A 44,516-nucleotide genomic window follows, 5' to 3' on the forward strand; every position below is an offset into this window, starting at 1 on the left:
AAATCGCGTTTGCCATCATTATCATAATCAGCAAACAGAGCGCTCCAACTCCAATCGGTAGCCTGAACTCCCGAAAATCTTCCGATTTCGCTGAAAAAAGGATGGGTTGTTCCAGGCCGGTTTCCGTTATTATGCTGTAAAGTATTACGCATAAATTGCGGCTGATAACCCATTCTTTGTTCTGAAAGAAAACGGTCGTAATTCATCAACCCAAACATATTTTTCCGGCGGGTGTTTCCTTCCGGTAACATATCCAGCGTTACAAAATCTACCAGTCCGTCGTTATCAATATCAGCCGCGTCATTGCCCATTGCAGAGTAACTTTGATGACGAAAATAATCTGTTATCTCGTTTTTGAATGTTCCGTTTTTCTGATTGATATAGAAGAGATCATTTGACAAATAATCATTCGAAACATACACATCCTGCCAGCCATCTTCATTCACATCCACAATGGAAACACCCAATCCGAAACCTTCGGTGAGAATATTTGCCTCGGTAGAAACGTTTGTGAATTTTATCTGGCCGTTTATTTTTCCATCATTTCGATACAATTTATCAGTACTTAATGCCGAACCATCCGTGCGTTTTGGCCGGATCACATTCGGGCCTTTTCGCTCCATGACGTTGGTTACAAGAAAAACATCAAGATCGCCGTCCTTATCATAATCAAAAAAAGCAGCTTGCGTGGTATTACCAGCATAATCCAGGCCATACTTTTTCGCTTCTTCAACGAACGCATTATTCCCTTTATTGATATATAGTAAATTTGGGCGAGGTGTTGGATTTGAATTTGGTTGTTGCGGCCCTGCGCGACAAACGTAGATATCTAAAAAACCATCGGCATTAATATCGACCAAGCAAATTCCGCGAGCCCAGCTATCGGCTAATTTGATTCCTGATTTCTCGGTAATATCTTCAAATTTCAGATTTCCTTTGTTAAGGTATAAGCGGCTTTCGTCCATGTTTCCGCCCATGAAAACATCTTGTAAGCCGTCATTGTTGATGTCACCGACACCAACGCCGCCGCCATTATAAAAATATTCGTAAGTGAGAATGTTGAGCTTTTCATCCTCTTTTAAATTATTGGAGAACGTAATTCCGGTTTCGCCGGAGGGGAGTAATTCAAATAAAGTATCCTGATTCTTTTTTTTGCAGGTAAATAGCGTGGTGCTAAGTATAAAAAGCAAGATCAGTTTTTGGATCATTTTGATGCGGTACTATCAGAAGTAATTTTAGAGAAAAAGCGAACTTCGTAGAGTTGCTGATTTTTACCCGGAAGATATGGCTTTTGAATCTTTTTCAATACCAGCTGATGATCGTCAAGTTTGAGAATCTTGTAGCCACTCAAAAAAGTACCGGCAGAATCGATATATACAAGTGAATCTGATTTCAGGATTTTGTAATTGGATTTCCTGAATTCCTGCTTCCGTCGTTCAAATACAGCCCCCTCTTTTGTATACTCAAAATGCGACCAATGTTCATCCTGAGAATTGTTAACCTGGGTAAAACCATTAACAAAATTTGAAATAGAATCCGTTTTCCAAGTACCTTGAATCTGCTTTTCCTTAGACACACATCGCGTCAAAACCGACATTAACAGAAAGACTATAACAACTTTTTTCACGCTAAAAATTATTTCAATTTAAAGAGAGAAAGAAGCCAAGATTTCACACTTGACTTCTTTCCTATGAGACAGTGAAATTTTTCCGCCACATTAACCCTTAACAATTAACCATTAATAATTAATAATTGCTGTTTTGGATCAACACCCCATTACTTAAATCCACTTCACGTTGTGGAAGCGGGAAGTAATAATGTTTTGGTTTTACAAAATTACGACTTGGTTTGTAAGGTCCGCGGGCAATTTTGTAATGAGCAACAATGTCGACCAACCCTGCTTTATCCCAACGCATTAAATCCTGATGTCTTTCATTTTCACCCGCAAGTTCTACACGGCGTTCATGCATGATATCTTTCATCGTAGCGCCAGTAATTGCTTTCAGGCCTGCACGTTTTCTGACCACATTTAATTCCGTATCTCCATTGGCACCGGAACGAATTTTTGCTTCTGCAGCTAAAAGATAAACGTCCGCAGAACGAAGGAAAGGAGCGTTCAGACTTTGGTCCATATCGCCGGTTGTAGTGAACTGAGAGTACTTTTTGAATGCATAACCTGTCACACGTGTCATATCAGCCGTAAATTCAGTTTCTCCCAAACCGCCTCTTTCAACTTTATCACCCGGACTGAATATTGAATAAGCCAAACGTGGATCACCTTTTTCAAATTCACTTACAAGATCCTGAATAGGCTCATGAAATCCCCAGCCTCCGAAAGTTTGAGGGGTATGGTAAAATGCAGGAGAGTTGTCCGTGGTCCAGCCTGTTTCGTATTGTAAAGAAAATAATGTTTCGGTGTTATTTTCAGTCGTCAACTCAAAATTTTGGTTAAAACCTGTTGCTAACTGATATGCTGAATTGCCCGTAACTTTGGCGCTGGCTTCAATGGCTTTTGCCCAGTTTTCCTGATATACATAAAGTTTGGCAAGGAAACCGTTGGCGGCACCCTGCGTAACACGTCCACCTTCTGTATCACTGTATGTTGCCGGAAGCAAAGATGCGGCTTTGATGAAATCTGCTTCCGCCTGCGCACGTACTTCTGCCAGAGATGACTTTGGTTTATTGAAAGTCAGGGCAAGTGCATCGGCTTCCAAAAGAATCGGAACTTCACCATAAATCAATGAAAGTCTCCAGTAAACAAAACCTCTCAAAAAGTAAGCTTCTCCCATGCTGCGGTTACGCAAGGTTTCATCCATAGTAACTTTTGGCGCATTGATCAGAACAGCATTTGCTCTGGAAATTACCTCATATTTAGTCGACCAGGTTGCCAATATATGCGAGTTTGAAGCATCAAAAGTGAAATTTTCAAGGGCCGTTTCGTCGGAATGGTCACCGGCGCGGTTCATATCATCCGAGCAGTTATCAAAGGTATATTCGGTATGAGCGAATCCGTCTTCATTAAGCAACGGAGCATAAATCGCATTTACGGCAGAAACAACATCGTCACCGTTGCGCCAGTATTGTTGGGACGTAACTTGTCCGTAAGGTATTGTATCGAGTAAGTCTTTCTGGCAACTCATCAACGTTGCAAGAAAAATATATCCGGCTAGTATCGTTATCTTTTTCATAGGATTAAAATTCGGCTGGGATAGATCTGAACGTTTAGATTAGAATGATAAAGTAGCTCCGATTGTCCATGTACGAGCCAGCGGATACTGTGCGTAATCTACGTTCAGCTGGCTGTATTTCTGTCCACCGGCTGCATATCCAATTTCCGGATTCAGTCCGGTATATTTAGTAAAGGTTATAATATTCTGACCTGTTACATAAACCCTTGCCTGCGACATTTTTAGTTTGCTGATCACCGTTTTTGGAACAGTATATCCGAGTGTCATATTTTTTAAACGTAGGAAATCACCTTTTTCTACAAACAAATCTGACGGTCTGTAATTACGGTTTCCGTTGTCAATACTTACACGAGGAACAGTATTGCTTGTTCCTTCTCCATGCCAGCGGTTTTGTTCTTCTGCATACAAATTGAAAGAATAACTTGCATCAAGTCCCTGCATACGATCTGCATTGTAAATTTTAGAACCGCCTACACCAACAAAAAATAATGTTAGGTCAAAACCTTTGAAGTTGGCACCAGCTGAAAATCCATAATTTATTTTAGGCTGAGGACTTCCGATAATTGTTCTGTCCTGATCATCCACAACGCCATCCTTGTTTAAATCCAGAAATCTGACATCACCGGGTTTAATTTGTCCGTCTGTTTTGCGGGAATCATTAGCAATATTAGGATCAGCATCAATTTGTCCCTGGTTTTGATAAATTCCATCCGCTTTGTACCCGTAAAATGTTCCATAAGGGTGGCCTTCATAAGTTCTGACAATTTCCTGCTGACCTCTTCCGTATAATTGTGTTGCAAGAAATCCTCCCGGGGTTGCCAGTTTTGTTATTTTGTTTTGAATAAGCGTAGCATTTCCACTTATGTTTAGTGTAAGACCACCGATAGAGTGACGATACGATGCTTCTACTTCTAAACCTTTATTTCTTAACTGACCAATATTCTGATCCGGAATAGTGGACGTTCCTATGGTTCCGATTGAAGGAGGAGCCAAAAGCATCTTTTTTGTATCCTTGATGAAATAGTTGGCAGAGAAGTAAAGGCTATTTTTCATTAATCCAGCCTCCAATCCGAAGTTACTCATTTCAGCAGTTTCCCACCCGATATTTGTATTGGCAAGTCTGCTTTGCGCAGCACCCGAGATGAAATTTTGAACGCCACCATTACCAAACGCATAACGATATGAAGAATTGATCAGAGCCAGATACTGTAAGGATGCGACATTTTGATTACCCAATTGTCCCCAGCCACCAGTTAACTTGAAATTGCTGAAAACCGGCAAAGCATTTTTGAAGAAAGACTCTTCTGATATTCTCCACCCTGCTGAAAAAGCAGGAAAGTAACCCCATTGATTACCTGGTGCAAACTTGGAAGAACCATCGCTACGAACCGTTGCAGTAAATAAGTAACGATCCCGGAAGGAATAATTTACACGGCCGAAGACTGACCCTAACGCATCATAACTACGGCCACCATTACCGCCATCATTTTGAGAAATGGAAACGATTGTTCCTGCATACTGCATATAACGCAAAGAAGGATCTTCACTTGCAAAGTCACGTCCGCGCTGATTGGAATAAATATCGTTGAAGGTTTGCGATGTGTAACCTGCTACAGCATTGAGAGAATGCTGACCAAATTTTTTGTCGTAAGAAAGGAAATATTCCTGCAAAAATGACCAGTTTTTATCATGACCTAAATTTAACTGGTTGTAAGAATTAGTCCTGAACTGATCATTGATTTTAATATCAAAAGAATGGGTTTCTCCGAAAGTTGCGTCCATTGCAAGGTTCGCACGAAGTTTTAATCCTTCAACAATTTCAAGCTCGCCGGTAACACTGCCTAAAAAACGGTTACGAATGTTGTCCTGATCCTGATTGTCTATGGTGAAAACCGGATTGTTAATATCTCCGAACGCGCCAATACCCTGTGTTGAACTATAAGATCCATCTGCATTTCTAACAGGCAAACCAGGATGGAAACGGATTGCACTCCATAGTAATCCCGTCTGTGAAGACTGTGTATCAGGCGATGTATTATGTGTATTCGTAAACTGGAAGTTTTGTCCAATCTTGATCCTTGATCCGATTTTATGATCCGAATTTATACGAAAAGTAAGACGTTTGTAATTCGACTTTCCAATAATCCCTTTTTCATTGTAATAACCACCCGATAATGAGAAAGAAGAATATTTGCCACCACCACGAATCGATGCGTCATAGTTTTGAGTAACACCTTGCTTTAAAATTTCATCCTGCCAGTTTGTTAACTGAGTCTGATATTTTGCGTCGTTCCAGATTGCAGGAATTGGTAAGCCATCATTTGTATATGCTTCTCTTTTCAAGGAAGCCAAAGTTGGAGCGTCTAAAACATCCAGCGTTTTGATACGGTTTGTAACACCGACATATCCGTTAACAGTCAGGTTAATTGGATTATCAAATTTCCCACGTTTTGTTGTGATGATAATAACACCATTTGCAGCTCGTGTTCCGTAAATTGCCGATGCCGATGCGTCTTTCAAAATTTCAATCGATTCGATATCATTTGGATTGACATCATTCATCGTTCCCGAAGGTACACCATCGATGACAACAAGCGGAGTGGAATTATTAACAGTACCAAAACCACGAATCTGGATTGAACCAGCATCGCCCGGAGCACCGCCATTCCTTACAATATTAACACCGGCTGCTCTCCCTTGTAATGCTTGTTGCGCGCCTCCTGATGGTAAATTTTGAAAATCAGCACCTTTGATAGAAGAAACTGCGCCTGTTACATCTTTCTTTTCCTGCGTACCATAACCTACCACAACCACTTCCCGAAGTGCACTTACGTCCGGAGCCAGTGAAATATTGACAACATTATTTTTATCTGAAACCACTTCCTGACTCACATAACCGATAAAAGAAAATTTCAGGGTCACGGCGCCGTCACCGACATTGAGCGCATATTCACCTTTTTCATTGGTTGAAGTTCCAGTTTGGCTGCCGACAACCAACACATTTACGCCTGGTAATCCTTCGCCTTTTTCATCAACCACTTTTCCTGAAACTTTACGTTCAATCAACTGATTTGGGAAAATAATTCCTTGTGACTGAATCGCGGTTCCCGAAGCTTTTTTTCGAAGCAAAATACGCGTTGTTCCAACCACTTCATACGATACGTTGATCGGTGCCAGAATTTGGTCCAGTACTTTATTTAAAGGTCCTTTCAATTCTTTCAACGAGGTGTTTTGAATTCCCTGGATGCTGTTGGTGCTGTATACAAATTTTACATCAGCCTGTTTTTCAATCAGATTAAGGATCTTTTTGATTTCCAGAGATTCCACTTTCAGGGAAATTTCCTTGCTAAGCAATTCCTGTCCATGGAGCGCGTGTGCCGCCGAAATTCCGCAGCATAAAATGAAAATCAATAGTTGTTTGGCAGTAGCGCTTACTACTTTAAAGACAACTTTTTCACGGGGTATTTTTCTATTCATAGGTTAAAAAAGTTTTTCTGGGTTATTTGCATTCAAAAAAATAATCATCAACGTAGTTTCAGTGGGGTAATTTCCGGGTACTTATTTTTATTGATATTTCGGTAGATATCAAACCTTTCGCGTTATTTCGAGCAGCCTTCGCCACGAACGAAAATTGTTGTTCCTCTTCTTTCATACGTCGCGTTCAATGCTTTACAGATCAGATCAAGTTGTTCAAACAGGGTAAGATCCGTCAGATCGCCGGTAAATTTGCAGGCTTCCACCGCATCGTTTTCAATCACAATATCGATTCCATATGCTTTTTCAAGTAATGAGAAGGCTTCTTTTACAGGAGTTTCCAAAAATGTAAAACCATAAGCAACCCGTATTTCGGTGCGGTTGATCACCGGATTTTCTACGATGGCTAGTTCCATTTTTCTGGATTTTTTGTCAAAGGTAATTTTTTGGTTTCTGGTCAGAATAACTCCGTTGCTACTGGAAGATGACTTTTCAGCCACTTCATAAACCGAAACACGGCCGGTTGCTACCAAAACTTCAATAGAACGTGCATCGTCATAAGATTTTACAGTAAAACTGGTTCCCAAGACCTGTGTCACCAGGTTTTCAGTTGAGACTACAAAGGGTTTGGCAGGGTTTCTTTTTACCTTGAAAAATGCTTCTCCATGCAGATAAACCAATCTGCGTTCGGCACCGAAATGTTCGGGGAAACTGATGCTGCTATGCTCTTTTAAAATCACAACACTGCCGTCTTCCAGAGCAACTCTTTGTGGTTTTGATGATGTATTTTTTATTTCTACAACACCCTGGTTTCCCAATGTTTCAAGTTTTAGCACTTCTGCATAATCCGATTTTTTTAGAAATCCCCAGCTTCCCAGGAGAATCAGAACTGAGGCAGCAAATCCTTTTAGCCAAGGTAAAAAACGAATATAAACTGGTTCTTTAATCGTATCGGTATACAGTTTTTGCTTAATCCTTTTTCCAATTTTTTCTTTTTCAGCTTCAAAAACAGGAGTCTCGTCAAAGGGATTATTTTCCAGGTATTGGTTTATAAACTTTTCTTCATCCGGCGATTGTTCACCGGAGAGGTACTTGTGCATTATTATATCAAAATCGTATTGATTCATTTCTCTTTTAGTTGTCTTCGTTTCAATTTTGCGTGTGATAGATCCAGAGTTGATCTTTTAAAACTTTGAGGGATTTGGTAATATGATACTCAACCGCTTTTTCCGACAAATTCATCTCTTTCGCAATTTCCTTTACAGATTGATTTTCAAATCGGCTTAGTTGAAATATTTTGCTAGTCTTTTCAGGAAGTTTTTTTAAAGCATTATCAAGCGCCTGTGAAAGGTCTGTAAATTCGGCTGTATCCTGAGTTAAAGCATTCTCCTGCATTTTTTGCAGAATGATGTATTCCTTGTATTTACGCCAGGTGATTTTTGATTTAATAAAATTGGTTATCAAATTCTTCATGGAAATGACAAGATAGGAACTCAGATGCCTGATATTACTTTCCTCACGGCGGTTCCACAGACTTTCAAACAAATCATGAACCAGTTCTTCGGCTTCTTCTTTTGTGCCGATCTGGTGAAAGGCAATACAAAATAACTTGTACCAATACCGGTCATAAATCTCCCCAAAGGCAATTTTATTGCCTTCACTTAGTCTCATAACCAGCTGTTCATCAGTTAAAATTGTGTCCATCAAGTTTCCGTTTACGGGAATACAAAGGTAAGGTCAAACAAAGGTCAAAAACCCCTAATGCGTTTTACCATTTTTTTAATTATTTTTTGAAGTGGATGTAAGTTTGTGAGTTTATTAATAGAAGTCTCAGCATGTTATAACACAAAAGACCTTCCAAATCATTGGAAGGTCTTTTGTATTTAACTTGCTGACAGCCGATTGCCGAAAGCCGAAGTAATTTTTATGCTGTTTTCGGTTTTGCCATTTTACTTTTGAAAAACTGATATATCATTGGCAATACTGAGAATCCGATAATTCCGAAAATAACAAGTTCGAAATTCTTTTTAACGATCTCCATGTTTCCAAAGAAGTAGCCAAGAAGTGTAAGCGAAGGAACCCAAAGAACAGCTCCCAAAACGCAGTAACCAATATATTTTGAATAATTCATACTTCCCGCACCGGCAACAAAAGGAGCGACCGTACGAACGATAGGAATAAAACGAGCCATAATTACTGTGCTTCCGCCATGTTTTTCATAGAAAGCTTCTGTTTTTTCAAGATATTCTCTTTTCAGGAATAAGATCCGTTCTCGTTTTTTTATTTCACCGCCAAACTTTTTACCCATGAAATAATTGACATTATCACCTAAAAGTGCAGCGACTATTAATACCAAAATAATTATCCAAACATTAAGTCCTGTTCCTTCATTTGCCGCAATAGCACCTGCTGCAAAAAGAAGTGAATCACCAGGAAGCAGTGGCATAATAACCAAACCGGTTTCTGTAAAGACAATCAGGAAAAGAATAACATAAGTCAACGTTCCGTACTGTTGTACGATATCAAACAAATGTTTATCAAGGTGAAGGAAGATGTCAATAAACTGCTTTAATAATTCCATGGTTTTAAAATTTGGCCAATTATGGTATGAGATGAAAGGTGAGTTGAAACAGTTATTTTGAATCAATTTTCCATTCTTTTTTTGTTTTTGCATTCAAAAAATGATTGAAAGTATCCCCGCGAAGTCCCAAACGGATTGTTTCTAACGGGATAAGTTCGCTTGGAGCAATGTTTCCAAGATTTACATTAGAACCCAACAGCTTAACAAACCAAACTTGCTGAGATTTTTGCGGTGCTTCCCAAAGCATTTTTTCAAAAGGAATTTGTGTAAGAATTTCTTCAACCAAACCCTGGCGAACTTCTCCGCTCGCTCTGAAAAGTCCTACATTTCCGGATTCTCTCGCTTCTCCGATAACCTTCCACGCACCAGCTTCCAGTTCAGACTGGATAAGCTGTATCCATTTATAAGGAGGAATTATTTTGTTTTCATCTTTTGATCCCACTTCCGACAACACGGTAACCTGCGTAGCCAGTTTGCGGATATATTCACATTTTACATCCTGAGCCATTTCAAGAGATCCATCAGATACTTCGGCATATTTAAGATCATATTTATCCAAAAGTTTGCGGAAGTCATCAAACTGATTTCTTACTACAAAAGCTTCAAACAAGGTTCCGCCGAAATAAACAGGAATACCGGCGTTTTTATAAACGGCCAGTTTTTCATTCAGATTTGACGTAACATAGGAAGTGGCCCATCCCAGCTTAACGATATCTATAAATCCGGAGGCACTGGAAATCATATCTTCGGTTTCCCTGATACTAAGCCCTTTATCCATAACCATCGTAATTCCCTTTTCACGAGGCTTTTCAGAACGGGAAGGAATCTGTGATAACGTAAAATTCATATTTGGATACTCTTTTAAGTCTTCGAAAAACTCGGGCAAAGGTAGCAATTACCTTTGATACGTAGCAATAAAATCCATAGTATTGATATGTATCTTGACGTAAATCTGTGTTAATTACTATTTTCCAATAATATACCGCTGTATATTTACCTTTCTTAATGATTAATTAAAATGAACGAATCTTTGAAGCCTGATCGGGTAAGCGACAAAACACGTCTGGAATATATGCAGACTTTTATTGGTAAACCGATGGAGGAAAGTCATTCGCCGGTTGGCAGGTGGTTAAACGGAATGTTGCTTGATATTCAGGAAGGAAGTATGAAGGTTGAATTTGTCGTAAGAAAGGATATGTCAAATCCGATGGGAATCTTACACGGAGGAATTGCAGCAACGATTCTGGACGAGGTTGTTGGGACAATGGTGTATGCTTTGGGAAGGGAATTTGCCTTTGTTTCTGTTAATCTGAATTGCGACTTTTTGAACGCTGCAAAAGTTGGGGAAACCATTTTTGCCAGCGGAAATGTCATTCGCGCCGGCAAAAATATTATTCATGTGGAAGGAAGTATTGTGAGTGCCGAAGGTGTGATTATTGCTAAATGCACAAGCAATCTGCTCCAAACCGGACTGAGAATCCCATCGTTATCATAAGTATCCCTGAGCCTGTAACTGAAATAATTCGGCGTATTTTCCGTTGATATTCAGTAACTCGTCATGTGATCCGAATTCAATCAGTTTTCCTTTTTCCAGGAATAAAATCCGGTCGGCCATACGGACGGTTGAAAATCGATGGGAAATTAAAACGGCCATTTTTCCATGAATAAGTTCACTGAAACGTTGAAAAACCTGATGTTCTGCACGGGCGTCGAGCGCGGAAGTTGGTTCATCCAAAACGATGAGTTGAGCATTTCTCATGTAGGCACGCGCCAAAGCAATTTTTTGCCATTGACCACCTGAAAGTTCGGTTCCTTCTTTAAAACGTTTTCCTAAAACCTGTTCAAAACCGTTCGGTAGTTGCGTAATCAATTCATTGGCCATACTCATTTCAGATGCGATTTGAATGGCTTCTTTGTCATCGATATTTTCAATGTCGCCAACGGCAATATTGTCGGAAACGGTCATTTCATAGCGGATATAGTCCTGGAAAATAATCCCGATATTAGCCCGAAGATCAGCCAGCTGATAATCCAGAATATCAATTCCGTCAATCAATATTCGTCCTTCGGTGGGTTTGTACAAACAGGCGAGAAGTTTTACCAACGTCGTTTTTCCTGCACCATTTTCGCCAACGAGCGCAAGTTTTTCTCCCGGATTCAAGGTAAAAGAAAGATTTCTGATTGCCCAGAAATCATTATCAGGATATTTAAAACTGACGTTCTCAAAGGTTATACCTTTTTGAATTGGACGAGGAATTAATTTTCCATTTTCATTCGCCAGAATTGTCGGTTCAATTTCAAAAAACTCGAAAAGATCTTTCAGATAAAGTGCGTTTTCTGCAATTCCTGAAAAGCGGCTCATGATACTTTGCAGCATTCCATGCATTCTTTGGAAAGAGCCGGAAAGGAATGTCATGGTTCCAATGGTGATAAGTCCGCTCAATGTTTGCATCAATACAAAAAAGTAAGCGGCGTAATAAGCCACCGTCCCAATAGCTGATAAAAAATATCCCCAGCTGGCGCGGCTGATCGAAATTTTACGATTTGCCAGATAATATTCTTCTGAAAGTTCTTTAAAACGTTTTGCCAGATAATTTTCAAGACCGAAAACCTTGACTTCTTTCGCTGTTTCTGCACTGGATCCGAGGTAGCGCAAATAATCAAGTTCTCGTCTTTCGGGCGTCCAGCTGCGGGTTAGCGAATATGTTTTTTCATTAAAATGTGTTTCTCCTAAAAAAGATGGAATAACGGCGATAATCAGAATAAGTATCAGCCAGGGATTGAAAACGATCAAACCTGCTCCTAGGGAAAGTAAGGTTAATATATCCTGAATTTGTGCCAGTGTTTGAGAAAGCAATACTGTTCTACCGGCAGTTTGCCGGCGTGCCCTTTCCAGTTTGTCATAAAAAACAGGATTTTCAAACTGATACAAATCCAGTTTCGCTGCGTGATGGACAAGATCAACAGAGGTTTTATTAGCAACCAGATCGCCGAGCAAGCTATCGAATAAATTGATACAGCGGTTCAGAAGATCTGATATGATAGTCAGCCCAAGTTCTGCGCCAACAAGAAGCCACAAATAGTTATGAGAATCTGCCCGGTTACCGATCAACCTGACTACTTCATCAATGATTTCTTTACCAATGTAAAGCATCAATAATGGAAGTGCGGATTTGATAAGCCGGAAAATAATATTTCCGAGCGTCAGTAATTTATTTGTTTCCCAGACAAGCCGGAAAAAACGGGGAAGATTTTGTAAAGCAGAAAATCGCTTTTTAAAAGATTGTGAAGACGAGGAGGTTGATTTAAAAGATTGACTTGCAGGTATTTTCTTCAATATATATTATTAAGTTGGTTATGCTGAAATAATCATTTTATGTTGAAAAAAGTTCGCTGCTTTCAAGCGGATTAATTTTAGAAACGCAACAGGAGAGTTTCTCCAATTTTTTAAATTTTAAATGCTGAAACCTTACCTTTGAATTATGGAAAAAAACTTCAGCGATTTGCCGGAAAGCCGTCAGCAGCAACTTATGGCATTTGACCGTTTGCTTACGATCATGGATGAATTACGGGAACAGTGCCCTTGGGACCGTAAACAAACTTTGGAAAGTTTGAGGCATCTGACAATAGAAGAAACCTATGAATTGTCAGATGCAATTCTGGAAAATGATTTGCCGGAAATAAAAAAGGAGCTTGGAGATGTTCTTTTACATATTGTTTTTTATGCCAAAATCGCTTCTGAAAATAATCCCGAAACATCGGTAAGCTTTGATATTGCCGATGTATTGGCTGCAATTTGCGATAAGCTGGTTTCCCGCCATCCGCATATTTATGGAGATGCAAAAGCAGATACCGAAGAACAGGTGAAGCAGAATTGGGAAAAACTTAAATTAAAAGAAGGAAATAAATCTGTGTTATCAGGCGTTCCGGGATCTTTGCCAGCGTTGGTAAAGGCGATGCGTATTCAGGAAAAAGCCCGTGGGGCAGGATTTGACTGGGATGAAAAACAACAGGTTTGGGAAAAGGTTGAAGAAGAATTACAGGAATTTAAGGAAAATTTCAACATTGAAACAGGTGAAGTAATTGATCAGAAAGAGGCGGAAGGGGAATTTGGTGATCTGTTATTTTCACTTGTCAATTATTCAAGATTCGTCGATATCAATCCTGAAACTGCTTTGGAGCGTACCAATAAAAAATTCATACGCCGTTTTCAATACATGGAAGAGGCGTCAAAAGCGGATGGGAAATCTTTGACAGAAATGACCCTGACTGAAATGGATGAATATTGGAATCAGGCGAAGGCATTGAAAGTATAGAATGAATTTACCTTTACATATCGTTTTCTTTCAACATTCTGATGAAATCGTCTTCGTAGGCTTTGACTGCTTTTAGCAATTCTTCCAGTTCATTTTTCTCGGGTGTTCCCGGTTTTGCTCCGAAAATTTCATCGATTCTTTCGGAAGCTTTTTCGTAATCGCTTTCGTTATTCAGTATCATTTTATAGCTGCTTTTGTTATAACTGGTACAAATTTAACAATAAAAAGCCGACTCAAATGAATCGGCTCTTTTATTGTTAAATTCAACCTGATGTTCTAATATCCACTGTTTTGTGTTAAAGTAGGTTTTCCACCTACCTGGCTGTTTAATATTTCCTGAATCGGGATTGGGAAATATTCGTGTTTTCCTTTTACGAATGTTGAACCTTTCAAATAGGCACGTTTGGTACCTTCCATTAGGTAATATGCATTCATAGTCTCCGCAGCAATTCCCCAACGAACAAGATCATAACGTCTGTTGCCTTCCATTCCAAGTTCAAGACGTTCTTCAAATCTTACAGCTTTGCGGGCATAAGCCTGATCCGGCCATGTAGTGCTGTATTCTTTTATCACGTAATTGGCAGCTGCTGTTCCGTCTGCATTTTTCACAAAACCTTCCGGTCTTGCAGCTCTTGCACGAATCTGGTTTACATAAGCTCTTGCTTTGTCGAGGCTACCGATTTCTGTTTCAATTTCTGCAAGCCATAACAAAACCTGCGCATAACGAATCATGCGGAAGTTGTTTGCATTCAAACGGTTATTGGAAGCGAACGAAGGATCTGCTTTGGCTGAAACGTGTTTCTTTGGAGAATATGGACCTCCGTAAGTCTGATCTCTCACATACGCTTTTCCTGGATGAACGCCCCAGTCAAGATATGGAATACCACGACGGCCAACAGTCCAGTCCAGACGAGGATCAAGCGGTCCTGCATAAGGAGTAAATGGAGCAGTGGATTCAATACCCTGATCGTTCGGAATATCAGAATTGTCATAGGTATCTAGCAACGGTAATCCGTTTTCATCTGTTTTAAATGCGTTAACCAGGTTATTCGAAGGTTGGAAAAATCCGCAGCATGTTGTAAATGCACCACCGCCATATGGATAATTCAATGTCGATCCGATATTTCCGTTTTCTCCACCGGCAGCACCGTCGTTCACTGAATATTCAACTTCAAAAATCGATTCTGCGTTGTTGTTTGTGCTAGCCTGGAAGTTGTCGTGGTATTTAGCCATAAGACTGTATTTTCCGCTTGCAACAATCGCTTCCAGAATTGTTTTTGCTTCTGCATACTTTTTCTGGAACAAATATACTTTGGACAACATTGCACCCGCAGCCCATTTTGTAGGGCGGCCTGGCTGAGATTGCGAAGTTGGTAAAACATCATAAGCTGCTTTCAAATCTGCTTCAATGTTTGGATAGATATCCGTGCTGTTCGGCAATTTAGTACTTTCCAGATTGTTTGGATCGTACGTTTTATCGTCGATATATGGCACCATATTGTACATTTTTTTCAATTCAAAGTGGTAGTTTCCACGAAGAAAACGGGCTTCGGCTGTTACCTGGGCGCGTTCTGCATCGGTAAAGTCAGTTGCTTTTGCCAGATTTTGAAGAACATCATTTGTACGAGCGATACCGTCATACATACCTCTCCATTTTCCACGGAAATAAATATTATCTGATGCAATATTTCCTGTTTCAATTAAAGAAATAGGCGGCTGGTCACCAGCGTTGGTCCCTTTATGTGCATCATCTGAGGCAACACTGCCGTATACCCAGTTATCAGCGCCAACGTTATATGACCGGTAAGCTCCTTCGGCAGTTGCCCATCCGTCGAGCAGTGCATAAGCACCAACAAGTAAGGCATTCACTCCGACTTTGTTTTGAAGCGTTGTTGAGTTAAGGGCCGCTTTGGGGTTGACATCCAGAAACTTATCCGAACATGAACTTAGAATTCCCAGAATAACGGCCGAGAATAGTATGGTAATTTTTTTCATTGCTTTATATAATTAAAGTTTTGCTAAGGTCAGGTGATTAGAAACTTACGTTAAGTCCAACGATATACTGTTTTGAAGCAGGATATGATCCGCCGTCAACACCAATTTGTCTGTCGTTACCAGCACCGTAGTTACGAAGGTTGATCTCCGGATCCATTCCTGAATATTTCGTGATCGTGATCAGGTTCTGGCCTTGAACATAAATGCGGCAAGGTCCAAGTCCAAGTTTCGAAGCAATCGTTTTTGGTAAAGAATACGTCAGCTGAATATTTTTGAAGCGGAAATAAGAACCTTTTTCCAGATAATAATCAGAAGGAAGAATACTAACCTGATCGCTTGAATTCAGCTGAGGAAGGATCGCGTCAGTTTTGCCAGGTCTCCATGATTCGTTCAGCATACGTGTACTTTTGTTCCCGAAGAAAGTAGGGAAATCGGTCCAGTATTTTACATAGTTGAAGATTTCGTTACCCTGAACACCAGCACCGAACAAAGCAAGTCCGAAGTTTTTGTAATTCACATTGATGTTAAGACCATAAGTGAATTTCGGGTGAGGATTGCCAATGATGCTCAAATCTTTGGTATCAATCACACCATCTCCATTGACATCAACAAATTTGAAACGACCTGCTCTGTTTTCATTAGAACCCAAATTGTTTTTAGGCGCTTCCTTTGCTTCTGCATCCGTCTGGAAAATACCGTCATGTTTGTAACCAAAGAATGAAGATATCGGGTGGTTTTGCTGTGTTACAACAAAGTTCTGGATACGTTCATCGTTGATACCAAAGTATTGTGTATTCGGGTCACCATTTGTTTTTGTTACCAGGTTACGGTAAGTACTTACATTACCACCGATCGTGTAAGTAAGGTCTCCGCCAAGGGCTGCCCCATTATAATTAATACCAAGATCAATACCACGGTTTCTCATAGAACCAATATTCTGGAAAGGCGCAGCGGCCACACCAGCAGTCAATGGAGGAGAAACCGGGAACAACATATCCGAAGTGGTACGTGTGTACCAGTCTAATGCAACGTCAAATTTCCCTTTGAAAAAAGCCGCATCCAAACCTATGTTTGTAGACGTTGTTGTTTCCCATTTTGCTTTTACGTTACCAAACTGTACCAGTTCATATCCTGGAATTGCAGAAGTTTTTGCTCCGTTTAAGTCATAGAAAGACAAAGCAGGGTTAGTAGCGTATTGTGTAAAGGAGTTGTAGTTCCCAATTTCCTGGTTACCTGTTTGTCCCCATCCAACTCTTAGTTTGGCATAAGACAACCATGATGCCGTTGATTTTGCGAAATTTTCCTCAGACAATACCCAGCCACCACTTACAGCAGGGAAATAAGCCACACGATTAGCAGCAGCAAATCGTGAAGAACGGTCACGACGAACAGTTGCGTCAAACAAATATCTGCCTTTCAAACCATAACTTGCACGTGCAAATTCTGAGGCAAGTCGCCAGTTGGCCGCACCTCCGTTGTTTGTTTGAACACCTGTTCCAGCGCTCAGGTAACGGTTATCCAGGGCATCAACAAGGAAGTTGGTACGTGTCGCATCAAAATTTTCATAATAATTTTTGATAGACTCGGTACCGGCGATTATATTCAACTTGTGAATGTTGTTCAGTACAATATTGTAAGTCAATGTGTTGTACCAGGTCCAGGTCCATTCGTAGTTGTTGGTTGTCGTTAAGCTTTGCGTACTTCTAGCTTCGGCAGACTCAATGTCTCTCGGAGTATAGTTACGATAATTGTAAAGGTTGTAGTCAATACCAAAGCTTGATTTTGCTGTAAGGTTCTTAAGGATATCAACCTCTGCATAGGCATTACCAAACAAACGAACTTCGTTTTGATTATTGTCCTTGTTTCTTACCAAAAGAGAAACCGGGTTTACCGAGTTATCAACGTCAGTACCACGTGTTCCGGCGAAATTTCCGGCAACATCATAAACAGGAACGATAGGTGGTACACGGTATGCAAAAGTAGTCGGATTACTTTCGTTGCTGTTACCGCCTGGCTGACCTACTCTTGATGCGTAACCAACCTGAAAGTTTTGGCCTACTCTGATACGTTTGTTGACGTTAAATTCTGTGTTAGAACGTAAAGTATAACGTTTGAAACTTGTATTGATCATGATACCTTGCTGGTTGAAATAATTCAGCGACATTGCATAACGACCACTTTCTGTTCCACCGGAAACGCCAATCTGATGATTCTGGATTGGTGCTGGCTGATAAATTTCTTTAAGCCAGTTTGTTCCTTCTTTATTTGCTTTGGTAATCAGCCATTTGGTTTTGTTAAAATCAGCAGAGTTTACATCGGTGCTGTAATTTACATAGGTGCCGTCAGGATTTTTGGCAACTTTTGGATCACCTTCATACGTTCCTGATGGGAAAATGTAATCCGGGATTTTAGGTGTCGATCCATTTCCAAATTGTGCATGCGTTGGATAAGTTAACGCAGTTCCTGCCGGAAATGCGCCATCAACCATTTTGCCCTGGTTAATTGTATTAGTTCTTGCCTCCCATGTCAAATCAGCATATTGTTGTGTATTCAGCATGCTTAAAAGCTTGCCAGGACGTTGCGTACCGTAATAGGTATCATAAGTAAAAACCGGTTTACCAACTTTTCCTCTTTTTGTTGTGATGATAACTACACCATTACCAGCACGTGATCCGTAGATAGAAGCCGCAGATGCATCTTTCAGGATCTGCATGGATTCGATATCGTTGAGGTTCAATGTGTTCAGAGTATTGGACACACCGTTTGCTCCAACACCTTTTGTAGGAACTCCATCAACAACATACAGGGGTGAGTTGTCATTGATTGTTCCAAAACCACGAATACGAACGGATACTCCGCCACCTGGGCTGTTCTCATTACCAATAACCACACCCGGCACTTTTCCCTGTAATGCCTGGCCAAGGTTGGTAGAAGGTGTGCTTAATAATTGTTTGGCATCCAAAGTGGCTACCGCGCCCGTAATTTCCTTTTTGGATTGTGATCCGTAGCCGGTTACAACTACTTCACTCAGGTTTTTGATGTCATCAACCAGACTTACATCAATGACAGATTTGGCACCTACAACAATTTCCTGTTTACCGAAGCCAATTGAAGAATACACTAATGTTGCACCGCCACCTTTTAAATCAATAGCATATTTTCCATCAGCGTCGGTTACGGTACCTGTGGTGGTTCCTTTTACAGTTACGTTAACACCGGGTAAACCAATGTTGTCTGTGGAAGAAACAACTTTGCCCGTGACGCGTTTGTCCTGGGCATAGGCAACACTGCTGCTAAAAATTGCCAGTAGCAATATGGTAACAGCAAGAAATAAGAATCGTAAATTTTGTTTCATACGTGGGGATTTTGTTAAATGTTAAAAAAGTATTAGTTATTGTCAAGATAATATTAAATGTACGGATTCTTTATAATAATATGCCATCGATAAAGCATTATTTTTATGAAAAATATTAATATATCGATGGTTACATACTTCACTTTTCTGATAAATATTCAATGCGCAAACGTTTGCGCCATACGTTGATTCTAACTTTCACACAATTCAAAATATGTTAAAGCATATGAATAATCAGGTGTGTTTTTGCAACTCAACAACTACTTTTGTGGTTATGAATTGAGAGCATTACACGGATATAAATCAACAGGATCATTTTGAAACATTTGAATGGAATTGAACTCGCAGAGCAGGACCTGATAGAGGTACAGGGTGCCCGTGAGCATAATTTGAAGAATATTGATGTTAGCATTCCACGAAACAAACTTGTCGTGGTAACGGGTATCAGTGGCAGTGGTAAATCTTCTTTGGCTTTTGATACCATATATGCTGAGGGGCAAAGGCGTTATATGGAAAGTTTTTCAGCTTACGCCCGTGGTTTTATCGGAGAAATGGAGCGGCCGGATGTGGATAAAATCAGTGGATTATCCCCGGTTATCAGTATTGAACAAAAGACAACTTCAAGAAATCCACGCTCGACCGTGGGAACAGTTACCGAAATTTATGACTTCCTGAGGTTATTATACGCAAGAGCGGGAGAGGCATATTCGTATGTGACGGGGAGAAGAATGGTGAAACAATCGCAGGATCAGATTGTGAACCAGCTTATGACTCAGTTTCTGGGACAAAAAACAATTTTACTTGCTCCGGCGGTAAAAGGAAGAAAAGGACATTACCGTGAGCTTTTTGTCCAGATTGCGCGATTGGGTTACACCAAGGTACGAGTCGATGGCGAAGTTCAGGATATTGTTCCGAAAATGCAGCTGGACCGTTATAAAGTTCATGATATTGAAATTGTTGTGGATAGGGTTGTGCCAAAATCTGAGTCGGAAGATCCGCAATCCCGTTTCCGTTTAAGCCAGTCTGTTTCAACCGCTATCAAACAAGGAAAAGGTGCATTAATGGTTTTGGATGAAAAAGGAGAAACCTATTATTTCTCCCAAAACTTGATGGATCCGGAATCCGGAATCAGTTATGATGATCCTTCTCCAAATAATTTTTCGTTTAACTCGCCCTATGGCTGGTGCCCGACTTGTCAGGGATTGGGTTTGGTGGAGGAAATTACAGAAGATTCCATCATGCCGGATCGCAAATTGTCCATTAGTAAAGGTGGAATTGCGCCGATGGGAGAATATCGGGAAGCCTGGATTTTCAAACAACTGGAAGTTTTATTGAAACCTTTTAAGGTAAATCTTACAACACCGCTTGAAAAATTCCCTGAAGAGGCGATCAAAGTTGTGCTTTATGGAAGTGAAGAACCGGTAGCGGTTCCTTCAAAAAAATATCCGGGGACAGAGTGGGATACCAAATTTGACGGAATTATCAATTTCCTGAAACGTCAGCAGGAAACCGGAAATGATAAAATCCAGGATTGGCTTAAAGATTTCATGACCATCAATACCTGTCCGGAATGTAACGGCAAGCGTTTGAGAAAAGAATCTTTGCATTTCAAAGTGGATGGAAAAGACATAGCCGATTTGTCAAACCGTGATGTTCGTGATTTGTCAAACTGGCTGGAAGGTCTGGAAGACCGTTTGGAAGAAAGACAGAAAATAATTGGTCACGAGGTTTTGAAAGAAATCCGGAAACGGGTTGGTTTCTTATTGGATGTTGGTCTTGATTATCTGACTTTGAACCGCGCTCTTCGTACACTTTCGGGTGGTGAAGCACAGCGGATACGCCTGGCCACCCAGATTGGAACGCAGCTTACCGGCGTTTTATATATTATGGATGAGCCAAGTATCGGTCTTCATCAGCGCGATAATGTGAGGCTTATCAATTCCTTGAAAAGTCTGCGTGATCTTGGAAATACAGTTTTGGTTGTGGAGCATGATAAGGATATGATGCTAGCATCGGATTATATTGTGGATATCGGTCCCGGAGCCGGTCGCCACGGTGGAAATGTGGTAGGTGCAGGAACGCCTGAAGAATTCCTGAAAAACGGTTCTTCAACGGCTGATTATTTAAGTGGAAGACAAAAAATTGAAATCCCGAAAGTTCGCAGAAAAGGAAATGGCAATTATCTTTCATTAAGAGGATGTACAGGCCATAACCTGAAAAATGTGACAATGGCATTTCCGTTAGGAACGATGATTTCGGTTACCGGGGTAAGTGGAAGTGGAAAATCTTCTTTAATTCATGAAACGCTCTTTCCCTTATTAAACCATCATTTTTATAAATCAAGAAGAGAACCGCTTGCTTATAAATCGATCGAAGGTTTAGAACATATCGATAAAGTAATTGAAGTAGACCAGTCGCCAATCGGGCGGACGCCACGTTCCAATCCGGCAACGTATACCAATCTTTTCACTGATATCCGTACGCTTTTTGCTGAATTACCGGAAGCGAAAATCCGGGGTTACAAACCCGGCCGTTTTTCTTTCAATGTAAAAGGAGGAAGATGTGAGGATTGTGAAGGTGCGGGAATGAAGCGAATTGAAATGGATTTTCTTCCTGATGTGCACGTGAATTGTGAAACCTGTAAAGGGAAACGATTTAATCGTGAAACACTGGAAGTTCGTTTTAAAGGAAAATCCGTGGCTGATATTCTGGATATGACGGTTGAAACGGCTTTGGATTTTTTTGAAAACCAACCTCGTATTTTGAGAAAAGTACAAACACTTTTTGATGTAGGCTTAGGCTATATCACGCTTGGACAACATGCTACAACGCTTTCCGGTGGTGAGGCGCAACGTGTGAAATTGTCGGAGGAATTGTCAAAACGCGATACAGGAAAAACACTTTACATTCTGGATGAACCGACGACCGGATTACATTTCCAGGATATAAAACATCTTCTGAAAGTTCTTGACAAACTGGTTGAAAAAGGAAATACGGTTTTGATCATTGAACACAATCTTGATGTTGTGAAAGTTTCGGATTACGTAATTGATCTTGGCCCGGAAGGTGGTGCGTTAGGTGGGAAAATCATTGCGGAAGGAACGCCTGAAAAAGTTTCAAAAGTGAAAGGAAGTTATACCGGGTTTTTCCTGAAAGAGGAATTGAAGGGATAGATTGTTAGGCGTTGGCTATTAGCGGTTAGCGATTAGAATGGAGTTGGAAAGCAGTCAAGATTTAGGAATACCTAGTCTTGGCTGCTTTTTATTTTGCATTGCTAATGGTTTTCGGCTTTTCTCAGAGCCTCCTGTCAATAGGAACTTATTTTACCCAGAAGTTTTCAGGCTCCTTAGGAGCCTCCTGTTTATAGAAAGTAATTTGTTCCAACGGTTTTCCTGGCTCCTTAGGAGCCTCCTATGATTTTGGGTAGATAATTTTTGGTTAATATTTTAAAGAGACTCCGATGGAGTTACGATTGATTTTGTATTTTTTTGCTATAAACAGGATGTCCCGAAGGGACAATTAACACATAGCAGAATCGGATCTGTGAAAAAACTCACATCCACTTACTCAAAAACTGACTAAAATTCTCCTTATACTGATCGCTTACCGGAATTGTTACCGTTCCAATTTGGATTGTATTTCTGGTAACGGCCCCGATTTTATCCAGGTTGACAATAAATGACCGGTGTACCCGCATGAATTTTGCCGGCGGTAATTTTTCTTCCAAAGCTTTAAGACTGGTAAGTGAAAGAATCGGTTTGGTGTCTGATTTTAAAATTACTTTTACATAATCTTTCAAACCTTCAACATATAAAATATCGTCGTAAGCAATTCTTACAAGCTGATATTCAACTTTTAGAAATAAATAATCTTCCCTCATTTCCGGTGCGGAACCATTTGCAGCACGTTGAACCAGCTCAACATAAGCTTTTCCTTTGGTAGCGGCTTTCAGGAATTCTTCATAATTGAAAGGTTTCAACAAATAATCAAGCGCATCAACACGAAAACCGTCCAAAGCAAATTGATTAAATGCAGTAGTGAAGATAATTCTTGGCCCCTGATTTCCTGTTTTTTCAATAATTCTCGCCAGTTCAATTCCTGTCAGATCGGGCATTTGTATATCCAGAAATATCAGGTCTACTGATAAGTCATGAATTGCTTCCAATGCTTCCACAGCACTGGAATATTTTCCGGCCAGATTCAGAAATGGCGTTTTGTTGATAAAAGCACAAACCAAACCCAGTGCCAGAGGCTCATCATCTACGGCGATGCATTGTAATACGTTCATGCAGTTTGCAGTTCCAGATGTACTTCAAATTCTTTTTCGCTGGTATTTTCGCTTACGTCCAAATGATATTTTCCGGGATAAAGTAAGTCCAGTCTTCTTTGTGTATTCGTCAGACCAATTCCGTTACTATCATCCAGCAATGTTCTTTTTTCAGTAAATAAGGTATTGCGTACATCAATATAAACTTTTTGCCCTTCCTGCCAGATTTTTATATCAATATGACTAGGCTGAACCGCACTTACACCGTGTTTGAAAGCATTTTCAATGAAGGGCAAAAACAACATCGGTGCAATTGAAACATCATGAAGTGGGAAGGGAGGTTTCAAACTCACCGTAACTTTATCGGTAAGTCTCAATTGCATCAGCTGGATATAATCCTGCGCAAAAGCAATTTCCTGACTTAGTAAAACGGTACCATGCTGCGTCTCGTACAATACATAGCGCATCATCCGGGAAAGTTTGTGCAAAGCTTCGCGTGAAGCTTCTACATCTATGACGGTTAGTGCATATATATTATTTAATGTATTGAAGAAAAAATGCGGATTGATCTGTGCTTTCAGAAATGATAATTCTGAATTTATTTTTTCCTGTTCAAGATTTTGTCTGTATTGTTTATCGCGCTCGGCATTTTGTACAGCGGCAACGCTGGTACTTATTCCAATAATAATCAGTGCGGTAAGCATGGCGAAATAATCCAGCTTGTCATGTGTTTTTTTATCACCGTTTGCTTCCCGCGCCAGTTTAAAGGCGCGGTCCATTTGCTCACTATGATTAATATAGATTTTCACCTGCTCGATGGCCGTAGCCAATATCAGCACCGATATAATATTGAATAAAATGAAACGCCAGTATTTGTTTTTTGCCAAAAACTTTGGAAACCAGACCAATACATTCAGATAAAATATTGTAATCAGTAGGGAAAATAGAACGGCCTGCTTGATCCAGAAAGAATTGGGAAACTGAATTTGCCAGCTCAATGGCTGCCACATGAGGAACAAAGCCAGAAAGCTCCAGCCCAGGAGATGTACAAAAAACGGAGAATATTTTTTAACTGTGGGAGTATCCATGCATGTATTTTTATTCAACGCTGATTAAACCATTCGATCACAATACAATCTTACTGGGAAAAAATCAAAGAGCCTAGTCCAATCGATCAAAGTGTGTTATAAATCGACGGTTAGGCTAAGAGCCTCTATGAGTGAACTACGTAGAATCCTCAAATGGGGAAACGAAATAATGGAATAATTATTTAATATATATGAAAAACAGGGGTTTGTGGAATTTTACAAATAAGTGAGCGATATCAGAGACCTTCTCATCGTCCAGAAATGCCTTTTGATCGGTGTTACCTAGCTTTCCATCTATTGCCTTTTTTTTACAGTTTAATAGCTACTTATTTTGAACTTGATTTATACCTGATACATTGCCCCAATAACCATGAACATGAAGAAACAATTTACATTATTAGCACTGATCTTCGGACTGACGACTTCTGCATTTGCACAGTTTGGCGGTGGGGGCGGTGGTGGCGGCCGTCCTGGTGGTGGTGGCGGTGATTTTCAGCGAGGAGGCGACAGACAAAAAGCTGTTATTCCCGGTACGCTTGATGATGCACCAAAAGGAAGTGGGAAAATAAAAGGGATTTTGGTGGATTCACTTACTAAAAATCCAGTCGAATTTGCTGCCCTTGCACTTATAGATGACAAAACAAATGTGCCTGTCGACGGTACGACTACCGACGAAAAGGGTGTTTTCAGTATGACCAAAGTTGCATCCGGAAATTTCAAGATTTTGATTTCTTTTATCGGGTATAAAACAAAAACGATCAAAGGCGTTAAAATTGACAAAAAAACGGAACTTGATCTTGGCTCCATTGTACTTTCACCGGATATCGTTCAGTTGAATGAAGTTCAGGTGGTTGGAATGGCGCAAATGATCGAGGAAAAAGTGGATCGCCTGGTTTACAATGCTGAAAAGGACATTACCAGTAAAGGTGGTGACGCAAGTGATGTAATGCGGAAAGTGCCGATGCTTACTGTGGATCTGGACGGAAATGTGTCATTAAGAGGAAATTCAAACGTGCGCGTTTTGATCAACAACAAACCTTCAACTATGGTAGCAACCAGCGTTGCGGATGCGTTGAAACAGATTCCTGCGGATATGATCAAATCAGTTGAGGTGATTACTTCACCGTCGGCAAAATATGATGCAGAAGGCTCAGGAGGAATTATCAATATCATTACCAAAAAGAGTACTATACAAGGTGGTACTTTAAACCTGAATACGGGTGTTGGTAACCGTGGTTCCAATTTAGGTTTAAGGGGGAATTACCGTACAGGAAAGCTTGGTTTTAATCTGGGAGGTTTCGGTCGATTCAATTATCATCAGCCGGGAAGAACAGATAACTTGCAAACGGGTGATAATTTCTCAGTCTCACAAATTACCAAATCTCAAAATAAAGGTGCTTTTGGATCATACAATTTTGGGATGGATTATGAAATTGATAAAAATACTACCCTTTCGGCTGGTATACGTTATGGTTTGAGAAATGCAATTACACCTCAGACTATTTTGACAGATAATACACAGTCTGGTGTCACAAAATCTTCTTACCGAGATGTAAATGTAAAAGATCTGTCAGGAACCTGGGATGTTAATGTTGATTATATAAAAACTTTGAGCAAGCCTCAACAGGAATTAAGTATCCTTGGGCAGTTCAGCCGCAATAACCGGACAAATGATTATGATGCAGATCTGTATTCTTACAGTAATGACGTGATAGGAGCAGTTGTTGGGCAGTCGGGAAATAACAACAAAAGTTCAAATCAGGAAAGTACAATCCAGGTTGACTATGCAACGCCAATAAAAAATAACCAATTACTGGAAGTTGGAGGAAAAGGTATTTTCCGTCAGGTAATCAGTAATTATAGCTATTTAACCAATAATGTACAGGATTCAGTGAGTAGCTTAAACTACGATCAGAACGTGGCGGCAGGTTATTTATCCTATACGCTGACTACCAAAAGCAAGTTTACACTTAAAGGAGGTGCGCGCTACGAGTATACAACAATTGATGCAAAACAGGCAGAAGTTGGAAATCTTAACCTGCCTTCTTACGGTAATCTTGTACCGAGTTTGAATATTTCTAAAACATTCGGAAAAGGTCAAACCATTAAATTGGGTTACAACCGTCGTTTGCAGCGTCCGGGAATTCAGTTTTTGAACCCTAATACCATTGCATCGAATCCTCTGAACATTACGAGAGGAAACCCAAATCTTAAACCTGAATTAACAGATCAGATTGAATTAGGGACAAGCTTTTTCAAAAATAGTTTATATTTCACTGTTTCCACTTTCGCCCGTTTTACGAATGGATCCATTGAAAATATTCGGACAACCAGTGAAACCGGCGTAATTACTACGACTTATGGTAACATTGGAGCGAAGCAAAACTATGGTGCAAATATCTTCGGTAACATTACAGTATTCAAAATCTGGTCCGTAGGCGGAGGTCTTGATGCGTATTATGTAAACCTGAAAAACAATAGTTCGAATGCAGCTCTTCAATCTCATAATAGTGGTGTTGTTGTAAGTGGGCGTTTTCGTACGGGTGTGACATTGAAGAATGGCTGGGGAATACAGGGAGGTGGATTTGCAAGAGGAAAAGAAGTTCAGCTTCAGGGCTCGGCAGGTGGTTTCAGAATGTATGATCTTGGTATCAAGAAAGATTTCAAAAACAAAAGAGGAAGTGTTGGTTTGGCCATGGAAAATTTCCTGACCAGTGCGCTTAAAATGAAAACAGATCTTTCGTCTGCAACATTTGATCAGGTGAGTACGATGTATCGTTACAACCGGGGCTTTCGTGTAAACTTCTCATACAGTTTGGGTAAAATGACTTTTACCGAAGCAAAACCACGCAAAAGAAAATCGATTAGCAACGATGATCAGAAAAGTGATGGTGGTGGAAATGATGCTGGTGCAGCCCAGACGCAACAAGCCACTCCGTCAGCTACACCGGTTATAACGCCGGGAGCAGCCGGTGGTCGTCCGGCTGGTGGTTTTAATCGTCCGCAATCGCAGACTGGTCTGGCTCCTAAAGCAGTGTCAGATAGTACTTCAAGTAAAGCTGGTATGATGGACAGTACGTCCCGCAGACAGCCAGGTATGGTTATGCCTGTAAAAGCTGACAGTATGCAAGGGAAAATGGATAGCACAGTTGTAAAACCGATAATGTCCGTCCCTACAACGCCTGCCGACAGTACAATTTTAACTCCAGCTGGAACAACAGATAGTACACAGAAGAAACCGGCCGTTATTGTGCCTGCAACGCCGACGGATAGTACAAAGAAACCCGCAGAAACTGTTCCTCCGATTAAAAACTAGAATCGGCTTTTCATGAAAAAAAATCCCCGTTTGCCAGGAGCAGACGGGGATTTTTGCTTTTTATTGAAAAGATAAATTTTTACAAAGTACCGTTTTGTGTTTTAATATCCTTCAAAATACGGTCAGCTCCTGCTTCTAATAATTCATCTGCCAATGCTGTGCCCAATTCTTCTGGAAACGCAGTTGATCCGCTTTCTGAACGACGGATTAATTCTTGTCCATCCAGGCTGATGATACCACCCGAAATGGTTATTTCGTCATGGTTCAAAATAGCCAGAGCAAATACAGGAATACTGCAACCACCTTGTAAACGCTTTAAAAATGCTCTTTCAGTTCTTAAACAGATTTCTGTCTGTTCGTGATTAAGCAATTTTTTTAAAGTATCTTTTTTGTCTTGTGCCAATAAAACTGAACTTTCAATGGCGACACTTCCCTGTCCCACAGCAGGTGTAAATTCGTCGAGTAATAAATGCTCAGCAATTGATCCATCATATTCCATACGATGAACGCCCGCATAGGCTAACAATAAAGCATCACATTGTCCTTCTTCAAGTTTGCGAAAACGGGTTTGTAAATTGCCACGCATATCAACGATTTTGATATGCGGATAATAATGTTTCAAAATCGCGATTCTCCGTGTTGAGGAAGTTCCTACAACAAAAGGTTCTCCGCTTCCCAACGCAAGGCTTGTATTATGACTTACCAAAACATCATTGGCATGTTCTCTTTCAGTAAACGCGATCAATTCAAAATCATCGTCCAGATGTGATTGAAGATCTTTTGCACTGTGAACAGCAATATCAATAGCACCGCTTTTTAGCTGATCTTCCAGTTCCTGAGTGAAAACGCCTTTGCTTCCGATTTTGGATAAAGAACGATCCAGGATTTTATCACCTTTTGTTTCAATGATTACAATTTCGGTAGTGATGCCATCTTTTTTAAGCAGGTTTTCAATATAATATGCCTGCCAAAGAGCCAATTTACTACCACGTGTTCCTATTTTAATATGCATGATTTTTTTTAGCTGTTAGCTTTTGGCTATTAGCACTATGAGTTAATTCTCTATTGGTTGAGGAATTGGGAAATGAACATTTTCATAATCCTTTACAACAATTGCTAAGATTTCCAGTTCATTCGATTTTGCTGAATTAGGAATAATTTCAAACTGCATTAAAGCATATATTTTCTTTAATGCTTGTTCGTATTCTTCATCGTTTTTATTGGAGCTGCCATAAACCATTGTTATTTGCTCACATTCTTTAACCTTTCCAAAATGAAATACAAAGATACGCCGAGGTCCTAAATTGGATACAATAATCCCGGAATATTTAATTTCTAAACCCCAACCGTATCCCCTTCATCCGTAACAATTTTCTCTTCAATATAGGCAACAATTAAAGAGGCGATATCAATCCCGCTGATTTCTTCGATTCCTTTTAAACCTGGTGAAGAATTAACTTCCATGACCAACGGCCCTCTGTCGGATTGTAATAAATCAACACCGGCTATTCTTACGCCTAATGCTTTTGCGGCTGCGATTGCTGTACGCTCTTCTTCTTGTGATAATTCTACGGCAAAACCTTCGCCGCCCCGATGTAGATTGGAACGGAAATCACCCTCATGGCCCTGACGTTTCATCGCTGCCACAACTTTGTTGCCAATAACAAAAGCCCGGATATCGGCACCTTTGGATTCGGCAACAAATTCCTGGATAAGGAAATTGGCACGTAATCCGTAAAAAGCTTCAATCGTGGATTTGGCTGCTTTGGTAGTTTCGGCCAATACTACGCCTACTCCCTGGGTTCCTTCCAGCAATTTAATGACAACAGGAGGCCCGCCTACCATATTGATCAGCTCGGTAACCTGTGCCGGATTTTTTGCAAAAACGGTTTTTGGAATATCCACGCCCGATTTTGCAAGTACCTGCATACTGCGCAATTTATCTCTGGACCGTAAAATCGCCTGTGATTTAACGGTTGTAAAAACTTTCATCAGTTCAAACTGTCTTACAACAGCACAGCCAAAAGCATTCACAGAAGTCCCGATCCTTGGAATGATCGCATCAATTCCTTTTATCGCTTTTCCTTTATAAATGACGGTTGGTTTTCCTCCTTCAATCATGACAAAGCACTTGACGTGGTCAATTACCACAGCCTGGTGACCCTTTTGTTTGATTGCCTCCACCAGACGCCTCGTTGAGTAAAGTTTAGGATTGGTGGATAATACGGCGATTTTCATATAAATCTATTGGATTAAAAGCGTAGGGTTAGCCTCCGGATCAGGTTTTTTTTTGTGCCTGATTTTGTCAGCATTTTGTTTGGCGGAAAGATCTTTTTTTGAAACATCGATCAAAAAACGTCCTTTCAATAATTTCCGCCCGAGAAGAATTGGATAGCTCATTTTTTTACGATTAGCCAGCGAAAATTCGGTCCGTATTTTTCGGCCGAAAATCGTGATCTGTGTTTTGATCACATATCGTTTTTCCGCTTTTCCGGATGAGTTTCTAACTATGGTTTCCTTAAAATCGCTTACAGTATAGGATTGTTCCGGCGCACCTTTTTTTACATCAAGGTAGAAACATAATCTTTCCTGCTCACCCTCTTTAATGAGTTTCACACGTGCACAGTGAATGGCGGAAGAAGTCGCTCCCGAATCAACGCGCACGGGAACCTGATACCATCCAAGTTCCGGTAAATCTACAATATCAGTTGCACCGATAAGATCAATTTTTTTTTTCATCTGCGTTGAAAAAATGGCGCGATGGTTAATGATAAATCAAGGAAAACCATTTTTGCCCTTACGTTTCGTTCAATGTGGTAATAAGCAACGTTCACTTCCTGAACCATATTTTCCAAAGCATCGAAATTAACTGCTTTTGAAAAATTCTGCACGAATGTAAGTTCTTCCTGTGGAACCCGCAATAGTTCGGCAGCCCCCTGGCTCCATACCAACATATCACGGAAAAGACGTAAGGCATATTCGAAAAGCCCTTTTTGTTTTTCCTTGTTCATCCCGTCAAAGGCATCGGCCAGTTTTACAAGGCTGGTAACATCATATTTGTAACAATACCGCATCCATTCCGCAAACCATGCTGACCGGTCATCGGAAGTTTCGTTTATAAGTCGTAATGCTTCCGACAAATTGCCATCACAAAGATATGTTATTTGATTGGCTACGGTCTCACTCACAGCTTGTTGTTTCAGAAACTGACGGACTTCATCGTCAGAAAAAGCAGGTACGGCAACGCGTTGTGTTCTTGAAATTATCGTAGTCAACAATCGGTCCGATTGGTCACTGACGAGTAAGAAAAGCGTTTTATAGGGTGGTTCTTCTAAAATTTTCAGCAAAGCATTTGCCGAAGATGCATTCATGATTTCCGGCTTCCATATTAAGAGAATTTTATATTCACCCTCATAAGATTTAACAGAAAGTTTTTTCAGGATTCCCCTTGCTTCCTCTACTGAAATGTTTCCCTGCTTGTTTTCAGCGGTAATAAAATCCAGCCACTCCGGTAAAACCCGGTATGGAGTATCAAGTAAGAATGTGCGCCAAAGTGGTTGAAATGCTTCGCTTGTATTCCCGCTCACTTTTTTTGACGTAGCAATCGGGAAAATAGAATGGAAATCCGGATGAATTAATTTATTCATTTTAGCACACGATGCACAAACGCCGCAGGCATCTTCCTCACTCCGGTTTTCACAATTTATATAGGTAGCAAATGCCAGTGCCAAAGCTAAGCCTCCACCTCCGTTTGCACCGTCGAACAACAGTGCATGAGCCAGATGGCTTGTTTGCACAGAGCGAATCAGTGTGGATTTAATAGGCGCAAGTCCTGGAATGTCTTTAAAAAGCACGTTGGTTTTGGATTAATCTATTTGTTTATTTTGATCATATTAAGTACTAAAAAATAATTAATATGATATTTTAGACTTTCATTTTTTTTGATTTTAAGCCAATAGCGGTACACCGCACTGCCAAACCCTAATTGCTATGAGCTACTTAACGTTGGCTTTTTGTTTGATCAAAAATCTGTTTCATTATTTTTTGGTTTGTTTCGTCAAATGTTATACCACGTCGACTCACGGTATCTTTTGCAACATCGACTGCTTTTTCAAAACGATATTCGGAAAATCCTTCCGCATTTCCTCCCCAGGAATAAGAAGGGACATGTTTGGGTTGAAAACCCGCTCCGAAAACATTTACACTTACGCCAATAACGGTTCCGGTATTAAACATAGTTGAAATTCCGGCTTTAGAATAATCTCCCATAAATAATCCGCAGAAAAGCAGACCGGTGTTTTCCAGTTTCCCGGTGGCATAACTATGAATTTTTACAGCCGTGTGGTCATTTTTTAAGTTTGAGTTATTCGTATTTGCTCCCAGATTACACCATTCGCCTAATACCGAATTTCCCAAATATCCGTCGTGACCTTTATTACTATATCCAAAGATAACACAGTTACTCACTTCACCACCCACTTTACAAAATGGCCCGACAGTAGTATTCGGACGTATTTTTGCTCCTTGCGCCAAAACCGAACTTTCTCCAATCGAAAAAGGTCCCTGAATGACTGCACCTTCCTGAATGGATGCATTTTTACCGATATAAATCGGGCCGTTTTCAGCATTTAAAATGGCGGCCTTAATGACTGCTCCTTCTTCAATAAATATATTTTCAGGATTATAACAAAACGTGAAAGGATCAGTAAGTTTTGCTGATTGTTTTGAAGCCGTTATTATGGCAAAATCAGATTTTATCTGCGCGCCATTATTCAGGAATATATCCCAAATCTGCTGGATAATCAGTATTGGTTCCTGATATATATGACTGATTAGATTGGAAAGATTTCCAGTTGCTGACCAGTCAGAAGAAGTAGTGCGAACAGCTAAAATCTCGTTTTCTGATGATAAAAGAACAGATTCTGGAGAAAGCTTTTCTATCGCTTCAATTAATAAAATGTCCGGACAAAGCGCTCCGTTGATATAAAGATTGTCTTCGGATTGTTTTAACGGGAAACGATGAGCAAGATATGATTCCGTCTGATAAGAAATTTCAGTTTGAAACCATTCGCTCCATTTTTCAGCGATTGTCCATATTCCGCAACGGATTCCGGCGACCGGCCTGGTGTAGGTAAAGGGTAATAATTGTAAGCGGATTTTTGGATCGTCGAACAGGATGATACTACGCATATTCAGTTTTAGTATGTATCGCCAAAGTTCGGCCATTTTTTCGGTACCGACAAAAAAAGAAAGCAGTCTCTGATTGCTTTCGCTTAGAGACTGCTTTCTTTGAAGACCTTAATTTTAAATAAAAATTAAGCTTCGGTAGTTTCTTTTGTACCGTAACGTTTTCTGAATTTATCAACACGTCCCGCAGTATCAACAAGTACATTTTTACCTGTGTAGAATGGGTGAGACTTAGAAGAAACCTCTACTTTGTAAACAGGGTAAACCGTTCCATCTTCCCAGGTAATGTTTTCGCTGGTTTCGATTGTAGAGCGTGTAATAAATTTATCGTCGCTGGATAGATCCCAGAATACTACTTCTCTGTAATTGGGATGAATATCATTTCTCATTGGTATATGGTATTATGTGTTTCTGTACAATTCTCAAAAAGGATTGCAAAAGTAAAAATTCTAATCAAGTAAACCAAGCAATTTTGAGTTATCTTTCTCAATATCTATGCGATGAGTCTAAATAATTTAAAATCAGACCTCGCTAATCTGCTTTTGAAGGACTTCTATCCCTTTTTTTGACTGACTATCAAAGTCCTGATAAACGAAACATTCAATAGAAAGCCCGCCTTTGTAATTTATTTTTTTCAAAGCACTTAAATATGGCCTGAAATCATCTCCGGCAACTCCGGGCGGTGTCCGGTCCTTTTTTTCTGCAATATGGCAATGAACAATATGCTTCCCGAATTTCACAATCTGGTCGGCCGGCTCGTCTTCTTTGGACATGTGGAAGATGTCGCATAGTAGTTGAAAAGACGGGCTGTTAACGGCATCTATTATTTCAACACCTTCGGCCAAACTATTAATAAAATTGGTTTCTCCACGATTAAGCGGTTCAAGGGCAATTTTCACACCATACTTTTCAGCAAGCGGCGCCATTTTTTTACTCAATTCTATATGTTGGGCTTTTGCCTTATCACGGTCAAATCCTTCCGGAATAATCCGTGAAGCGCCGCTTCCAAATACAATGTATTTCGAGCCGCATTCTTTCGCTCTTTTTAAAGCCAGATCAGTGCGTTGTAAAATCGCTTCATGATTCGCATCCGGCCCTAATGTTTTTAATTGCCCCGGCAACAGAATTACATAGGATCGGATTGGAAACTTATCCTCTTTTAATTGCTGAAGATTTTTGGCGTACTGCATATCGCCGTCTTTAGGGATCAGAAAACCGCCAACAGATTCCTCTATATAGGAACATCCATATGTTCTGAGCAATTCAGCTTTTTCATAGGATGCATAAACGCCTAATGGTAATGAAAATTTTGATAGATTATCGCTGAAATCAGCGGCATGTACAAGCGTTTCTGCCCCTATGGCAAAACCCGCGGATAATCCGGCGGTTTGTTTCAAAAATGTTCTTCTTGACTGATGCTTAAAAGGCTTGTTCATGAGGCTAAATTTGCGGATGTGGAAAATATAATGAATAGAAATAGTTAAAGCATTATGTTGAGAAATATACCCTAATTTTATAAAAAGTTTACAAATTTAAAATCTCACCTAAAAATAAATATGTCATAATTTACTGAATATCAATTGCTATACTTAATTATATTTTGTATTTATGCACAAGTTCTGAAAAAAAAGTTGCAAATTTTTTTGGAAAAACGGCAATAAAAATTTCTTGAAAAATCTTTTGTGACTCTTTTTTTCTTAAATGACTTGTTACGAGAATCTTAACAATTTGATAAATTAAGCTGTTAAGATTTGTCCTTTAAAAAGCTTAATTCAGAGTTGCACTTTCAATTTATTTTGAGTTATTTCAAGGAAAATATTTCACTTCCCCTCCAATAATATTCATTAACAACTTTAAATCTTTCACCTCAGAAAATATTTCACATGTCCATGTACGTAATAAAGCGTGACGGTCGCCGTGAGTCGGTAAAATTCGACAAAGTGACTGCCCGTATTGAGAAGCTGAGCTATGGCCTCGATAACAATTACATCCAGCCCATAGAGGTAGCCAAAAAGGTTGTTTCCGGAATTTACGATGGTGTTACCACCGCCGAACTTGATAATCTTGCAGCGGAAACAGCCGCTTCGATGACTACCAAGCATCCGGATTATGCTATTTTAGCCGCCCGGATCGCGATCTCAAATCTTCATAAAAATACGTTGAAGTCGTTTTCTGCGACGATGAAACGTCTTTATACTTATGTAGACGGAAAAACAGGTGAAAATGCTTCGTTAATTTCCAAAGAAGTTTACGAAGTGATCCGTCAGAATGCATCTCTTCTTGATTCTACTATTATATATGACCGGGATTATGCCTATGACTATTTTGGTTACAAAACGCTTGAAAAATCATACTTATTAAAGGTAGACGGTAAAATCGTAGAACGCCCCCAGCAAATGTTGATGCGCGTTGCGATCGGAATTCATCAGGAAGATGTTCAGGCTGCGGTTGAGACATATCATTTGCTTTCTGAAAAATGGTTTACACACGCGACGCCTACCTTATTTAATGCAGGAACGCCAAAACCACAAATGTCGTCCTGTTTCCTTTTAACAATGAAGGAAGATAGTATTGAAGGAATTTACGATACGCTGAAACAATGCGCCCTGATTTCACAGTCGGCGGGTGGTATTGGTTTGAGCATCCATAATGTACGTGCGACAGGTTCCTATATTAAAGGTACCAATGGAATGTCCAATGGTATCGTGCCGATGCTTCGCGTATTCAATGACACGGCGCGTTATGTTGATCAGGGAGGCGGAAAGCGAAAGGGTTCTTTTGCCATATATATGGAACCATGGCATGCGGATGTGTTCGATTTTCTTGATTTGAGAAAAAATCACGGTAAGGAAGAGCAGCGTGCACGTGACCTTTTCTATGCCATGTGGATTCCGGATTTGTTTATGAAGCGTGTAGAAGCAAATGATACCTGGTCATTATTCTGTCCGCACGAGTGTCCAGGTTTGGCTGATTCGCACAGTGAAGAATTTGAAAAACTTTACGAGCGTTATGAACTTGAAGGAAAAGCACGTAAAACGATAAAAGCGCAGGATCTTTGGTTTGCTATTCTTGAATCGCAAATTGAAACAGGTACACCTTATATGTTGTACAAAGATCACGCAAACTCAAAATCAAACCAGAAAAATCTGGGGACGATCAAGTCGTCCAACCTTTGTACGGAAATCATGGAGTACACAGCTCCGGATGAAGTGGCTGTTTGTAATCTGGCTTCAATTGCACTTCCCAAATTTGTGGAAATGCAGGCGGACGGTTTTTACCGTTTTGATCATCAGAAACTATATGAGATCACAAAAGTGATTACCCGCAATCTGAACAAGATTATTGATCTTAATTATTATCCTGTTCCGGAGGCTGAAAATAGCAATAAAAGACACCGTCCGATCGGTATCGGTATTCAGGGATTGGCTGATGCTTTCTGTATGATGCGCATGCCCTTTGATTCGGATGAGGCGCGTCAGTTGAACAAAGATATCTTTGAGACGATTTATTATGGTGCGATGGAATCTTCCATGGAACTGGCAAAACTTCATGGACCATACCAGACCTGGGAAGGCAGCCCGATTTCACAAGGTACATTCCAGTTTGATATGTGGGGTGTGAAACCAGACAGTCAACGTTGGGATTGGGAGAAATTGAGAAAGGGTGTTATTCAGAATGGTGTTCGCAATTCACTATTACTTGCTCCAATGCCTACGGCTTCTACGAGCCAGATTTTGGGTAACAATGAATGTTTTGAACCATTCACTTCCAATATATATGTAAGACGCGTTCTTTCAGGAGAATTTGTGGTTGTAAATAAGTATCTGCTGAAAGATCTTGTAAGACTTGGGCTTTGGGATGAGGAAATGAAAAACAATCTTGTTAGGGCCAGTGGTTCTGTTCAGGCTATTCCAAATATTCCTCAAAACATTAAGGATCTCTACAAAACGGCTTGGGAAATTAAACAACGTAGTATCCTGGATATGTCTGCCGACCGTGGTGCTTTTATTTGCCAGTCACAGTCACTGAATATTTTCCTTGAAGAACCTAATTTCGGGAAATTAACTTCGATGCATTTTTATGCGTGGAAAAAAGGATTGAAAACAGGTATGTACTATTTACGTACACGTGCAGCTTCGGCTCCTGTTCAATTTACTTTAGGTAAGCAGGCAGAAGCGCAGATCGAACCAGTTACAGAATTGGTTGCTGAAAAGGAATTGAACTACGTACAATATGCCGAAGATCATACGAAACCAGTTGCAGCGCGTGACAGCCGTTCTGATATGCAATGCTCGCTGGATGATCCGGAAGGATGTGAAGCTTGCGGAAGCTGAGGTTTTAGTGTTAGACGTATCTGAGAATAGCCCTTGCTGAAAAGTGAGGGCTATTTTTGTAATGGCGTTTTGTGCTCACGGCCATTAAATCAATCGCTTTTGTAACTGTTAATATATTTTAGTTTATTGCGAAAGTTATTTTTTATCGCTGATAAATACAGTCCTGCTCAACCTTTTGAAAAATGAAATGAAACTTGTTCAATTCATTTTACACACATTATGAAACTATTGCTCCAAAACCTGACAAAACTTACCAGATTACCTCAATCAGAACTGATACCATTGCTTCCTTATTTTGAGCCGATGACAACACTTCCTGATACTGCACTTCTCTCACCAGGTGAAGTAGCATCAAGCTTATGGTTTATCGGCAGCGGCGTAATGAGGGCATTTCATATTGTTGAACAGCGGAAACGTTCACAAGTTGAGGAAAAGCTGGTGAGAGAGATCACCAATTGGATCGTTCCGGCAGGTGGATTTCTTACCGATATCCGTAGTTTTATCTATCAAACGCCTGCAAATTATTTTGTTGAAACATTGGAAGCGTGCAGGTTATACAGTTTATCCTTTAACAATTACCTGATTCTTCAATCTTCGCACCCCGAAATCGCCAGGGCCGTTTTTGAAAATACAATGGTCATGGCCGACTTGCGTGTCCAAATGTGTAGTCTCCGCGACCCTCAAAGCCGTCTTGAAATGTTTGAGAAAATGTATCCTGGTTTGAAAGGTCACTTGTCGGTGAATATTCAGGCATCCTATCTGAATATTGATCCCACTACGTTAAGTCGTTTACGTAGCAAAAGAAGTAGAAACAATTCTTAGTTTTTTGTATTTTGCGTAGTATTAGTTTTTTGGCAAGGTTAGAACATTTTCTTATTTGAGTCAGAAAATGTTCTAACTCTTTGTCCTAAATTTGCAAAAGAACGCCCCGCCACAAGTTTGGAAGCCTGGAAAGCGGGACGTTTAAGTTTAGTTTAAATCATTTTTAACAATTCAAACCGTACAAATGTATGAAGAAATTATGTCTATTTATGTTGGTTGCTTTTGCCATTTCCTCGTGTAGCGAGAAAGAGCAAAGTCCTGAACCCATTGTAAACTCCGCGAAATTGACCTCCAAGGATGTATTACTCGAAAATGGTGTACTTAGATTCGCCTCTCCGGAACACTTTAGTAATGTTGCAAAAGAGCTTTCTAATAAGAAAGGAATGGAAAATTGGTATTCAAAACCTGAATTCGTTTCGCTTCTTAAAAGACAAAAGTCTATATCCAGGGAGGAACATGAAAAAATAGCCGATACAGGCGAATTTGGAGAACTAAGTGATGTATTAACCTTTAAAGAAGTGGAAGGAGACAAACTTCTCACTGAAATTGTGGAGATTCCTGAGCTTTCAGCCGTATTGAATTCCAAGAGCTATGTGATTGTAGGAGATTCTGCGTATCATATAAGTTCCGATCATTCTACTTCTATTTACATTGGAAAAAACCTCGACAAATTATCGAGCTTTCTAAAAAATCCAAATTTACCAGAAGTTCGCACTAACAAAATAAAGAAAGTTTCATTAGATAACGCAAGAATTCAATTAGGAACTTTTAGAAATACTGATGGGAATCGTCGGATCGAAGCTGAGCATTCTGAAGTTCAAATTGCTCCTGGTCTGGCCACCTACCGCCTAATTCGTATAGACTATTATAAGAAAAACTGGGTCGGATGGTCCCACACCGAAGCTGCGTATCTTAGTTTTACGGTTACTGCGACGAGTAATATGTGGGGGGGGATCTTCCTCCTCGAAAATGGGAAGGAAGTAATGTAGATCGTATCGGAGCAGACGTCCAAGACTTCCAACTAGGACCGCCGCCGGTATACAATATCAATGTACACATGAAATGTACGGTATTCAGGGAGTATGACCAAGATATTTGAAAGTTTTGAGTAGCTGGCCATTCCAAAGGAGGGGTGTAAATTAAGTTCACCATCTCCTACTCTGGAATGGCTAGTAATTTAACCGTATTTTTATACACTGTAATTATTTCCAACTGCACGGAAAATTTTTTTCATTTCAATAAATGAGGTTTATATTTATTTCACTATTACTTTTTGTGGCTGGTTGCAAAGAGACCAGCCTTGATATGGATATCCCGTATGCAGGAGACAAGTTGGTTTTATGGGGGAAGCTTAAAGCGGGGTCTCCCATTAGAATACAAGTAACCAGAACCTTCAATCCAATTGGCTCTATTCCAAAAGACGTCACCGTATCGAATGCAAAAGTGGAATTATTGGTGGATGGTAAGGAATCCATTGAATTGTCTTCATCGAAAAGCGAGAATGGTGTATATGTATCTGATCGTGTGATTGAAGCAGGATTGACCTATGTTGTAAAAACTTCGGCTCCGCTATTACCAGCTGCTGAATCAGCACCTGTACTGGTTCCGTTAGATGTACCGGATGTTGAAGTAGTACGAATCCGCGATGTACCTGGTGAAATTAACCACCAGACGCGCCAGGATTTAGTAAGTCTATACTTTAAAGAGCAGCAGGCTGAGGTAGAAAGCTATTACACACTTACATTTTTATCATACTTTGATAAGGATACCGTTTCGGCTAGTCCGTATGGTGCCACGGACAATATACCTGCCAAAGAAGAAGATTGCCATACCTGGGCAACAGAAAAAATATCGACCTATTACAGTGAAGCTGCGGGACTTACATTCGATCGTTCCGCCCGGATCTTCTTGATGAAAAGTAAATGCTTACCTGACCTCAAGACTCCTATAAAATTCTATATTGAGACCACCAAGGGAAATTTTGACACTCCAAAGTGGGCATCTAAGGTTACCATGAGAGTTGAAGTCGTTACCAAAGAGGCATTTGATTATGCCAAAATAGAATATGATCAGCCCGAGGGGCTCGATCTTCTCGTGCTTCCTCCCCAAAGAGCTTTGACCAATATCAAAAATGGCTATGGGCTCATTTTTGCTTCCAACGAAAAGGTGATAGAAATACCATGACAAAATATTTAGTAATTGCCTTTTTCTTGTTTACAAGCGTACATGTAGCCTTTTCTCAAAAATTAATTATCAGTGGAACCGTGCGTGATGTAGCGAACGGAGAACTGCTCGTAGGTGCCACCGTGCGGGACAGTCTGTCGCAAACGGGCGTACAGACAAATGCATACGGCTTTTTCAGTCTGGAAATTCCTACGCATAGCCACGCTCTCAAAGTGAGCTTTGTAGGCTATGCGACTCTATATATCAAGGATTTTGTCCAGCATAAGTTCCCCCTGGATATCAAGTTAATGCAGGACAACCTTCTGAAAGAGGTAACTGTGAAAGAAATCAAAAACATCGATGCGCCCATTGGAAGTTTATCGATTCCGATGGACAAAATAAAGTCAATGCCTGCGCTTTTGGGTGAAGTGGACGTACTGAAGGCGTTAAGTTTTACACCGGGCGTTTCCACCGGAACGGAAGGTAGTGCCGGCCTGTATATCCGGGGAGGAACACCGGATCAAAATTTGATCTTACTGGATGAAGTCCCCGTCTACAACGTTACGCATCTGGGTGGATTTTTTTCGGTTTTTAATCCAAATTCTCTTAAATCGGTAGATTTATACAAAGGAGCATTTCCTGCCCGGTATGGCGGCAGGCTCGCCTCGGTGATAGACCTGACCATGAAAGATGGGAACAACCAGAAATTCGGCGGGGAAGTAGGAATAGGCCTGCTCAACCAAAGTCTGACATTAGAAGGGCCGATCGTTAAAAACAAGGCTTCATTTATTGTATCGGGGCGAGTTTCCACACTGGGACTTTCTTCGTTATTGCAGCCCAAGAGATCAAGCGGATACGGCGAAACCCGAAAGTATCGTTTTTACGATCTTAATGCAAAATTCAACTATCAGATCAACAAAACGGATCAAATTTACCTAAGTGTCTATAATGGTTTTGACAGATTCACCTACGGCGAATGGAGCGCTATAAACGGGAGGTCAACGGAAACCTCACTGGGTAATAACTGGGGAAATACAACTGCAACCTTTAGGTATAGCAAAGTATTCTCACAAAAGCTTTTTGCAAGATTCGTTTTGCTTTATTCCAAGTACACCAGCGAGCTGGCCAATAACTTTGAAGACCTCAGTGTGGACGCGGAACCCGTGAAACTTTATCGGAACACCAACGCGGGGGTAACGGATTTAGGTACTAAAGTTCAGTTTGACTATTTCCTCTCCAATCGTGCGAATCTTAAGTTTGGCCTGGACCTTACCAGGCACTCTTTCAGTCCATTTGTTACCAAAAGCAATTATATTGGATCACAGCAGGAAACCGGAAAAGGAACGCTTCCCGCAACGCAACTGGACTTTCACGTGGATGCTAATATAGACCTTACGCCAAGGTTACACTTTAATCCTGGTCTACGCTATAGCCTTTACCAGGTCGATAACCGGACTTTTTTTAATCCTGAACCACGCCTGGGATTGAACTGGTCGCTTCCGGCCAACTGGGCACTCAAGGGTGGATATGCCATCATGAATCAATACGTTCATCTACTTACCAACAACGGTTTTGGCTTTGGTTATGACGCCTGGCTTCCTTCAACCGGCAAGGTAGTTCCTTCGCGAAGCGCGCAATTATCAGTCGGTGTGTACAAGACTTTTCCTCAGGGAGGTCTGGAACTGTCCTTGGAAGCTTATACAAAAAGGATGAAAAACCTGATCGATTATCCGGATGGTACCAATTTTTCCGGCCTGCTTGCTGATTCCTGGGATGACATTGTCATCAAAAACGGTGTGGGGCGTGTGAAGGGAATTGAATTAATGTTGAGTAAAAAGGCTGGCAAATTCAATGGATGGGTCTCCTATACCTTATCAAAATCGGAACGAAAGTTTTCGGGAATCAATGATGCCGAGTGGTACCCAATGAAGTATGACAGACGGCATAATGTAGCGATAACTGGAAACTACGAGCTTGGTAAAAAATGGAAATTAAGTGCCAGTTTTATTTACCAGACCGGACATGCCGTTACTTTACCGGAAGCGGCCTTTATTACTGAAAATAGTGGCGGTCCCAGATTTATATATGATAAAAGAAACAACGGGCGAATGCCTGCATTTCACCGGCTGGACATTGGCGCAAGCAAATCTTTGGTAACGCCCCATAAACGTAATGCGGAATTACGCCTGGGCTTGTACAATGCATATAATAGGAATAACCCGCTGTATCTGGATATGAAGACTGAACGGAATCAGGATTTCGTACCAACCCGGATTTCAATAAAGCAGGTTTCGTTCTTCCCTATACTGCCTTATATTGGCTACACACTCAAATTTTAACATAAAATCATCCATATTGACTATGAAAAAAATATCTCTTTTCTTTCTTACCGCTCTTCTGATGTTTTCCACCAATTTATTTGCACAGCAGGGCGGTGATTCCAGTCAGATTGATGGATCAACAGACATTCCTACATATAAGACCTTAAAAAAAGGAGCGCTTACTTTTTCATTGAATGCTTCTGCGAATACTAGTAGGCATATAGCGGGCTGGTCTTTGACACCCCAGGCTGGTTATTTGGTCGCTGACCGCCTGGTTGTTGGGCTCCAGTTGTCTCTGGCCAATAGATTTTCCAAGCAGGGGAATAGCTGGGCGAGCTTTAAACGTGGTTGGGTAAGCGAATACGCTTTTACACCAGAGGTATATGCCCGTTATTATGTGCTCCCGTTTCGGTTGACTCCGTTTGTACAATTGTCATCTGGGTATAACATTGGCGAACTTTCATTTACAGATGGATTATCAGGGGAAAAAGTTTCAATTAATAGGAACAATTACGTCATGTTCGGAGCACTGGGATTAAGTTGTCGAATTGGAAAGTATATGGGATTACAGACTCAATATAATCTACCGTTACTCGTAGACTATGAAAAAAATTATATGATTAGAGGTAACCGTTTTCGTCTGGGATTATCCTTGTATTTTAGATAGAATGATAAACGGACACGCTTCAATCATCACATGTGGGAATTGAAGTGTGATCGTTTTTTGAGAAAAGGGCCATACCCGAAAGCTGAGGATACTGATTAGGGTAGGCTTAAAATATTTTAGGAAAAGCCATTGCTGAAAAGTAGAGGGTTGTTTTGTAAAATCGGATGTGTGCATAGAATTTTAACATGCTTTTAAGTGAATTGAAAGTTGACCATAGAACTGTAAAAACATATATAACAGTTCTTAAGGTCATTCTAATGCTTGCAACGACTGGCTTATTGGTAATGGGAGCTTTATTTTCTTATCAGCATTGGGCAGGGAGTAAGCGTTTATTATTGGCTGGTCTGTTATTCTTCATGATTATGGTTGTAGATTATTATTTAGGCAAGAGAAGTTTTCTTAAACTCAAAAGGGATTCACGTGATCAGGATTAGTTAAGTTTGATTTGTTGTGCCATCAGAACATGGTCAATGGATTCGACTCACATTATTTTAGATATGTTTTGATCATTTTAAAGATTTCTCATTTCAAGCTTCTTATAAGCTCCGTGTTTCTAGCCATGAAGGAAATAGTGTAAATTCCCCAGGCTCCCTCGGAGCCTCCTGTTTGTAGCAAATAAATACGACTAAGCTTCTGTGGACTCCGTGGGAGCCTCCTTTGAACAATCTGTAAACCTGCCCTGTGAACCACACTTTCCCCTTCCTTATATATAGGAACCAAAACCCACAATCAAATCAGATATGCGCACTGCACAGTTGATCTAATCCGCCAAACGCGTGATCAGTCCCAATTTCCCCACAACGATAAAAGAGCCCACAACCGCATTCCCACCCATTCCAGCCCCATTTTCCGACCCGAACCCAACCCCATGAAAAAAAACTTAAAAATATTTTGGGGCGCATTTTCCTCATTTTGAGCTTTTTACAAATTAAAGTAAAAAAAGATTCAAAATACTTTTGCCTTGTACTTGCGTAAGAAAAAAAAGAGGTGCACCTTTGCACTCCCAATCGGGTAGTACGGCGCTGAGAACGATCATCGCCACGAGTTTCGGAAGACGCGGAGCAAAGTTCTTTGACATGATGAAGAGAGTAACAAGATAGTACGTTTAAGAAGATAACGTGGAATCTTTCGGGATTACCACAAAACAAAATTTACAATGGAGAGTTTGATCCTGGCTCAGGATGAACGCTAGCGGCAGGCTTAATACATGCAAGGCGAGGGGGCAGCAATGTCACCGTCGTACGGGTGCGTAACGCGTATGCAACCTACCTTCAACTGGGGGATAGCCCGGGGAAACCCGGATTAATACCGCATAACACATTTGTATAGCATTATATGATTTGTTAAAGATTTATTGGTTGAAGATGGGCATGCGTTCGATTAGCTAGTTGGCAGGGTAACGGCCTACCAAGGCAACGATCGATAGGGGAGCTGAGAGGTTG

Annotated in this window: 33 protein-coding genes and 1 rRNA gene (1 of these 34 cut by a window edge); 12 read left to right on the forward strand and 22 right to left on the reverse strand. The window is 40.4% G+C overall.

Translation table 11 applies throughout. From position 1 onward, the window contains the following. From FZF08_RS13875 to FZF08_RS13910, 8 genes are all read right to left on the reverse strand, one after another. Positions 1 to 1,208: the 5' end (the start) of a VCBS repeat-containing protein gene (locus FZF08_RS13875; RefSeq protein ID WP_159469682.1), read on the reverse strand. 2,347 nt of this gene lie to the left of the window's left edge; the window shows 1,208 of its 3,555 coding nt (coding positions 1-1,208); its start codon is at positions 1,206 to 1,208; its stop codon lies beyond the left edge, outside the window. Further along, complete coding sequence (locus FZF08_RS13880; RefSeq protein WP_229216521.1) at positions 1,205 to 1,627, reverse strand: hypothetical protein; 423 nt, start codon at positions 1,625 to 1,627, stop codon at positions 1,205 to 1,207. Before FZF08_RS13880 ends, FZF08_RS13875 begins: the two co-directional genes overlap by 4 nt. A 118-nt stretch (positions 1,628 to 1,745) precedes the next feature. Next, on the reverse strand, positions 1,746 to 3,188 hold the full coding sequence (locus FZF08_RS13885) for a RagB/SusD family nutrient uptake outer membrane protein (RefSeq protein WP_159469686.1): 1,443 nt from the start codon (positions 3,186 to 3,188) through the stop codon (positions 1,746 to 1,748). A 39-nt stretch (positions 3,189 to 3,227) separates the two neighbouring features. Beyond that, on the reverse strand, positions 3,228 to 6,665 hold the full coding sequence (locus FZF08_RS13890) for a TonB-dependent receptor (RefSeq protein WP_159469688.1): 3,438 nt from the start codon (positions 6,663 to 6,665) through the stop codon (positions 3,228 to 3,230). Positions 6,666 to 6,787: 122 nt separating this feature from the next. After that, positions 6,788 to 7,762, reverse strand: a complete 975-nt coding sequence (locus FZF08_RS13895; protein ID WP_159469690.1) for a FecR family protein — start codon at positions 7,760 to 7,762, stop codon at positions 6,788 to 6,790. 49 nt (positions 7,763 to 7,811) lie between these two features. Further along, on the reverse strand, positions 7,812 to 8,366 hold the full coding sequence (locus FZF08_RS13900; protein ID WP_159469692.1) for an RNA polymerase sigma factor: 555 nt from the start codon (positions 8,364 to 8,366) through the stop codon (positions 7,812 to 7,814). A gap of 220 nt (positions 8,367 to 8,586) precedes the next feature. Further along, complete coding sequence (locus tag FZF08_RS13905) at positions 8,587 to 9,243, reverse strand: DedA family protein (RefSeq protein WP_159469694.1); 657 nt, start codon at positions 9,241 to 9,243, stop codon at positions 8,587 to 8,589. 52 nt (positions 9,244 to 9,295) lie between these two features. Beyond that, positions 9,296 to 10,090: a phosphosulfolactate synthase gene (locus tag FZF08_RS13910; protein ID WP_159469696.1), complete on the reverse strand. Its 795-nt coding sequence runs from the start codon at positions 10,088 to 10,090 to the stop codon at positions 9,296 to 9,298. 171 nt (positions 10,091 to 10,261) lie between these two features. On the opposite strand from FZF08_RS13910, the gene FZF08_RS13915 reads away from it, so the two are divergent. Next, positions 10,262 to 10,738, forward strand: coding sequence for a PaaI family thioesterase (locus FZF08_RS13915; protein ID WP_229216522.1), 477 nt, complete (start codon positions 10,262 to 10,264; stop codon positions 10,736 to 10,738). Here FZF08_RS13915 and FZF08_RS13920 read toward each other — a convergent pair. After that, a complete protein-coding gene (locus tag FZF08_RS13920) occupies positions 10,733 to 12,580 on the reverse strand; it encodes an ABC transporter ATP-binding protein (protein WP_229216523.1) in 1,848 nt (615 codons plus the stop codon). The genes FZF08_RS13915 and FZF08_RS13920 overlap by 6 nt on opposite strands. A 145-nt stretch (positions 12,581 to 12,725) precedes the next feature. Here FZF08_RS13920 and mazG point away from each other — a divergent pair, with 145 nt between their 5' ends. Continuing rightward, positions 12,726 to 13,559: a nucleoside triphosphate pyrophosphohydrolase gene (mazG, locus tag FZF08_RS13925; protein WP_159469698.1), complete on the forward strand. Its 834-nt coding sequence runs from the start codon at positions 12,726 to 12,728 to the stop codon at positions 13,557 to 13,559. Positions 13,560 to 13,572: 13 nt separating this feature from the next. Here the strand turns inward: mazG and FZF08_RS31570 are convergent, their stop codons facing one another. The 3 genes from FZF08_RS31570 to FZF08_RS13935 all read right to left on the reverse strand — a co-directional run bounded on the left by FZF08_RS31570 (position 13,573) and on the right by FZF08_RS13935 (position 18,909). Then, positions 13,573 to 13,740 (reverse strand): hypothetical protein, encoded by a 168-nt coding sequence (locus FZF08_RS31570; RefSeq protein WP_200837078.1) that lies wholly within the window; start codon positions 13,738 to 13,740, stop codon positions 13,573 to 13,575. 95 nt (positions 13,741 to 13,835) lie between these two features. Next, a complete protein-coding gene (locus FZF08_RS13930; RefSeq protein WP_159469700.1) occupies positions 13,836 to 15,554 on the reverse strand; it encodes a RagB/SusD family nutrient uptake outer membrane protein in 1,719 nt (572 codons plus the stop codon). A gap of 37 nt (positions 15,555 to 15,591) precedes the next feature. Then, complete coding sequence (locus FZF08_RS13935) at positions 15,592 to 18,909, reverse strand: TonB-dependent receptor (RefSeq protein ID WP_159469701.1); 3,318 nt, start codon at positions 18,907 to 18,909, stop codon at positions 15,592 to 15,594. A 317-nt stretch (positions 18,910 to 19,226) separates the two neighbouring features. Here FZF08_RS13935 and uvrA point away from each other — a divergent pair, with 317 nt between their 5' ends. Next, positions 19,227 to 22,082: an excinuclease ABC subunit UvrA gene (uvrA, locus tag FZF08_RS13940; RefSeq protein ID WP_159469702.1), complete on the forward strand. Its 2,856-nt coding sequence runs from the start codon at positions 19,227 to 19,229 to the stop codon at positions 22,080 to 22,082. A gap of 380 nt (positions 22,083 to 22,462) precedes the next feature. On the opposite strand, the gene FZF08_RS13945 is transcribed toward uvrA, so the two are convergent. Then, on the reverse strand, positions 22,463 to 23,197 hold the full coding sequence (locus FZF08_RS13945) for a LytTR family DNA-binding domain-containing protein (protein ID WP_159469703.1): 735 nt from the start codon (positions 23,195 to 23,197) through the stop codon (positions 22,463 to 22,465). Further along, complete coding sequence (locus FZF08_RS13950; RefSeq protein ID WP_159469704.1) at positions 23,194 to 24,264, reverse strand: sensor histidine kinase; 1,071 nt, start codon at positions 24,262 to 24,264, stop codon at positions 23,194 to 23,196. Before FZF08_RS13950 ends, FZF08_RS13945 begins: the two co-directional genes overlap by 4 nt. A gap of 370 nt (positions 24,265 to 24,634) precedes the next feature. On the opposite strand from FZF08_RS13950, the gene FZF08_RS13955 reads away from it, so the two are divergent. Then, positions 24,635 to 27,580 (forward strand): TonB-dependent receptor domain-containing protein, encoded by a 2,946-nt coding sequence (locus FZF08_RS13955; RefSeq protein WP_159469705.1) that lies wholly within the window; start codon positions 24,635 to 24,637, stop codon positions 27,578 to 27,580. Between the two features lie 79 nt (positions 27,581 to 27,659). Here the strand turns inward: FZF08_RS13955 and hemC are convergent, their stop codons facing one another. The 8 genes from hemC to FZF08_RS13995 all read right to left on the reverse strand — a co-directional run bounded on the left by hemC (position 27,660) and on the right by FZF08_RS13995 (position 34,203). Then, complete coding sequence (gene hemC / locus FZF08_RS13960; protein ID WP_159469706.1) at positions 27,660 to 28,592, reverse strand: hydroxymethylbilane synthase; 933 nt, start codon at positions 28,590 to 28,592, stop codon at positions 27,660 to 27,662. Between the two features lie 42 nt (positions 28,593 to 28,634). Then, positions 28,635 to 28,820, reverse strand: coding sequence for a hypothetical protein (locus FZF08_RS13965; RefSeq protein WP_159469707.1), 186 nt, complete (start codon positions 28,818 to 28,820; stop codon positions 28,635 to 28,637). A 95-nt stretch (positions 28,821 to 28,915) separates the two neighbouring features. After that, the gene (rimK, locus tag FZF08_RS13970; RefSeq protein WP_159469708.1) at positions 28,916 to 29,818 is read right to left on the reverse strand and encodes a 30S ribosomal protein S6--L-glutamate ligase; all 903 of its coding nucleotides are present in this window, start codon (positions 29,816 to 29,818) and stop codon (positions 28,916 to 28,918) included. Positions 29,819 to 29,824: 6 nt separating this feature from the next. Continuing rightward, positions 29,825 to 30,319 carry a RimK/LysX family protein gene (locus tag FZF08_RS13975; protein WP_159469710.1) on the reverse strand — a complete coding sequence of 165 codons (495 nt, stop codon included), beginning with the start codon at positions 30,317 to 30,319 and terminating at the stop codon, positions 29,825 to 29,827. Next, positions 30,316 to 31,434, reverse strand: coding sequence for a DNA polymerase III subunit delta' (holB, locus tag FZF08_RS13980; protein ID WP_159469712.1), 1,119 nt, complete (start codon positions 31,432 to 31,434; stop codon positions 30,316 to 30,318). Before holB ends, FZF08_RS13975 begins: the two co-directional genes overlap by 4 nt. Positions 31,435 to 31,579: 145 nt before the next feature. Then, positions 31,580 to 32,770: a GlmU family protein gene (locus FZF08_RS13985; RefSeq protein ID WP_159469714.1), complete on the reverse strand. Its 1,191-nt coding sequence runs from the start codon at positions 32,768 to 32,770 to the stop codon at positions 31,580 to 31,582. 125 nt (positions 32,771 to 32,895) lie between these two features. Further along, a complete protein-coding gene (locus FZF08_RS13990; RefSeq protein ID WP_159469716.1) occupies positions 32,896 to 33,156 on the reverse strand; it encodes a type B 50S ribosomal protein L31 in 261 nt (86 codons plus the stop codon). A 132-nt stretch (positions 33,157 to 33,288) separates the two neighbouring features. Continuing rightward, positions 33,289 to 34,203 (reverse strand): sugar phosphate isomerase/epimerase, encoded by a 915-nt coding sequence (locus FZF08_RS13995; RefSeq protein WP_159469718.1) that lies wholly within the window; start codon positions 34,201 to 34,203, stop codon positions 33,289 to 33,291. Positions 34,204 to 34,656: 453 nt separating this feature from the next. Between FZF08_RS13995 and FZF08_RS14000 the strand changes: the two genes are divergently transcribed. From FZF08_RS14000 to FZF08_RS14035, 8 genes are all read left to right on the forward strand, one after another. Then, a complete protein-coding gene (locus FZF08_RS14000; protein ID WP_159469780.1) occupies positions 34,657 to 37,101 on the forward strand; it encodes a ribonucleoside-diphosphate reductase subunit alpha in 2,445 nt (814 codons plus the stop codon). Positions 37,102 to 37,320: 219 nt separating this feature from the next. Then, positions 37,321 to 37,923, forward strand: a complete 603-nt coding sequence (locus tag FZF08_RS14005) for a Crp/Fnr family transcriptional regulator (RefSeq protein WP_159469720.1) — start codon at positions 37,321 to 37,323, stop codon at positions 37,921 to 37,923. Between the two features lie 188 nt (positions 37,924 to 38,111). Further along, positions 38,112 to 38,912, forward strand: coding sequence for a hypothetical protein (locus FZF08_RS14010; protein WP_159469722.1), 801 nt, complete (start codon positions 38,112 to 38,114; stop codon positions 38,910 to 38,912). Between the two features lie 253 nt (positions 38,913 to 39,165). After that, positions 39,166 to 40,107, forward strand: a complete 942-nt coding sequence (locus FZF08_RS14015) for a DUF4249 domain-containing protein (RefSeq protein ID WP_159469724.1) — start codon at positions 39,166 to 39,168, stop codon at positions 40,105 to 40,107. Next, positions 40,104 to 42,425, forward strand: a complete 2,322-nt coding sequence (locus FZF08_RS14020) for a TonB-dependent receptor (RefSeq protein ID WP_159469726.1) — start codon at positions 40,104 to 40,106, stop codon at positions 42,423 to 42,425. Before FZF08_RS14015 ends, FZF08_RS14020 begins: the two co-directional genes overlap by 4 nt. A 22-nt stretch (positions 42,426 to 42,447) precedes the next feature. Then, positions 42,448 to 43,074, forward strand: a complete 627-nt coding sequence (locus FZF08_RS14025) for a hypothetical protein (protein ID WP_159469728.1) — start codon at positions 42,448 to 42,450, stop codon at positions 43,072 to 43,074. A 185-nt stretch (positions 43,075 to 43,259) separates the two neighbouring features. Next, the gene (locus FZF08_RS14030) at positions 43,260 to 43,508 is read left to right on the forward strand and encodes a hypothetical protein (protein WP_229216524.1); all 249 of its coding nucleotides are present in this window, start codon (positions 43,260 to 43,262) and stop codon (positions 43,506 to 43,508) included. Positions 43,509 to 44,227: 719 nt separating this feature from the next. Beyond that, a 16S ribosomal RNA gene (locus FZF08_RS14035) occupies positions 44,228 to 44,516 on the forward strand; the annotation flags it as partial.

It is taken from the genome of Dyadobacter sp. 3J3 (assembly GCF_009801115.1).
Taxonomy (GTDB): domain Bacteria; phylum Bacteroidota; class Bacteroidia; order Cytophagales; family Spirosomataceae; genus Dyadobacter.

Excerpts from the sequence above, each read along its gene's own strand:
- FZF08_RS13885 (WP_159469686.1), bottom strand. The coding sequence starts at position 3,188 with ATGAAAAAGATAACGATACTAGCCGGATATATTTTTCTTGCAACGTTG.
- FZF08_RS13890 (WP_159469688.1), bottom strand. The coding sequence starts at position 6,665 with ATGAATAGAAAAATACCCCGTGAAAAAGTTGTCTTTAAAGTAGTAAGC.
- FZF08_RS13895 (WP_159469690.1), bottom strand. The coding sequence starts at position 7,762 with ATGCACAAGTACCTCTCCGGTGAACAATCGCCGGATGAAGAAAAGTTT.
- FZF08_RS13900 (WP_159469692.1), bottom strand. The coding sequence starts at position 8,366 with ATGGACACAATTTTAACTGATGAACAGCTGGTTATGAGACTAAGTGAA.
- FZF08_RS13905 (WP_159469694.1), bottom strand. The coding sequence starts at position 9,243 with ATGGAATTATTAAAGCAGTTTATTGACATCTTCCTTCACCTTGATAAA.
- FZF08_RS13910 (WP_159469696.1), bottom strand. The coding sequence starts at position 10,090 with ATGAATTTTACGTTATCACAGATTCCTTCCCGTTCTGAAAAGCCTCGT.
- FZF08_RS13915 (WP_229216522.1), top strand. The coding sequence starts at position 10,262 with ATGAACGAATCTTTGAAGCCTGATCGGGTAAGCGACAAAACACGTCTG.
- mazG (WP_159469698.1), top strand. The coding sequence starts at position 12,726 with ATGGAAAAAAACTTCAGCGATTTGCCGGAAAGCCGTCAGCAGCAACTT.
- FZF08_RS31570 (WP_200837078.1), bottom strand. The coding sequence starts at position 13,740 with ATGATACTGAATAACGAAAGCGATTACGAAAAAGCTTCCGAAAGAATC.
- FZF08_RS13930 (WP_159469700.1), bottom strand. The coding sequence starts at position 15,554 with ATGAAAAAAATTACCATACTATTCTCGGCCGTTATTCTGGGAATTCTA.
- FZF08_RS13935 (WP_159469701.1), bottom strand. The coding sequence starts at position 18,909 with ATGAAACAAAATTTACGATTCTTATTTCTTGCTGTTACCATATTGCTA.
- FZF08_RS13945 (WP_159469703.1), bottom strand. The coding sequence starts at position 23,197 with ATGAACGTATTACAATGCATCGCCGTAGATGATGAGCCTCTGGCACTG.
- FZF08_RS13950 (WP_159469704.1), bottom strand. The coding sequence starts at position 24,264 with ATGGATACTCCCACAGTTAAAAAATATTCTCCGTTTTTTGTACATCTC.
- FZF08_RS13955 (WP_159469705.1), top strand. The coding sequence starts at position 24,635 with ATGAACATGAAGAAACAATTTACATTATTAGCACTGATCTTCGGACTG.
- hemC (WP_159469706.1), bottom strand. The coding sequence starts at position 28,592 with ATGCATATTAAAATAGGAACACGTGGTAGTAAATTGGCTCTTTGGCAG.
- FZF08_RS13965 (WP_159469707.1), bottom strand. The coding sequence starts at position 28,820 with ATGGTTTATGGCAGCTCCAATAAAAACGATGAAGAATACGAACAAGCA.
- rimK (WP_159469708.1), bottom strand. The coding sequence starts at position 29,818 with ATGAAAATCGCCGTATTATCCACCAATCCTAAACTTTACTCAACGAGG.
- FZF08_RS13975 (WP_159469710.1), bottom strand. The coding sequence starts at position 30,319 with ATGAAAAAAAAAATTGATCTTATCGGTGCAACTGATATTGTAGATTTA.
- FZF08_RS13985 (WP_159469714.1), bottom strand. The coding sequence starts at position 32,770 with ATGCGTAGTATCATCCTGTTCGACGATCCAAAAATCCGCTTACAATTA.
- FZF08_RS13990 (WP_159469716.1), bottom strand. The coding sequence starts at position 33,156 with ATGAGAAATGATATTCATCCCAATTACAGAGAAGTAGTATTCTGGGAT.
- FZF08_RS13995 (WP_159469718.1), bottom strand. The coding sequence starts at position 34,203 with ATGAACAAGCCTTTTAAGCATCAGTCAAGAAGAACATTTTTGAAACAA.
- FZF08_RS14000 (WP_159469780.1), top strand. The coding sequence starts at position 34,657 with ATGTACGTAATAAAGCGTGACGGTCGCCGTGAGTCGGTAAAATTCGAC.
- FZF08_RS14005 (WP_159469720.1), top strand. The coding sequence starts at position 37,321 with ATGAAACTATTGCTCCAAAACCTGACAAAACTTACCAGATTACCTCAA.
- FZF08_RS14010 (WP_159469722.1), top strand. The coding sequence starts at position 38,112 with ATGAAGAAATTATGTCTATTTATGTTGGTTGCTTTTGCCATTTCCTCG.
- FZF08_RS14015 (WP_159469724.1), top strand. The coding sequence starts at position 39,166 with ATGAGGTTTATATTTATTTCACTATTACTTTTTGTGGCTGGTTGCAAA.
- FZF08_RS14020 (WP_159469726.1), top strand. The coding sequence starts at position 40,104 with ATGACAAAATATTTAGTAATTGCCTTTTTCTTGTTTACAAGCGTACAT.
- FZF08_RS14025 (WP_159469728.1), top strand. The coding sequence starts at position 42,448 with ATGAAAAAAATATCTCTTTTCTTTCTTACCGCTCTTCTGATGTTTTCC.
- FZF08_RS14030 (WP_229216524.1), top strand. The coding sequence starts at position 43,260 with ATGCTTTTAAGTGAATTGAAAGTTGACCATAGAACTGTAAAAACATAT.